We start from the raw sequence: 56,751 nt of genomic DNA, 5'->3' as shown, positions 1-56,751 counted from the left end.
CATGATTACCACACCAAAAATTTCACAAGCAGTAGCTAAAAACAAATAAAACCATTCCATAACTAAGCTTCCTTGCTTACCCGTTTAAGGGCTATAATGCTTAAAAGTAAAATCGCTATAAGCACAAGTTTAATTACAGAAACAGCCTCGTTAAAAATAAACATTTCATTTAAAACCACTCCTATAGTGCCAATGCCTACAAAAACACTATAAGTAATGCTTACTTCAAGTCTTTCACAAGCTTTTAAAAAACAAGTAAAAGAAATACAAACTCCAATGGCTGTTAAAATATAATGCCAAATTTCTGTAGAATATTTAAGTCCGCTTACCCAAAAGCATTCTATAATCCCACCTAAGATTATTAAAAACCAAGCTATATTGATATTGAATTTTTCATTCACATGAAGCCTTAAATTAACATAATATTTGTAAAACAAATTATATCTTAAAGAAATTAAAAGAAGCTATAAATTTACTTTTCCATAAGCCAAAATTAGATATAATCAAAGCTCATTTTTTAAGAAAGGACAAAAGATGTTAGAAGGTATCGTTAGAGAGAGTATCGGTAGAAAAGCTGCTAAAGCTTTAAAAAGAGATGGTTATCTAATCGCAAACATCTATGGAAAAGGATTAGAAAATATCAATGCCGCTTTTAAAGTAAATGAGTTTATTAAAGAAGTTCGTAAAAAAACTACTTTAATTTTTGATGTAAAAGTAGGTTCTCAAACTTTAAGCGTTGTAGTTGTGGATTATCAAAAAGATCCTGTAACTGCAGAACTTAAACATGTGGATTTAAAAGTTGCACAAAAAGGTGTGATTTCTAAATACATGGTTCCAGTTAAAATCACAGGAACAGCTATAGGTCTTAAAAATAAAGGTGTTTTAATCCAATCAAAAAGAAGATTAAAAGTAAAATGTGCAGCTGAAAATTTACCAAATTTCTTCGAACTTGATGTAAGTAAACTTGATGTGGGTGATGCTTTACTTGTTCGTGATATTGTAGTTCCTGCAGGAGTAACTATAATTGATGCTGATAGAGTAGCGGTTGTAGGCGTAGAAAAAGCTAGATGATTTTAGTCGTAGGGCTTGGCAATATAGGCGTAGAGTATGAAAATACCCGTCATAATGTCGGTTTTATGCTAATTGACTTGCTTTTAAAAGAAAGCAATTTTACAAATCTTACAAACTCTAAATTTAAAGGAGAACTTTTTAAAATAGGTTCTTCTTTACTTCTTCTTAAACCTAGCACTTATATGAATAATTCAGGACTTAGTGTAAAAGCAGTGAATGATTTTTATAAATGCGAAAGAATGATAGTTATCCATGATGATATAGATATAAATTTAGGATCCTTGCGCTTTAAAAAAGGCGGTTCAAGTGGTGGACATAATGGACTTAAAAGCATAGATACTTTATGTGGAAATGATTATGAAAGAGTGCGTATAGGAGTGGGAAAGGGTGAAAATGTGATTTCTCATGTTTTAGGTAAATTTAAACCCGAAGAAGAAATAACCTTAAGCAAAGTTTTAGAGCATACAAAAAAAGCTTTGCTTGAGCTTATTGAAAATGATGATTTGTCTGCTATATCATCCAAATACAGCCTAAAGGCTTAAGATGTGGATATTTTTTCGTTTTATTTCAGGGATTTATCTAAAAAATTTTTTTATTATATTTTTTTCTTTACTTGGTTTTTATTGCGGTATTGATTTGCTCTTAAATTTTAAAGATCTACCAAAAGCCGCAAATCTTGATTTGCTTTATATTATGTTTTTATCTTTCTCGGCAGTGCCTTATGTATTACCCATTTCTTTGATTTTTGCTTTGGTAGTTTCTTTGATTTCTATGATCAGAGCAAATGAATTTGTAAGTCTTTATGCGTTAGGACTGAGCAGAAATTATGTTATTTTATTTCCTTTTTTATGGGCTTTATTTTTTTGTTGTATTTATATAGGATTGAATTTTACTTCTTTTGCTTATGCAAATGATTATAAGAGAAATATTTTAAAAAATGGCACTATTATGAATCAAAGTGGAGAAGTGTTTTTGAAATTTAACAATAATTTTGTTTATATTTCAAAGATAAACAATGGACAAAATAGTGCTCAAAATATAAAAATTTTTAATATCAATGATTTAAATTTAAGCTCTTTTGTAAGTGCTAAAAATGCTTATTTTGAAGGTGAAAGTTGGATTTTGCGAGATGGTAATATTACATTATTACCTAAAAATTATGAACTTGCTAATGATGGTTTAAAGATACAAGATTTCTCCGAGCTTAAATCACTTGAGGGTTTTAAACCAAAGATTATAGAAGGGGTTGCTAGTAATAGTGATTATTCAATATCTGATGCACTTGAAAGTTTTGAGCTTTTTAAGGCGCAAAATGTCAATACAGATGCTCTTAAAATCAATCTTTATAAATTTGTTTTTACTCCTTTTTTTGCACCATTTTTAATGCTTATTATGTATTATTTTTTTCCTGTAATAGCAAGATTTTTTAATCTTGCTTTTGTAACTTTTATAGCTTTTGTAGCGACTTTGATGATTTGGGGAGTCTTGTTTTTGCTTACTAGATTAAGCGAAAATAATGTGATTGCAAGTGAAATTGGCATTGTAGTGCCTATTATAATTTTGGGTTGTTTGAGTGCTTATATGTATTATAAGCATCGATAAATTAAGCTTTGTGTAGTAAAATTATAAAAATTAAAGGTTAAATATGGATTATAAACAATTAAAGCAAGAATTTAATACTCCTTTTTATATTTACAATTTTGATTTCATAAAAGAGCGTTTTTTAAATCTCAAAGAGGCTTTTAAGGCTAGAAAATCTCAAATTTTTTACGCTGTAAAAGCCAATTCAAATTTAAGTTTGTTGCAAATGCTTGCAAATTTAGATAGTGGATTTGATTGTGTGAGTATAGGCGAGGTAAAGCGTGCCTTAAAAGCAGGGGCAAAAGCTTATAAGATTATTTTTAGTGGAGTAGGAAAAACCAAAGAAGAGTTAAGACAAGCTTTAGAATATGATATTTTATATATTAACCTTGAAAGCGAAGCTGAAATGATGCTTTTAGAAAGTGTAGCTAAAGAACTTAATCTAAAAGCAAGAATTAGCATTCGTGTTAATCCAAATGTTGATGCAAAAACCCATCCTTATATTTCTACAGGATTAAATGAAAATAAATTTGGTGTTGAAATTGTCATAGCAAGAAAAATGTATCTTTATGCAAAAAATTCATCTTTTTTAGAGCCCGTTGGAGTACATTTTCATATAGGTTCGCAACTTTTAGATATTTCTCCTATTCATGAAGCAGCAGGCATCGTTGCAAAACTTGTAAGAGAGTTAAAAGCCTTGCAAATCGATCTTAAATTTTTTGATATAGGCGGTGGTTTGGGTGTGGCTTATGAAAAAGATGAGTGTGAAGTTGATCTTTATAGTTATGCACAAGGTGTATTAGCACAACTTCATGGGCTTGATTTAACTATAGGAATGGAGCCTGGAAGGTATTTAGTTGCTAAAAGTGGAGAATTTGTTTGCTCGGTGCTTTATGAAAAACAAAATAAAATCAAGCGTTTTGTTGTAGTAGATGGAGCGATGAATGATCTTATACGCCCAAGTTTATACGAGGCTTATCATGAAATAATCTTACCTTATAATCAAGCTCAAGAGAGTTTATGTGATGTTGTGGGCGGAATTTGTGAGAGTGGAGACTTTTTTGCTAAAGCAAGGTCTTTACCCAGCACTCAAAGTGGTGATATAATGGTTATTAAAAATACTGGAGCTTATGGTTTTAGCATGAGTAGTAATTACAATACTCGTAATAAAGTTTGCGAATTAGCCCTCGAAGAAGGACAGGTAAGATTGATCCGTCAAAGAGAAAATTTTGAAGATCAAATCGCTTTAGAAGAGAAATTTTTAAAGGCTTAAAATGTTTTTTTTAGATGTTCAAGGGACTTTAATTTCTGATCATGATAAGAGTTTAATCCATGGTGCTAAAGAATTGATCGATTTTTTAAATGCAAAAAATCTTCCTTATGTTATTATTACTAACAATACAAAAAAACTTGATTTTTTAGAAAAATTACAGCAAAAAGGATTGGCTATAAAAGAAAATGCTTATATTGATCCTTTTAGCGTTTTAAAACACCTTTTAAAACCTTGTAAAGTTGCGGCTTTTGGTGCAGATGAGTTTGTAAAAAGTCTTGAAAATCTTGGTTTTGAACTTGATTTTGTAAATCCTAGTGCTGTGCTTGTAGCTAGTTATGATGATTTTAAATTTAAAGATTTTGCCACTATGATAGAATTTGCTAGAAGAGAAGTTAGGTTTATAGCTATGCACGAAACTAGCATTTATAAAAAAGATGGCAGGCCTTATCCTGGTGTAGGTAGCATTATGGCTATGCTTAAAAATGCTATTGATTTTAAATACGAGGTTGTGGGTAAGCCTAGCATTGCTTTTTATAAAGAAGCTTTAAATTTGATAAGAAGACAAAATTCAAAAATCGATTTTGAAGATATTAAAATCATTAGTGATGATTTTAGAGGAGATTTGCTTAAGGCAAAAGAACTCGGCATGAAAACCTTGCTAGTTTTAAGCGGCAAAATAAGCGACACAAAAGGGCTTGATACGGATTTGCTTGATGGAGTTTATCCTAGTGTTTTTGAGTTTTTAAAGGAGCTAAAATGCTAAATTTAGAAGAATTTAGAAATAAAATCGATGCGGTTGATGATAAAATTTTAGAACTTTTAAACGAAAGAATGACTTATGTTAAAAGCATAGGCGAGCTTAAACAAAGTAGCGGGGGAAGTATTTATCGTCCTGAGCGCGAAAGAGCCATTATCAATCGTTTAAAAAATGCAAATTTAGGACTTTTAGATCAAAATGCCATAGAGGCAATTTATCAAGAAATTTTTGCAGTTTCAAGAAATTTAGAAATGCCTCAAACTATAGCTTATTTAGGGCCTGAAGGAACTTATACTCATCAAGCAGCAAGAAGTCGTTTTGGAGCGATGAGTCGTTATATAGCCTTGGCTAATATCGAAGATGTTTTTAAAGAGTTAAGCAACAAAGAAGCAAAATACGGTGTTGTGCCTATAGAAAATAATACCGAAGGTGCAGTAGGTATTACTTTAGATTGTCTAGGTAGGTATAATGAGCTTAAAATTTTTGGTGAAATTTATATGGATATTCATCATTCTTTTGTGGGAATTAATGAAAATTTAAAAGAAATCAAACGTATTTATTCGCATCCACAAGGTTATAATCAATGTCGTAAATTTTTAGAAAGTCATGAACTTAGTGCTATAGAATTTGTTCCTTCAAAATCTACAGCTAATGCGGCTTATCTAGCTTCGCAAGATAAATATGCAGCAGCAATTTGCTCTAAAATAGCGGCTAAGCTTTATAATGTGCCTGTGCTTTTTGATAAAATAGAAGATAATGCAGCCAATAAAACAAGATTTTTAATTTTAAGCGATATTAAAAATCCTAAAATACCAAATTGTAAAACTTCTATTTTAGCACACACAGCACATAAACCTGGGGGGCTTAGCTTTTTATTAGAGCAGTTTAAAAAAGAAAATATCAATCTTACCAAGCTTGAATCTCGTCCTGTAAAATCAAAAGAATTTTTACACAGTTTTTATATAGATTTTGAAGGGCATATTGATGATGAAAATGTAAAAAAAGCTTTAAAAGATATACAAGAGATTGTTTGGCTTGGATCTTATTTATCAGGAGAGAAAGATGAAATTTAATGAATTTTTAAATCATTTAAGCAATTATGAACCCGGCAAAGATATAGAAGTTATTGCTAAAGAATATGGCGTTAAAGAAGTGATAAAATTAGCAAGTAATGAAAATCCTTTTGGCACGCCACCAAAAGCTATAGAATGTTTAAGACAAAATGCAAACAAAGCCCATCTTTACCCTGATGATAGTATGATAGAACTTAAAAGCACATTGGCTCAAAAATACAAAGTTCAAAATGAAAATATTATTATCGGTGCAGGCAGTGATCAAGTGATTGAATTTGCTATACATGCTAAGTTAAATTCTAAAAATGCTTTTTTGCAAGCTGGAGTTACCTTTGCTATGTATGAAATTTACGCCAAACAATGCGGTGCAAAGTGCTATAAAACTCAAAGCATTACTCATAATTTAGATGAGTTTAAAAAGCTTTATGAAACGCACAAAGATGAAATTAAACTCATTTTCTTATGCTTGCCAAACAATCCTTTAGGCGAGTGTTTGGATGCAAGTGAAGTGACCAAATTTATTAAAGGTGTGGAGGAGGATTGTTTAGTTGTGATTGATGCAGCTTATAATGAATTTGCAAGTTTTAAAGATAGCAAAAAACATTTAGAACCTTGTGAATTGATTAAAGAATTTGACAATGTACTTTATTTGGGAACTTTTTCTAAGCTTTATGGATTAGGAGGCTTACGCATTGGTTATGGCATAGCTGATGCTAGTATTATTAGTGCATTTTACAAGCTTCGTGCGCCTTTTAATGTGAGCAATCTTGCTTTAAAAGCAGCAGTTGCAGCAATGGATGATGATGAATTTACTGAAAAAACTTTAGAGAATAATTTTTCTCAAATGGAGCTTTATAAAGAATTTGCTAAAAAACATAATATCAAAATCATTGATAGTTATACAAATTTCATCACTTATTTTTTTGATGAAAAAAATAGTACAGATTTGTCTGAAAAATTGCTTAAAAAGGGTATAATAATAAGAAATTTAAAAAGCTATGGTTTAAATGCTATACGCATTACTATAGGAACATCTTATGAAAATGAAAGATTTTTTACAGAATTTGATAAGATTTTAAGATAGATATAAATCAAATAAAAATATGTAAAATTCGCCAAACTAAGGGATGAGAATTAATGGATTTTAAAAATATGTTTCATCAAATTGGGCAACTTTATCAAAATTTAACTCGCAAGCAGCGTATAGTGATTGCTGCATCTATTGTAGTGGTGGTTGGGTTTTTGGTTTTTTTAGCTTTATTTCGCGGAAGTGGTAGTAATGCAAATAATGGATATGCAGTTTTAGTTGAAAATGTAAGCCCAAGTTCTTCTGCTGCAATTGTAGCTAAACTTGAACAAAATAATATTCCCTATAAATTAGAAAGTGAAAATAAAATTTTAGTTCCACAAGATCAGGTTTATCGTCAAAGAATGTTTATTGCAAGCGAAGGTCTTATAAAAGATAGTCGCGTGGGTTTTGAAGCTTTTGATACTCAAGCTTTTGGAGCTACAAATGAAGAACAAAAGGTAAAATACCAAAGAGCCATAGAAGGCGAACTTGCAAGAACTATTGAGACTTTAGAACCTATTCGTAGCGCTGTTGTACACATAGCATTTCCTAAAGATAGTGTTTTTACCGAAAGGCAAATTCCGCCTACAGCTTCAGTTGTTGTTAATGTTCGCGAAGGCTTAAAGCTTACTAGAAAACAAATTGATGGTATAAAAAATATTGTTTCAGCGGCAGTTCCAAAACTTACTAAAGAAAATGTTAAGATTAGTGATCAAAGTGGTGTGCCTTTAGATGAGCAAGAAGCATATGAAGATGATTTGGTTCGTGCGCAAATTAAATTTAAAAGTGATCAAGAAAAAGCTTTAGAAGATAAGATTATAGAAAATTTAGCTCCTTTTGCAGGTGGTATGGATAAAGTAAAAGTGAGTGTAAATATAGATTTTGATTTTTCCAAGCAAGAATCTCAAAGTGAAATTTATGATCCAAATCCTATAGTGCGTAGCGAGCAAACTTTAAACGAGGAAAGAACAGGTAGAAAAGATCCAGAAATTCAGGGTGTTCCAGGTGCTGTTTCTAATATAGGTCCTGTTGAAGGACTTGACAATAAGGGTCAAATTGACACTTATAAAAAAAATCAAGTTACTACAAATAATGAACTTTCTAAAACTATTACAAATACCAAAAAACAATTTGCAACAGTTTTACGCACTTCAGCAGCTGTTACTATAGATGGAAAATATCAAGATGTGGTTGATGAAAATGGGGATGTGAAAAGCGAATATGTTCCATTAACCAAAGAAGAGCTTGCAAGTGTTGAGAGTATAGTTAAAAATACTATTAATTTTAGTGCTACTAGAGGTGATAGTGTTGTAGTTCAAAATTTACCATTTCATCGTGAGTCGATTAGAGTTGAGAGTAAAGTTAAAACTTTTTATAATCGTTTTATTGAGCCGTTTATTCCACCGGTTAAGTATTTTATTGCAGCGATTTTACTTTTTATTTTTTACAAAAAAGTTATTACTCCATTTACTCAAAAAATGCTTGAAGATGTCGCAGCGCAAGAAGAAATGCAGCAAGGTCCAAATGCTGTTTTAGATGATGTTGAAGATACTTTGGAAAAAATGAATGCAGCAAGGAAAAAAGTTGAAGAACAACTTGGTTTCGGAGATAATTTCAATGAAGATTCTATCCAATATGAGGTTTTGCTTGAAAAATTGCGTGGTTTGGTAAGTGATAAAAGCGAGGAAATTGCTGCACTTTTGCAAAATTTAATTCAAAACGATAGTGAATTTGGTGAAAAGGATATGTGATGATAAAGCTAAGTGAAGAACAAAAAATGGTCTATGATGATTTATCGATGCCTGAAAAGGTGGCGATATTTCTTATACAACTTGGCGAAGATGCAACAACTTCTGTGTTTTCACATATGGAAATTGATGTAATTACAGAAATTTCACGTTATATTGCTATGGCTAAAAATGTTGATAGATCCGTAGCTACTGCAGTTTTAGAAGAATTTTACACTCTGCTTCAATCAAATCAATATATTAAAAGCGGTGGTTTGGAATATGCTAAAGAAATACTTTTTCGTACTTTTGGGCCAGAGATTGCAAATAAAATTCTTGAAAAACTCACTAAAAGTATGGAGAATAATCAAAATTTTGCTTATTTGGCGCAAATTAAACCACAGCAACTTGCAGACTTTATTACTAAAGAGCACCCACAAACCATCGCTCTTATTTTGGCACACATGGATTCTATTCATGCGGCAGAAACTTTAGAGTATTTTAGTGATGAATTAAGGGCTGAGGTGGTTATAAGAATGGCAAATCTTGGCGATATTTCTCCAAGTATTATTAAAAGAGTTTCTGCAGTGCTAGAAAGCAAGCTTGAAAGTCTTACCTCTTATAAGGTTGAAGTGGGTGGCCCAAGAGCAGTAGCAGAAGTGCTTAATCGTTTGGGTCAAAAAGCAAGCAAATCAACCATTACTTATATTGAACAAAGTGATGAACGCTTAGCAGAGACTATTAAAGAGCTTATGTTCACTTTCGATGATATACAAAAACTTAGTACTCAAGCTATAAGAGAAATTTTAAAAGTAGCTGATAAGCGTGATTTAATGATAGGTTTAAAAGGTGCAAGTGAAGAGTTAAAGCAAAAATTCTTAGCCAATATGTCTACGCGTGCAAGCGAAGCTTTTCTTGAAGAAATGGGTTTTTTGGGTGCTGTGCGTGTTAAAGATGTTGAAGATGCACAAAGAAAGGTTGTTGAAGTGGTGCAAAAACTTGCAGAACAAGGTCTTGTTCAAACAGGCGATGCGGATGAAATGATAGAGTAGGTGAGAGATGGTTAATCGTAGTAATGTAATTTCCGGTGGGGATTCTGATCAGCATGTTGTTGAAGGATATCGTTTTAAAGTTATTTCAGAATTTGATAATCATACAGGTGAAAAAAAACATACTCAAACTCCAGATGAAGAAAATGCTAATATATCTTTAAATGACGAAAAACCAGTCGAAGAAAATCATGCTATTGCCCCTACGCAAGCTGTTATGGAAACTCAAATTCCAACATTTCAACCAAGTTTTGTTGAAGATTTGCTTAAAAAAACAGATGAAATGTCAAGCAATATTATTAAACTTCAAATGCAAATAGAAAGTCAAGAGAATGAATTTAATAACCGCTTAAATTCAGAACTTGAAAATGCTAAAGAAAAATTTGCCAAAGAAGGTTATGAGAAAGCAAAAGAAGAATTTCAAAAGGAATTGAGTGATTTTAAAGATAAGTATTTAAAAAGTATAGCCAAGCTCGATAATGCTTGTGAAAATCTTGAAAATTTTATAGAAAAAAACGAGAAAGAATTAGCAGATACCGCTATAGATATCGCTAAAGAAGTAATCTTAAAAGAGCTTGAACTAAATTCAAGTAAGATAGCTTATGCTTTGGCTAAAGATTTAATCGGCGAGCTTAAGGGTGCTAGTGCAATTGAGCTTAAGGTTAATGCAGAGGATTATGAGTATTTAAAAGAGCAATTTGATCAGAATACTCATATTAAAATAAGTCTTGATGATGCAATTAGCAAAGGAAGCGTTGTTATTATAAGTGACGCAGGCAATATAGAGTCCAATCTTAACTCTCGTCTAACTAAAATTAAAAAAATGGTGAATAATGAGTAAAAAATTTGCCCATACTCAAGAAGAGTTAGAAAAGCTAAGTTTAAAAGAATTAGAAAATTTAGCAGCATCTATGCGTGAAAAAATCATACAAGTTGTGAGTAAAAATGGTGGGCATTTAAGTTCAAATTTGGGTGCTGTAGAACTTAGTATAGCAATGCATTTGGTTTTTGATGCAAAAAAAGATCCTTTTATTTTTGATGTGTCACATCAATCTTATACACACAAGCTTTTAAGCGGAAAAGAAGAAATATTTGATACTTTAAGACAAATCAATGGTTTGAGTGGTTATACAAAACCTAGCGAGGGGGATTATTTTGTAGCAGGGCATTCTAGCACCTCTATTTCTTTGGCAGTAGGTGCTTGTAAGGCCATTGCTTTAAAGGGTGAAAAACGTATTCCTGTTGCTTTGATTGGAGATGGTGCTTTAAGTGCGGGTATGGCCTATGAGGCTTTAAATGAATTGGGTGATTCTAAATTTCCTTGCGTAATACTTTTAAATGATAATGAAATGAGTATTTCAAAACCAATTGGAGCAATTTCAAAGTATCTTTCTCAGGCTATGGCAACGCAGTTTTATCAAAGTTTTAAAAAGCGTATTGCTAAAATGTTGGATATATTGCCTGATAGTGCTACTTATATGGCCAAGCGTTTTGAAGAGAGTTTTAAACTTATTACTCCTGGGCTTTTGTTTGAAGAATTAGGGCTTGAATATATAGGGCCTATTGATGGACATAATCTAGGTGAAATTATTTCTGCATTAAAACAAGCAAAAGCTATGCAAAAGCCTTGTGTGATACATGCTCAAACCATAAAGGGTAAAGGCTATGCTTTAGCCGAAGGAAAACATGCTAAATGGCACGGGGTGGGAGCTTTTGATATAGATAGTGGAGAGAGTGTTAAAAAAAGTGATACTAAAAAATCTGCTACTGAAATTTTTTCTAAAAATTTGCTTGATTTAGCCTCAAAATATGAAAATATTGTTGGGGTTACGGCGGCTATGCCAAGTGGAACAGGTCTTGATAAGCTTATAGAAAAATATCCAAATCGTTTTTGGGATGTGGCTATTGCAGAACAGCATGCAGTAACTTCTATGGCTGCTATGGCAAAAGAAGGATTTAAACCTTTTATTGCAATATATAGCACCTTTTTGCAGCGTGCTTATGATCAAGTGATCCATGATTGTGCAATTATGAATTTAAATGTGGTTTTTGCTATGGATAGAGCAGGGATAGTAGGCGAAGATGGGGAGACACATCAAGGTGTTTTTGATCTTAGTTTTTTAGCTCCTTTGCCAAATTTCACTCTTTTAGCCCCAAGAGATGAGCAAATGATGCAAAATATAATGGAGTACGCTTATTTACATCAAGGACCTATTGCTTTTCGTTATCCTAGAGGGAGTTTTATTTTGGATAAAGAATTTAATCCTTGTGAGATAAAACTTGGTAAGGCACAATGGCTTGTAAAAAATAATAGTGAAATTGCTTTTTTGGGTTATGGACAAGGTGTGGCAAAAGCGTGGCAAGTTTTAAGAGCCTTGCAAGAAATGAATAATAATGCTAATTTGATCGATTTAATTTTTGCTAAACCTTTAGATGAAGAGCTTTTGCGTGAGCTTGCTAAAAAAAGTAAAATTTGGTTTATTTTTAGTGAAAATGTTAAAATTGGCGGTATAGAAAGTTTAATTAATAATTTTTTACAAAAATATGATTTGCATGTAAAAGTTATTAGCTTTGAATATGAAGACAAATTTATTGAACATGGAAAAACAAGTGAGGTGGAAAAAAATCTAGAAAAAGATGTCAATAGTTTGTTGACGAAAGTTTTAAAATTTTATCATTAAATAATAAAAAATATTATTTAATATAAACTTCTTTTAATAAAAATTTTATTATTATTTCCACTTAAAAAAGCAAGGAATAAATACAATGGAATTACTACAAATGCTTAAAAAACATGAGTTAAAAGCTACTCCGCAAAGACTATGTGTTTTAAAAATTTTAAAAAGACATGAGCATCCTAATATTGATGAATTATATGCAGAAATTAAAAAAGAATACCCTTCAATCTCTTTAGCGACGGTTTATAAAAATCTTAATACTTTACAAGAACAAGGTTTAGTTGTTGAAATCAATGTTTTAAATCAAAAAACTTGTTACGATATTTATGAAGAAGAACATATTCATGTAGTTTGCGCCAAATGTGGTGGTATAGAGGATTTAAGTTTTAAAGATGCTAAGCTTTATGAATATCAAGAGCATTTAGAAAAAAAGATAGGCAATCTCGTCAATCATCTGTCCGTTTGTGCTTATGTTGATAGTTGTAAAAAGTGTCATTAAGCAAAATAAGGTTAAAATAGCCCATATATTTTAAGGGTTATTTTAATGGTTTATGAAATTCAAAAAAACTTTTTACTATCTGATTGCACTCTTTTAGAGAATTTAAAAAAAGATAATATACCTTTTCGAAATTCTAAATTTGAAACTTTTTATACTCAAATAACTTCAAATCATAGTGTTAAATTTCAAAGTTTTTGCAATGAATTTTATAAAATTACAAAATTTAATAATTCAATTTTAGAACAGAATCAAGAAGAGAAAATTTCTAAAAAAAAATTTGAAAAAGCTCGAAAAAAGATTATAGGAAAGAGCATTAAAAAAGAACGCTTCGAATTTAAATTGTGTTCTTTAAAAAGTTATATTGATATTTATGAAGAGCCTAAAATTTGTATTTTAAAAATATTTTTTCCAACGTTGGATAGTTCCAATGAATTTAAAATCCCTAAAGATTTTAAAATTCAAAAAGAATTACATCATGATTTAAATTCTAAACATATCGTTTTATATGGTTTTGAATATCAAAAGTTTGATATAGAGAAATGTTTTAAAATTATAGAAAAAAATCAGAATTTTAGCTTGGATTTTCCAAATTATATTAATGCTTATGATGGATTTAGGATTTTTTTATTTTATTTATTTAAAAAATTAAAATTTTATTGGACTTTATCTTTAGAGAGAAAAGATAAGCAAAGTTTATGTGAATTTTTATTTTATTCAAGAAGTTTGTATATAGTTTTATCAAGCATGAATACTATTTTAGATAAAAATTTGAGTAATATTTTGGCTTTAAAGTTTAAAGATATAACGAAAAAAACTCAAGATATTTTAGCAAGTGAAAATTCAAATCAAGATTTATTACTATTTTTAAGCGATGAAAAAATCCAAGATTTGTTTAATGATTTTGATTTTTTCATAAAGGAAAATTCTTTTTATGAAGGCGATTGCAAAGATAGGTTTTTTAAACAACTTGTTGCGTTAGAACTTAGAAAAAAAATTATTTTATTTAGAAAAAATATACTAAAAAATTTTGATTTAGAGCTTTTTGAAAATAGTTTTTTTGAATTGGCAATATTTTTAGAATATTTTTATCGTTTTTTAGAGATAAAAAATTTAAACAAACTTTATGAAAAATATTGCAAAGATAGAGATAAAAATATTTTTTCGAAAATAATCAATAATAAAAATAAATTTTGCAAATTGCTTAAAAAATCAAGTAAAAATTTGAAAATTTACAAAGGATAAAAATGCAAAAACAAGAAAAAATTATAGAAATGTTTAATCAAATTGCACCTACTTATGATAAGGCGAATAGAATTTTAAGCTTTGGAGCTGATGTAGCGTGGCGCAAAAAAGCTTGTCAAAGAGTGATGAGTTTGTATTTAAAAAAAGATTTAAAAATCGCTGATATTGCCTGTGGCACAGGGGATATGATAGAGATTTGGCAAGAGAGCGCTTTAAAAATGAAAAAAAATATTTTAAATATTAAAGGCATTGATCCAAGTAGTGGTATGCTAAATGTTGCAAAAGAAAAATTTCCAAATGTCGAATTTATAGAAGCAGGGGCGCAAAATTTACCTTTAGAAAGTCAAAGTTTAGATATTTTAAGCATTAGTTATGGCATTCGCAATGTTGTAGAAAGACAAAAAGCCTTAAGCGAATTTGCTAGAGTACTTCAAAAAGATGGTATTTTGGTAGTTTTGGAATTTACAAAAAGAGAAAAGGGTGGATTTATAGCAGCTTGTAGGGATTTTTATCTTAAAAATATTTTACCAAGTATAGGTGGGATAATCAGTAAAAATAAAAGTGCTTATGAGTATTTGCCAAACTCTATTGAAGGATTTTTAAGTAAGGAAGAATTCATCTTAGAACTTAAAAATGCTGGTTTTGAAATGCTTGATTATAAAAGTTTTAGCTTTGGCGTGAGTTCAATGTTTATAGCAAAAAAACTATGACACCAACAGAATTAAATCTTAAAGCAAAGGCTTTATTAGAAACACATTTTGATGATATAGTTTTAAGTGGAGAAATTTCAAAAATTACTTTGCATGGTTCAGGGCATTGGTATTTTGATTTAAAAGATGAAAGATCAAGCATTGCTTGTGCTATGTTTAAAGGAGCTAATTTAAAAGTCGGGTTTAAACCAGCGGTGGGGGATTTTTTAGAGCTTTGTGGAAGTGTGAGTTTATATCCTGAAAGCGGTCGTTATCAATTTATCGCTACTAGTATGAAAAAAGCAGGTTTTGGGGATTTAGAAGCACAGTTTTTGGCTTTAAAAGAGCGTTTGCAAAAAGAAGGACTTTTTGATCCACGCTTTAAAAAATCTTTGCCAAAATTTCCTAAAAAAGTAGGCATTATCACTTCAAAAACTTCTGCTGCTTTGCAAGATATGTTAAAACTTATTCATCAAAAAGAATATTTTTTGGCAAAAATTTATATTTTTGATGCTTTAACTCAAGGAAATAATGCTCCTTTTTCTCTTATACAAGCTTTAAAAAAAGCCGATGATATGGATTTAGATGTTCTTATTATAGCACGTGGTGGAGGAAGCAGGGAAGATCTTTTTTGTTTTAATGATGAAAATTTAGCAAGAGAGATTTTTAAAGCAAAAACTCCTATCATTTCAGCCATAGGACATGAGATTGATTATGTTATTAGTGATTTTGTTGCAGATTTTAGAGCTCCAACGCCCTCAGCTGCTATAGATACTTTGTTTTATTCTAAGCTGGATATAGAGCAAAGTTTGGATTTAATGGAAGAAAAATTAATGCAACTTTGGAATCATAAAATACAAAATTATGAAAATTTGCTTTTAAATTTAAGCAAATTTTTCAAATTTAATTCTTTGCCAAAAATAATAGATGAAAAAATAAAACAAAGCCATAATATAGAAAAGCAATTAAATCATCTACTGGCAAATCAAATGCGTTATAATGAATTAAAATTAGATAAATTGCAAAATGCTTATTTGCAACATGAGAATTTTTTTAATAAAAGCAAAAAGTTTATTTGTATCAGAAAAAATGGTAAAATAGCAAATTTAGAAGATCTTAAGAGTGATGATATCGTTATTTTAAGTTCTCAAACTTCTCAAAAAGAAGCAAAAATTTTATAAGGATAAATTATGAGAAAAATCAATTTCAGTGCAGGGCCATCGACTTTACCTTTAGAAATTTTAGAGCAAGCTCAAAAAGAATTCTGTGATTATCAGGGTAGGGGTTATTCTATAATGGAAATTTCTCACCGCACAAAAGTATTTGAAGAAGTGCATTTTGGAGCACAAGAGAAAGCTAAAAAACTTTACGGGTTAAATGATGATTATGAAGTATTATTTTTACAAGGTGGAGCAAGTTTGCAATTTGCTATGATTCCTATGAATTTAGCTTTAAATGGGGTTTGTGAATATGCAAATACAGGAGTTTGGACAAAAAAAGCGATTAAAGAAGCACAAATTTTAGGTGTCAATGTTAAAACTGTAGCAAGTAGCGAGGAAAGTAATTTTAATCATATTCCTAGAGTGGAATTTAGCGATAATGCTGATTATGCTTATATTTGTTCTAACAATACTATTTACGGCACTCAATATCAAAATTATCCCAAAAGTAAAACTCCTTTGATTGTGGATGCATCGAGTGATTTTTTTTCTAGAAAAGTAGATTTTTCAAATATTGCTCTTTTTTATGGCGGAGTGCAAAAAAATGCTGGAATTTCGGGTTTAAGTTGTATTTTTATCCGTAAAGATATGTTAGAAAGATCTAAAAATAAACAAATTCCTAGCATGTTAAATTATTTGACTCATGCTGAGAATCAGTCCTTGTTTAACACGCCTCCAACCTTTGCTATTTATATGTTTAATCTTGAAATGGATTGGCTTTTAAATCAAGGCGGACTTGATAAAGTACATGAGAAAAATTCTCAAAAAGCTGCTATGCTTTATGAGTGTATTGATTTAAGTAATGGATTTTATAAAGGACATGCAGATAAAAAGGATAGATCTTTAATGAATGTGAGTTTTAATATTGCTAAAAATAAAGATTTAGAGCCTCTTTTTGTAAAGGAAGCCGAAGAAGCTGGAATGATAGGACTTAAAGGACATAGAATTTTAGGGGGAATTCGTGCAAGTATTTATAATGCGCTTAATTTGGATCAGGTAAAAACCTTGTGTGAATTTATGAAAGAATTTCAAGGAAAATATGCATGATAAAGCGTTTTGATGAGTGCGATAGAATGTCGCAAATTATTGTTTTTGATAAATATTTTAAGACTGCAGGACAAGTGGCTTTTGAACCTAGCGGAGATATTAAAAAACAAACTAAAGAAGCGCTTGCAGAACTTGATGCTTTGTTTGAAAAAATAGGCGCAAACAAAGGAGATTTGATTCAAATTCAAATCTGGTTAGCTAATATGCAAGATTTTGATGCAATGAATGAAATTTATGATGCTTGGATTAAAAATTATCCTAAACCTGTTAGAGCTTGTGTAGGAAGTGCTTTAGCAGAGGGTTATTTGGTAGAAATTCAAGCTTTTGGAAAGCTAAGAGAGAATTAAAAATTCTCCCCTCCAAATTTTAAAAGCGCAGATCCCCAAGTAAAACCACCACCAAAAGCATCCAGTAAGATTAGATCTCCTTTTTTAAGTCGACCTTCTTCATAGGCATCATTCATTGCCATAGGTATAGAAGCAGCTGAAGTATTGCCATATTTTTGTACGGTAATCACACATTTTTCATCACTTAGATTGAGTTTTTCTTGGACGGCTTTAATGATGCGTAGATTAGCTTGATGAGGAATAAAAAGATCAATTTCTTGTGCTAAAATGTTATTTTTAGCTAAAATTTCTACAACATCATTGCTAAGCGTGTTTACTGCTATTTTAAAAACTTCATTGCCCCTCATTTGCATAGAAAGTGTTTGACATAGGCTTGATTTTTGCGATCTTTGAGTCATTAAAAGATCTCCATAATTACCATTGCTTGCAGTATGTACATCAAGGATATGATTTTCATTGTCCAAACTTACAACTCCAGCACCCGCACCATCTCCAAAGAGTATGCAAATGCTTCTGTCATTGTAATCCATAATTGAACTTGTTTTTTCAGCTCCTACGATTAAAACATTTTTTTTCAAACCACTTTCTATTAAGGCTTTAGCTTGTTCAAGCAAATAGATAAAACCAGAACAAGCTGCTGAAATATCAAAAGCACTAATATTTACAAGTCCTAAATTTGAAGCAATTTTACAAGCCGTTGAAGGCATAGTAAAATAATCAGGACTTAAAGTGGCTACAAGAATTGCATCAATATCTTCAGGTTTTAAATTTGCTCTTTCTATGGCTTTTAATGCAGCTTTTGTACCCAAATCGCTAGTATTCTCATTTTCACCAGCAATACGTCTTTCTTTAATGCCTGTGCGTCTAGTGATCCATTCATCGGTGGTATCTACCATCTTTTCAAGATTAGCATTGCTTAAAATTTTTTCTGGAATATAAGAAGCTATACTTTTAAGACTGGCTTTAAGCATTGTATTTCCCAAGTTCATTTTCTATAAGTTCATTGATATGAGACTGGCTAAAATTTATAGCTTGAAAAATTGCATTTTTAATAGCCCTAGAATCACTTTTTCCATGACTTATAATCACACAACCATTAACTCCAAGAAGGGGTGCTCCGCCATATTCTTGCCAATCTATGTGTTTTTTTAATTTTTTAAAAGATGGCTTCATAAGTAAAGCACCTATTTTAGAAATAAAAGATTGCTTTACTTCATTTTTTAAAAGTTGAAAAATTGCTGTTGCCACACCTTCACAAGCCTTTAAGATAACATTTCCATCAAAACCATCGCAGATTAAAACATCTATTTCACCATTGAAAATATCTCTACCTTCAGCATTACCTATAAAATTTGGAATTTTTTTCATAAGCTGATGACTTTCTTTGGTAAGTTCATTACCTTTGCATTCTTCTTCGCCATTAGAAAGTAAAGCAAGGCGTGGTTTTTGAATTTGCATAATTTCTTTAGCATAAACTTCACCCATTATGGCAAATTGAAATAAATTTTCAGCTTTACAATCTGTATTAGCTCCAACATCCAAAAGTAAAGTTTTGTTAACGATATTTGGCATTAAAGTGGCAATAGCAGGTCTTGAAATACCTTTAAGTCTTCCAAGCCTTAAGGTAGCCAAAGACATACTTGCTCCACTATGACCCGCTGAAACTACAGCATCTACTTTTTTTTCTTTTAATAAATTAATAGCTTTATAAATGGTTGTTTCTTTATTTTTTAAAGCATCTGTGGCATTTTCATTCATCGAAAAAATTTCACTAGATTCTTCGTATTGTATATATTGCTCTAATTTTTTTGGTATTAAAGGTTTTAGAATTTTAGAATTTCCCACTAAGATAGCGTTAAAAGGTTTTGCTTCTAGCGCCTTTAAAACGCCTTCTATAATGGGTTTTTCTCCAAAATCACCACCCATTGCATCAATGGCAATGTTAATCATTGATTTTAATATTCCTTAGTTGTTGGATTCGCACGGTGAGGCATTTTGTAGCTTCCATCTTTGTCTTTTATAGGCATAGGAAGACTAACTTTATAGTGAGTTCTGCGTTTAGCTGCACGAGTTTTGCTCACTCTTCTCTTTGGTACTGCCATTTTTTCTCCTTTATAAAATTTAATTAATTATTGCAATTTATGCAATAAAAATAATCACTTAAATAAGCTTCAAGCTCGCTGATAGCAACTTCTATTAAATCAATATGTCCATCGAAAAATTCTATAGTATTGCTCAATTCGTTTGCTTCATCTTTAAAAATACCATCACTTGCAAAAAGTTCTAAATTTTCTTTAATTTCAAGTTCTAACTCAGTTCCACAACTATCACAAGGTCTATAGATAAAACCTTGCATAATAGCATTTATTTTAACAAGCTTAGGATTTATTTTTACTAAATTTCCCTCAAAAATCATATTTTCAAGATTAAGTTTAAAAGGATATTCCTTTGTATTAATCTTAGAAAAAGGGATTTTCATTTAGCAAATTTCATTTGGTTTAAAGAAAAAATCAATTTCTATTTTTGCATTTTCCAAGCTGTCACTTCCATGAACAGCATTAGCATCAATACTCTCAGCAAAATCGGCTCTAATTGTTCCTGCTTTAGCTTCTTTAGGATTTGTCGCTCCCATTAAATCTCTATTTTTTAATACAGCACCTTCTCCTTCTAGTACAGAAACAACAACAGGACCGCTAATCATAAATTCAACCAAGTCTTTAAAAAAAGGTCTTTCTTTATGAACAGCATAAAAATTTTCAGCTTGTTCTTTACTAAGTTGAACTTTTTTCATTGCAGCGATTCTTAATCCATTGCTTTCAAAACGATCTAAAATTTTTCCTATAACACCTTTTTTAACAGCATCAGGTTTAATTATAGATAAAGTTTTTTCCATCTTTGTAATAACTCCTTATTTTAATAAAGCTTAAAATTATACTTGAATTTGTTTAAAGAAAGTTAAATTAAAAGAAAAAGCTAGGAATCTCTAGCTTTTTAATTTTTTAAAATTATGCAAAAACTGGAGTGTCCCCACTTCTCATATCAGCGCCAATATTATCACGACTTGGTTGTCCTGATTCTACAGCACTCCAAACTATACATCCATCTGTTGGGCAAGCACTAGCACAAGCGGGTTGATCATTATGTCCTACGCATTCAACGCATTTGTTTGCATAAACATAATATCTATCTTCGCCTTCTGGATTGTTAGCATCATCAACGATAGCACTCACTGGACACTCATCAATACAAGAACCACAAGCAATACATATATCTGTAATTTTTACAGCCATTTTTTCTCCTTTTTAATATTAAGATTTAAAAGATTTTAGCATAAAATTCTTAAATAATGTAAATTTTGATAATCAAAAATTTACATTATTTGATAATAATTATAACTTTCTTAAATTTTTAATATTATTTTAGATATTTAAAAAAAAATAAAGATTTAAACGATATAATTTCGTTATCAATAAAATTTATTATTTAGGAGAAAATATGATAGTTACTAAAAAAGCTTTAGATTTTACTGCTCCAGCAGTATTGGGAAACAATGAAATTGTTCAAGATTTTAATCTTTATAAAAACATAGGTCCAAAAGGAGCGGTAGTATTCTTTTATCCAAAAGATTTTACTTTTGTTTGTCCTTCAGAAATTATAGCTTTTGACAAAAGATATCAAGAATTTAAAAACCGTGGCATTGAAGTAATTGGAATTTCAGGAGATAATGAATTTTCACATTTTGCTTGGAAAAATACTCCAGTAAATCAAGGTGGTATTGGTCAGGTTAAATTTCCGCTTGTTGCTGACTTAACTAAGCAGATTGCTAGAAATTTTGATGTACTTTATGCAGAAGCAGTTGCCCTTCGTGGTTCGTTCTTGCTTGATGCTGATGGAACAGTTCGCCATGCTGTGGTTAATGATTTACCACTAGGTAGAAATATAGATGAAATGTTAAGAATGGTTGATACTATGCTTTTTACAAATGAGCATGGTGAAGTTTGTCCTGCAGGATGGAATAAGGGTGATGAAGGTATGAAAGCTAACCCTAAAGGCGTGGCTGAATATCTTGGCAAAAACGAAGCTAAACTTTAATTTCTTAGTATAAAGCCTCTTTACGAGGCTTTTTCTTCATTTTTATTCTTTAATTGAAATTCATAAATTTTCTACTATAATTTTACACACATATTAAAATTTTTATTTAGGCTAAAATATGGCAGGCGAAGATCAAGAAAAAACAGAAGAACCCACGTCCAAAAAGATAGAAGATGCGCGTAAAGAAGGTAATGTTCCAAAGTCTCAAGATGCGGCAGCTATTGTAACTTTGATAATTGGAGTAACTATAACTTTATTTATGATGAGTTTTATGGGCGAGAGAATTGTAAATTTATATAGATACTATCAAAGTTTTATTGGTGTTGAATTTGATTTGCGTATTATTCAAGCCATTATGATTAAAAGCATTTTTGAGGTTTTAATTATTCTTGCACCTATTGTTTTAAGTATTATGATTGCTGGGGTTTTGGGAAATATTATGCAATTTGGTTTTATTTTTACAACTAAACCTATTATGCCAAATTTAGGAAAAATCAATCCTCTAAAAGGTTTAAAAAACCTTTTTTCATTGAAAAAAATTGTTGAAAGTATAAAAATTATTTTAAAAGTGGGTATTGTTTTTACTATAGCTTTTATAGTTTTACTTAAATTTATGCAAGAGCTTCCAAGAGTTGAGCTTTATACTATGGTTGCACAGCTTACTTGGCTAAGAGACAGAGCTATTGTTTTAGCAGCTATTGTTATAGTTGCTTTTTTAATTATTGCTGTTTTAGATGTTTTTTTGGTGCGTTTTCAGTATTTTAAAGGTTTGCGTATGAGCAAACAAGAAATAAAAGATGAGTATAAACAAATGGAAGGAGATCCTCAGGTTAAAGGTAGAATTCGTAGACTTCAAATGGAAGCTGCGCGTCGTCGTATGGTTCAAGATGTTGCAGGTGCGGATGTGGTGATCACAAACCCAACGCATTATGCCGTAGCTATTCGTTATGATACAAGTAAAGAACAAGCCCCTAGGGTTGTTGCCAAAGGAGTGGATTTTCTCGCTCTTCGCATAAAACAAGTAGCCTATGAAAATAATGTTGTAGTTTATGAAAATCCTCCTTTAGCAAGAGAGCTTTATAAAGCTTGTGATGTTAATGATCTTATTCCTAGGGAAATGTTTAAAGCTGTAGCTGAGGTGCTAGGATTTGTTTATAATACAAATAATAAGAGTCGTTTAGCTGGTCAAGTAAAAAAAGGAAACTAAAACTTTTAAGGTGCTTTAGTTCCTATTTTGTTAATAAGCTCAAGAACCGATTTTTGAGTACTTGTATCTGCTGTATCAACTTTAAAATATATTTCTACTCTATTATTTTCTAGAGCTTGTGGATTTCCATTGATAGGATTATTAAGCCCGTAGCTTTTAATGCTAATGTTTTTTAAATTTGCTCCACCTTCTATAAAATATTTTAATACATTTTCTGCTCTTTGATAGGCGAGTTCATAACTTCTTATAATAGAGTCGCTATTGTCTGTATAGCCTCTAATTTCTATTTTTGCTTGAGGTGGCAAATATGTTGTTAGTTCAGCCATACGTTTTAAATAATCTTGTATATCAGCTGAAACGATTTGAGCACTACCTCTTTCAAATTCAACTTTAGATGGAAGGTTAAGAGCAACCTGATTGTCGCTTTGATCTAGAGCCGCTTGAAGACGTTTGATGGTTTCTTGCTGTGTCATAGTCATTTGTTTTAACGATTTGAGTTCATCACTTTCTTCTTTTGCTGCACCCTTATATTTTTCTTGGGTTTTACTCTCTTCTTTGACTGTTTGAGTAGAGGTATAATCAAAGATTTTAACAAATTCGGTTTTTAAAGCCTCTACTTTAGCAGGATTTGTTTTAGAAATTGCCCAAAGAGCAATAAAAAGTGCCAAAAGCAAACTTAGAAAGTCTGCATAAGGTACAGCCCATTTTTCACCTGCAGGACATTCTGGACATTTATGTTTCTTGGCCATTTTTAACCTTTGTCAAATTGTGAAATTTTTGGATCATCGTGACTTAAGAAATTAAAAAGCTTAGCTTCCAAATCTCTAGGATTCGCACCTTCTGCAATTCCTTTTATGGCTTCAGTGATGACAATTTGCTCTTTTACAAGATCCATTCCATTAGCTTTCATTTTTCTTCCCCAAGGTGCAAAAAGCGCATAAGCACCAAAAATCCCAGTAACCGTAGCTGTAAAAGCACCTGAAATACCCGCTGCCATTGCTTGAGGATTATCTAGCAATTTAAGAGCTAGAATAAGACCAAAAACCGCTCCAACAAGTCCCATGGTAGGGCAAGTTTCTCCAAATACTATCCAATATTCTGCGCATTCTTTATAATGCTCTTCAAGTTGTTCGGTTTGTATTTCCATGCTTTCGTGAATTTCTTCAAAGCTTTTACCATCTACAAGCATCATCATAGCATTTTTTAAAAATTCATTTTCAATCTCATTGGTTCTTGATTCTAATGCTAAAAGTCCATCTCTTCTTGCAATAATGGCAAATTCTATTAACTGGGCTATCCTTTCAGGTAGATTTACTCCAGAACCTTTAAAGACAACTTTGAGTTCTTTATAAGCTGCTTTTACGATTTTTTTATGTGTAGAAGTCATTGCACAAAATGCAGCCGTTGGCATAACTATAAGAAAGGAAGAAAGGTGAATAACATGTAAAGGATTTCCTCCTTCTAATATATCTCCTACTGAAATACTAGTAACTGCGAGCACCATTCCCAGTATGGTTGAAAGATCCATTAAATATCTCCTTGATTATTTTAAATCGCCCCAATTTTTGGCGATACTTGAGCTTGTTTTTAATTTTACTTTTAATTTTACTATATTTTCCATAATATCTCTAGTTTTTTTCACAAAATTTTCACATAAATCATCTTTTACTTCAAAAATTAATTCATCGTGAATTTGCAAAATAAGCTTTTTATCTTCATTTAATTCCTTGTTGATTTCTAACATTGCAAGTTTGATTACATCAGCTGCTGAGCCTTGCAAGATTGAATTGATGCTTTCTCTTTCATACATAGCAATTTGCATAGGTTTTGCGTTTTCAAAATCAAAATAACGCTTGCGACCGCTTAAAGTAGTGATAAAGCCATTTTGTTTAGCTTCATTTTTAACTGTTTCAAAATATTTCTTAATACTAGTAAAATTTTCAAAATATTTTTCTATGTAAGATTTGGCTAAATGAGCTTCTATTTTTAAATTTTGACTTAAAGTTTTATAGCCCATGCCATAAATAAGTCCAAAATTTATACTTTTTGCAACACTTCTGGTTTCATAATTGCTTTCTCCAAAAATCATTATAGCTGTTCTTGCATGTATATCTTCATCGTTAGCAAAAGCATTTAAAAGTTTTTCATCTTCGCTAAAATGCGCAAGCATTCTCAGTTCGATTTGAGAATAATCAAGAGAGATAAAACTAAATCCATCTTTAGCTACAAAGCAAGATTTATAATCTTTTGCGTATTGTCCGTGTGCAGGAATATTTTGCAAATTTGGATCTTTAGATGAAAGGCGTCCTGTAGCGGTTCCAGTCTGTAAAAAACTTGAATAAATGCGTGAATTTTTATCTTTTAACGCTAGTTTTAACAAAGGTTCACAATAAGTGGAATAAAGTTTGGCAAGTTCTCTATAATCTAAAATTTTGGCAATTACAGGATGTTTATCTAAAAGTGCATTTAAAACTTTTTCATCGGTAGAATATCCTGTTTTTCCTTTTTTTCCACTTGGAAGTTTAAGTTTTTCAAAAAGTATATCACCTACTTGTTTAGGTGAGTTTAGGTTAAATCTATCCTCACAAAGAGTATAAATTTCTTCACTTAAATTTTTGATTTCATTTTCAAATTTTTTCATAAGGGCTTCAAGTGCATTTGTATCAAGCTTTATGCCATTTTCTTCCATCATCATAATGATTTTAATGAAATCAAATTCACAGTTTTTAGCAAGTTCTAATAAAGGAGTTTCAAGATTTTTTAAAAAATAAAGATAAAATCTTAACGTGATATAAGCATCTTCTGCGGCGTATTTGCAAGCTTTTTCAAGTTCTACACTTGCAAAATTTTCTCCTTTTTTAACAAGGCTTTCAAAATGTAAGGTTTCATAATTAAAAAGTCTTAAGGCTAAATCATCCATATTTACTCTTAAAGAAGGATTTTTAAGCCATGCTAAAATCATTGTATCTGCGTATTTTTGAGGTAAATTTAATCCAAAATTGTTTTGAATGATTTTAAAATCATATTTGAGATTGTGTCCTATAACAAAATGATTAAAGATTAGCTCTATAGCTTTTTTGGCACTTTGCAATGAGATTTGCTCACCTACTCCAAGATAATTATGAGTTAAAGGCACGTAAAAAGCTTCATTTTCACTCATGCAAAAACTAAAACCAACAATTTTTGCTTCTTTTGTATCAAGTCCTGTAGTTTCGGTATCAAAAGCAATAATACTTTCTTTATCAAGGGTATTTAAAATTTCAAAAAGTTTGTTTTCATCTTGTATTAAAGTGGCTTTAAAACCTAAATTTTTATCTTTATTATCAGGATTTTGACGCAGTTTTTTAAGCAAAGCATTAAGTTCGTAATGTTCTAAAATTTCAAGTATTTTTAAAAGAGGTTCTTCATCAGGATAAGTTGCTTTTTCTATAAGATCTTGCACTTCTAAATTTTCATACAAAGAGGCTAATTTTTTGCTTAAAAATGCATTTTCCTTACCCTCTAAAAGCAAGTTACGACTTCTTTCGTTGCGTACTAGGGTTAAATTTTCATAAATTCCTTCTATACTACCAAATTCATCAAGTAAGGTTTTAGCCCCTTTTGCACCTATACCTTTAACGCCTGGAATATTATCAGAACTATCTCCGCAAAGAGCTAAAAAATCTCTGATTTGATGAGGTTTTACTCCGTATTTTTCTAAACACGCTGCTTCATCATAGTCGTTTTTAGAAATAGGACTGTAAATGCTTGTTTTACCATCTTTTATGAGTTGATAAAGATCTTTATCTTGAGTGATAATGCGTACAAAAATATCCCTATCTTCACAAGTTCTTACAAAAGAAGCGATGATATCATCGGCTTCATAACCTTCCCTAGAAACGCTTATAAAACCCATTTTTTCTATCATCTCTATGCAAATTGGAATTTGTTCTAGAAGTTCAGGTGGTGGTGGAGTGCGATTTTGTTTATAGTTTGGATCAATTTCGCTACGAAAAGTTTTTCCTTTGGAGTCTAATGCAAAAACAATATAATCACTTTTGTGTTCATTTTTTAAGCTATAAATAAAATTTGCAAAACCGCTAATCATTCCACTAGCTTGTCCTTGTGAATTTTTAAAACCTTTTAATGCGTAGTAAAGTCTGAAAAAAAATCCAAAAGTATCGATAATAGTTAAAGTTTTCATAATAATTTCTTCTTTTGATAAAATATATTTTTAAGTTGTATTATTTCAAAATTTTGCTTAAAATGTCTACAATTTAAGATCTTTAAGCAAAAACACTGCAATTTTTAGCCATAATTACAAATTATTTATAAAAAAATATATTAAAATATAAGGATAATGTAATGACAAATCAGCAAATTGATGGAATTGCGGATAAGAATTTTAACACGCCTGAAGGTAGGAAAGTTTTTAAAAAGGCAGTTTTTTCTTGCTGGTTGGGAACTGCTATGGAATATGCAGATTTTGCACTTTATGGTTTAGCAGCTGCAACAATTTTTTCAGAAGTGTTTTTTCCTGAGCAAACTCCAGTAATTGCACTTTTGCTTAGTTTTGTAACTTATGGCATAGGTTTTATTGCAAGACCTATTGGGGCTTTGTTTTTTGGTTATTTAGGTGATAAACACGGAAGAAAAAATGTTATGATGGCTACAATAGCTTTAATGGGAATTTCAACTACTCTTATAGGTTTTATTCCAAGTTATGCAGTGATTGGTGTTTGGGCGCCTATTTGTTTGGTTATATTACGTTTTATACAGGGTTTTGGTGCAGGAGCTGAACTTTCAGGTGGAACAGTTATGCTTGGAGAATATGCTCCTAGCAAGAGAAGAGGGCTTGTTTCTTCTGTGATTGCTTTAGGATCAAATAGCGGAACTTTGCTTGCGTCTTTTGTATGGCTTTTGATGGTACAAATGGATGAAACAAGTTTTAAAGAATGGGGCTGGAGAGTTCCTTTTATGGGAAGTATTTTAATCGCTCTTTTTGCTGTATATATTCGTTTTCATGTCAAAGAAACCCCTGTTTTTGAAAAGCAAAAAAATGAAATGATGAAATTGCGTCTTAATAACGAAAAGCATATGAAAAAAGATGAAAGAAGTTTTTGGCAAAGAAGTAGTGCTTTTTGGACTATGGTAGGCTTAAGAATAGGCGAAAACGGACCTTCTTATCTTGCGCAAGGTTTTATTGTAGGTTATGTGACTAAAATTTTACTTTTAGACAAATCAGTTGCCACTACAGCGGTAATGATAGCTTCATTGGTGGGTTTTTTGGTTATTCCTTTGGCAGGTTACTTAAGTGATAGATTTGGAAGACGTATTACTTATAGAATGTTTTGTTTGCTTTTAATGATTTATGCTTTTCCTGCTTTTATGCTTTTAGATAGCAAAAATGAAATTATTGTGATTTTAACTATTATTGTAGGTATGTCTTTAGCATCTTTAGGGATTTTTGGTGTGCAAGCGGCTTGGGGTGTGGAGCTTTTTGGGGTAAAAAACCGTTATACAAAAATGGCTTTTGCTAAGGAGCTAGGTTCTATTCTTTCAGGAGGAACAGCGCCTATGGTGGCTTCTGCTTTACTTGCGTATTATGGCACTTGGTGGCCTATCGCAACGTATTTTGTATTAACTGCAGGTATAGGTTTTGTGACTACATTTTTTGCGCCAGAAACTAGAGGCAGAGATTTAAATAAAATAGAAGATGCGATATGAGACTTATCTTAGACACGGATATAGGCAATGCTATTGCAGGAGCAAATACCGATGATGGTTTAGCGCTTGCTTTGATTTTGGCATCTAAAGAAATCAAACTTGAAATGCTAAGCACAATTTGCGGTAATGTTCCAAGTCTTGTTGCCTATAGCGTGGCTAAGGATTTATTTAAACGTTTAAATTTAAATATCCCCGTTTATTTAGGAGCGAATGAAGCCTTAAAAGAACCAAGTAAAGCTTGGCGTCAAAGACTTGATGAAAGTGTAAAAAATTTTAAACTCGAATATCTTTGGGAAAATATAAAAAGTCCTGAAATTTTAGAAAATATAAATCCTGATGCGATTTTTAAAATGGGTGAGTTGGTGGGTAAAAATCCTAAAGAAATTTCTATTTGTGCGATAGGACCTTTGACAAATATCGCTATGGCTATGAAAATTTTTAAAGATTTTGATATAAATCTTAAAGAGCTTTTTATTATGGGCGGTAGTTTTGATATGCCTTATTACACTAAAGATACAAATTTTGGTTTCGATCCTGAGGCGGCTAGTATGGTGTTAAATTCAAGAGCTAAAATTACACTCGTACCTTATAATGTAACCATGCAGACTTTATTGACTCATGAGGATTTAAAAGAGTTGCAAGGTAAGAATATTTTATGTGATTTTATCGTTGAAACTTTAGGCGTTTGGATTGATTATGCTTCTAAAACACGTGGTACAAAGGGAACTTGGATACATGACGCTTTAACGATAGCTTACGCATTAGATTCTAGTATTGCAGATTTTGATGAGTGTTATGCTGATGTTATTTGCGATAGTTCTTTGGCAAGAGGTATGAGTTGGCGTTGCTTTAAAGAACCAAAAATGAGTATGGGGATGGATTTAAGCACTAAAAATTGTGTTAAAATTTTAAAAAATGTAGACAATGCAAAGCTTTTAAAACTTATAAAAGAGAGGCTTTTAAAAGGAGTTTGCTATGAAAATTATGAAAGCATAACGACTTAATTTTCCAAGTAAGATAAAAAATATAGTTTTTAAAAAAGAATATTTCGCAAAACCAAGTCCTAAGGCAAAAAGATCTCCCACTAAAGGTAAAAAGCTTAAAAAAGCAAATATACTTCCAAATTTGGCAAAATTAGCATTGAAATTTTCTAATTTTTTCAAGGATTTGCTAAAGTATTTTTCTAAAATTTTTTGCTTACCAAGATAAGCCAAGCCATAAGTACTTAAACTTCCTAAGGTATTACCCAAAGTAGCTACGATAAGCACTAAATTTGGATTAAAATCAAGTTTTATAAAGCCTAAAACAAAGGCTTCGCTTGCCAAAGGTAATAGTGTGCTTGAAAGAAAACACACTATAAAAAGTCCTAAATAACTTATATCATTATATAAAAAATCAAACATAAAATTATGATTTTTGTGTATTTTTAAGCTCTAAGTCTAGATAATATCCTGTGTAAGAACGGGTTTTTTTGTGTTCTTTAGCGACTTTTTCCACGCTTCCTGTGCTAATAACCTTGCCGCCTTTAACTCCGCCTTCAGGCCCCATATCGATGATATAATCAGCATTTTTAATCACATCTAAATTATGCTCTATCACAAAAACCGAATTTTTAAGATCAACTAAATGTTGTAAAACTAAGATGAGTTTATTAACATCTTCAAAATGCAGTCCTGTTGTAGGCTCATCAAGTATATAAAGGGTTTTTCCTGTATCGCTACGACTTAGTTCTTTGGCAAGTTTGATTCTTTGTGCTTCACCTCCACTTAAGGTGGTGGCATTTTGTCCTAGGGTTAGATAATCTAAGCCCACTTTTACTAGAGTGTCTAATTTTTGTTTGATTTTAGGAACGGCTGTAAAAAATTCACTCGCTTCTAAAACACTCATATTTAAAATTTCACTGATATTTTTGCCTTTATATTTGATTTCTAGCGTGGCATCATTGTAGCGTTTGCCCCCGCAAGTATCACAAACCACCATAACATCAGGTAAAAAATGCATTTCTATTTTGATTTCTCCATCTCCGCTACACTTCTCACATCTTCCCCCTTTTACATTAAAAGAAAAGCGTCCTGCTTTATAACCACGCATTTTAGCTTCTTTAGTGGCGGCAAAAAGATTTCTGATTTCATCCATAGCGCCTGTATAGGTGGCAGGATTTGAACGTGGTGTGCGTCCAATTGGGCTTTGATCAAGATAAATGACTTTATCAAGTTTTTCAAGTCCTTCTATTTGCACCCCACCAAGTTTTTTAACTTTTTTAGCGCGGTTTAATTCCTCTTGTGCAAAAGGAAGTAGGGTTTGAAGTATCAAAGAACTTTTTCCAGAACCTGAAACTCCTGTTATAGCGACTAAATTTTGTAAAGGAAATTTTACGCTTAAATCTTGGATATTGTTAATATTTACATTTTTAAGTTCAAGCCATTCTTTTTGTGCTCTGTTTTGAAGTTGTGAAATTTGTTTTTTCCCATTCATATAAAGTGCAGTTTCGCTTTTGCTTTTTAAAAGTTCTTTATAAGTTCCACTAAATACAACCTCACCTCCAAATTTTCCTGCTTTTGGGCCAATATCCACAATAAAATCTGCTTCTTCTATAGTCATTTTATCATGCTCTACGACAATTAGGGTATTGCCCTTTTGTTGTAAATTTCTTAAAGTTTTAATCAGTTTTGCAGTATCTCTTTCATGAAGTCCTATGCTAGGCTCATCTAAGACATACATCACTCCGCTTAAACCACTGCCAATTTGTGAAGCTATGCGGATTCTTTGTGCTTCACCCCCACTAATCGTTCTTGCATCGCGCCCTAAGGAAAGATAACCTAGCCCCACATCATACAAGAAAAACAATCTTTCGTTGATTTCTTTTAGGATAGGTTTAGAAATAAATTTTTGTTGCTCGCTTAAATAAGAAAAATTTTTCTCATCTGCAAAAAAGGCCGTACTATCTTCTATGCTCATATCTAAAATTTCACCCAAGCCTTTTTTGGCTACTTTCACGGCTAAACTTTCGGGTTTTAAACGATGCCCACCGCAGTCTTTACAAATTTTTTCACTCATATATTCGGCTAAATCTTTTTCATCTTTTAGCATTTCATAAGCCATTTTAACCACGCCTTCAAAAGTGCGTTTTAGACGATTTCTTTTCCAAAGAAATTCTATAGTTTTGGCATTACCATACAATACAAGGCGTTTTTGTTCTTCGCTTAATTGCATAAAAGGTATTTTGATAGGAATTTCATTTTGTTCGCAAAAGGCGATTAGGAATTTATAATAATAACTTTTGTTAAAACCATACATGATTTTAACAGCACCATTTTCGAGGCTTAAATTTTCATCGATGATTTTTTTCATATCTAAAGTATAACGAATTCCAAGTCCATCACAAGCTTCACATGCTCCTTTTGGAGAATTAAAAGAAAAGCTTAAAGGTTCAAGTGGAACAAAGGAAATTTTACAATCAAAACAAGCTGAATGCTCGCTAAAATGATAGTGTTTATTAAGGTTTATTTCTTCATGATTTAAAACTTCTATTTCTATTTCTCCAAAGCTTTCTTGTAAACCTTTTTCTATATCGCTTGCAAGGCGAGAAAGTAAATCTTCTTGAATTTCAAGTCTATCTATGACAAGTTTAATGGTGTGTTTTTTGGTTTTGGCTAGTTCAATTTCTTCATCAAGTCTTACCAAAACTCCATCAATTTGAGCTCTTACATAGCCTTTGTTGCGTAAATTTTCAAGCAAATCTGCATAAGTTCCTTTTTTTTCTCGTATGAGTGGGGCGTAGATGATGATTTTTGCACCTTTTGGAAATTTTAAAATTTCACTGACTATATCACTTGCACTCATAGATGAGATTTTTTGTCCGCATTGATGACAATGTTGAATACCCACTCTTGCATATAAAAGTCTTAGATAATCATAAATTTCAGTGATGGTTCCCACAGTCGAGCGTGGATTTTTAGAAGTGGTTTTTTGATCTATAGCAATGGCTGGAGTTAAACCTTCGATTTTATCGACATCAGGTTTGCCCACCTTATCTAAAAATTGTCTGGCATAAGCACTTAAACTTTCTATGTAACGGCGTTGTCCCTCGGCATAAAGAGTGCCAAAAGCAAGGGTTGATTTTCCACTCCCACTCAGTCCTGTAAAAACAATGAGTTTGTTTTTGGGAATTTCAAGGTGGATATTTTTTAGGTTATTTTCTCTTGCACCAATGATTTTTATGGTATCGTTCATAGTCTTTCCTAAACATTAAATAAATTTAAGATTTTAGCATAATAATATTAAAAGAACTTGGATAAATCCAAGTTAAAAATTTATAAGATTTAGCTTATTAAGTAAAGAGTGGGTGGTTCCAAGTATCGATAAGGCATATACGCAAAGTAAAATTTTTCTATGAGCTGAAATATGCATTTTTTCTATGATTTTAATTCCTATAAAAACTCCAACCATAGAAGCTATACCTACTAGTATTCCTTTATGAATAACTTCAGAGTCTATAACTCCAGAATTTGAAAAAGATATAATACCAGAGACTGAAGCAAAAATAACAAAAAACAAGGATAAAGAAACAACTTTTTTACTATCATAGCCTAAAAAATAAGCTAAAATCGGAGCAATTAAAAGTCCACCACCAATTCCCAAAGAAATAGCAAAAATACCAGTAAAAGCTCCAGCAATAAATAAAATGACATTCTTTACCCAAACGCTTCTTTGATTTTGCACAATGTTTTCTTTAATTCCAAAAGCATATTTGATAAAAAATATACAACTTACCGCCAAAAATACGCTAGTAAGAGTTACATCACTTAAAGCTTTTAAAAGCATTCCGCTAAAGCTTGCCCCTATGAGCCCTCCAAAACCTATCATAATACCATCTTTAAGATTTAGATTTTTTTTCTTATAATTAATATAAGAGCCAAAAACTGCTGCAAAAATCATTTGCAATACTGAAATTCCGATAGCATGGTGAGCACTTGCTCCAAGTGCGAACATAGAAGGAACGATAATCATACCTCCACCAATGCCAAAAAGTCCAGAAGCAATACCTGAAATGATTCCTATGATTAGATAAGGTAAATCTGTGATTTCCATAGCTTTTCCTAAAAAATATTAAATATTTCAAATACGGAATAATTTTATCTTATTAAGCTAAGTATTATCTTAGTTTTTTATAACAATAGAATATTTTTTGGTAACTTTAAGCATCGTAAAAATGTTTCAAAATATTATAAAATATAAAGATTTTATAATATTTATTTTAAATTTAAAGCAAAATTTATATTTATTGATTAAAATTAATTTAGACTTTAAAAATTTTCATAAAAGTCTTAATTTTTGAAATATTTTATAAGAAAGGTAAAAGATGAGTGAAAATGGTTTTTTTAGTAATTCTTTGATTTTAAAACTTACACATACTCTTCGCTCTTGGCGTTTCTAAACTTCTTTTTATCTAAATTTTTTCTTTAATATTATTTTAATTTATTTTTTAAAAAAAGGTTTATTATGTTTGTTAAAAATGTAAATTTTTATTACAGACAAATCCTTGAAAAATTTGAAAATTCTTATTTTGCAGAGGATTTGACTAAGGTAATTATAGGGATTGATTGTGATTATTTAGATGCTAATGAATTATCCTTTAGCGAGTTTAAAGCAAAATATTATGAAGCTTTAAGCAAGAATAAAATTTGCGACTTTGCTGGATTTTTTGGAGTTTTTAGTGCAAATTTTGTATCTTTGTTTGAAAAAATTCCACTTTCTTCTAAGAAAAATTATGATTTTCCTTTATTTTTATTTGCCAATGCTAAAGCTTATTTGATTTATGAGAAAAATAGCAAGATGTTTTTTAAATTTGGTGCTTCAAAATATTTTGAATATTTAAAAGATGATATTGAACCAATGAAAAAGAAGCAAAAAAATGATTTTGAAATTTTAAACTCTTTAGAAGATGAAAAAAATGATTTTTTAAAAATGTGTGAAAAAGCTAAAGAATATCTTTTAAGTGGAGATATTTTTCAAGTGGTCTTAAGTAAGCAACTTTGCATCAAGCATCAAGTAAATGCTTTTGATTATTATGAGAGTTTAAGTACTTTAAATCCAAGTGCTTATATGTTTTATTTTCCAAGCAAATATGGCGTTGTTTTAGGTTCTTCTCCAGAGTTTTTATTAAAAATTAAAAAAAGAGAGATTTATTTAGCCCCTATTGCAGGAACTAGAAATTTGGAAAATAACTGTGATCTTTTAGCTTTAGAAAAAGATCTTTTAAGTGATGAAAAAGAACTTAGTGAACATAAGATGCTTGTAGATTTAGCAAGAAATGATGCTTCTAAATTTGGCACTCAAACAAGAGTGGAAAATCTTTTTTCTATTATTAAAAATAAATTTGTAATGCACATAGTGAGTGAAGTGTATGCCAATATGAAAGAAGATGCGAGTATTTTCGATGTGATTAAGGCAGTTTTTCCAGCGGGAACTTTAAGCGGAGCTCCTAAAATAAGAGCTTTAGAGATCATTAGTGAGCTTGAGGATTGCGATCGTGGAGTTTATGGTGGTGCGGTAGGATTTTTAAATTTTAACGAAGACATAACTTTAGCGATTTTAATTCGTTGCGCTTTTTTTACTCAAGATAAGGCTTATTTGGCAAGTGGGGCGGGTATTGTTTTGCAAAGTGAGAGTCAAAAAGAATATGCAGAAATTTGTGCTAAACGTAGGGCGCTTTTGGTAGCTTTTGAAAATTTAAAAAAGGAAAATCAATGATACTTTTAATTGATAATTATGATTCTTTTGTTTTTAATGTTAAAAGCATGTTAGAGCAACTCAGCAATGATGAAATTTTAGTAAGAAGAAATGATGAAATTTCTCTGAGTGAAATTAAAAATTTAAATCCTACTCATATTATTTTAAGTCCTGGTCCAAAGCATCCAAGTCAAAGTGGGATTTGTCTTGAAATTTTTAAAGCAAGGCTTAATATCCCTGTTTTGGGCATTTGTTTAGGACATCAAGCTTTAGCTTTAGCTTTTGATTCTTTAGTGGTTAAGATGCAAGAGCCTATGCATGCAAAAAATTCTTTGATAAAACAATGCAAGGAAAATGAATTATTTTCTAATTTGCCTTCAAATTTTAGCGTGATGCGTTATCATTCTTTAGAGGTTAAACAGCTTAGTGATGAGCTTGAAATTTTAGCCCTTGATGAAAAGGGTGTGATTATGGCTTTGGGACATAAAAATTTACCTTATTATGGTGTGCAATTTCATCCTGAAAGCTATTTTAGTGAATATGGCTTACAGCTTTTTTCTAATTTTTTAAAACAAGATATAAAAAAATCACAAAAACAAGAAAATCCTTTAAGTTTTTATTTGCAAAAAATGAGTGAAAATCATTTTTTACAAAGCGATGATTTTGAGCAAATTTGTAAGATTATTATGTCTAAAGATTATGAAATTTTGCAAGTGGCGGCTTTGTTGATTTTAATCACTGAAAAGTCTTTAAATGAAAAATCTTTAAGTGCTTTTGTAAGACAAATTTTAAGATATTCTCAAACTTTTAGTGATGAGAGTGAGATGATTGATATTTGTGGAACAGGTGGAGATGGTTTTAAAAGTATCAATGTTTCTACGACTAGTGCTTTTATTTTAGCAGCTTTAGGAGTAAAAGTAGCCAAACACGGAAATCGTGCCATTTCAAGTTCTAGCGGAAGTACAGATGTGTTAGAAGCTTTAAATATAACTACTCCAAACACTTTAGAATCAGCTTTAAAACAACTAAACAATCAAGGGCTTAGTTTTTTACATGCTCCATTTTTCCATCCTTTAGTAGGAGAACTTAAAGAGATCAGATCAAGGCTTGGAGTAAGAACGGTTTTTAATGTTTTAGGTCCTTTATTGCACCCTAATTTAAAGTTAAAATATCAACTTATGGGAAATTATCACGCACCTGTGCATAGGCTTTTGATAGAGGTTTTAAAAAATTTAGGACGCAAAAAAGCTTTAGTGGTAAGAGGAAATGATGGTATGGATGAGCTTAGTATTTGCGATGAAAGTAAAATTTATGAGCTTTGTGAAGGAGAAATTTTAGAGTATTCTATCTGTCCTGAACAATTTGGTTTTAAAAGAGCTTTTCATAGTGAAATCATAGGATCTAGTGTATATGAAAACGCTAAGGATTTAAAAGATATTTTAAGTGGTAAAATGCAAGGGGCAAAATTTGATTTAGTAGTTTTAAATGCTATGTTTGCACTTTATACAGCCAATAAAGCAAGTTCGCCTTTAGTGGCTAAAGATATAATTTTAGAAGCCATTTATTCAGGTAAAGTTATAGAGTATTTTAAGGAGTATCAAGCTTATGCTAAAGCTTAAAATTTGTGGCATTAAAGATGAAAAAAATGCTAAAGATTTAGCTTTTTTAAATATTGATTTTTTTGGACTTATTTTTGCTAAAAGTCCAAGAAGAGTGAGTTTAGAACAAGCAAGAAATTTAAGTGCAATTTTTCATGAAAAAGATAAAAAAGTTGTCGGTGTTTTTGTAGATGAAAATTTGGAACAAATTTTAAGATGTATTCAAGAAGTTAAGCTTGATGGAGTACAAATTTATCGCACTATTACCAAAGAAGAATTTGAAATTTTAAAGGTGCAAAATGTTTTTGTATGGCAGGTGATAAGTGTGGAAGATAGTTTAGATTTAAAAAGTGAAATTTTTGCTGATTTAGTGCTTTTTGATGCTAAGGGAATTTTAAAGGGCGGTAATGGAATAAGTTTTGATTGGACTTTATTAAGTTCTTATGCTAAAGATTTTGCATTAGCTGGAGGCATAGGTTTAGATAATATTCATAAGGCTGTAAAAACAGGAGCTAAAATTTTAGATCTTAATTCAAAACTTGAAGATGAAAAAGGCTTAAAAGATATCAATAAAATAAAACAAATTTTAAAGGAGTTGAAAAAATGAAAAAAGCGTATTATGGGGATTTTGGTGGGCAGTTTTTGCCTGAAAGTGCAATGTTTGCTTTAAATGAGCTAGAAGGTGCTTTTTTGAAATTTTCTAAAGATAAACTCTTTAAAAAAGAATTAAACGAGCTTTTAAAAACTTATGTAGGCCGTCCTACTCCACTTTATTTTGCTAGAAATTTAAGCAAAAAATATCAGCATGAAATTTATTTAAAACGCGAGGATTTAAATCATACTGGAGCACATAAAATCAATAATGCTATCGCTCAAGCCCTTTTAGCAAAAAAAATGGGAAAGAAAAAAATCATAGCAGAAACAGGAGCAGGTCAACACGGACTTGCAACAGCCACTGCAGCAGCACTTTTAGGACTTGAATGTGAAATTTATATGGGGGCAATCGATGTGCAAAGACAGGCTTTAAATGTTTATAAAATGGAGCTTTTGGGTGCTAAAATTCATGCAGTACAAAGTGGGCTTAAAACTCTAAAAGAAGCTACTACTGCAGCTATTCAAGCTTGGGTTGGGGATATTAAAAATATTTTTTATGTGGTTGGAAGCGCGGTAGGTCCTTATCCTTATCCTAAAATAGTAACGCATTTTCAAAGCATTATAGGAAAAGAATGCAAAATGCAACTTCAAAAACTCAATAAAAAAGTAGATTATATTATCGCAGCTGTTGGGGGTGGAAGCAATGCAGCAGGAATATTTTATGATTTTATCAAAGATGAAAATGTTAAACTTATAGGTATTGAAGCAGGGGGGCTTGGCATTGATACGCCTTATCATGCAGCGACTTTAAATAAGGGAAAAACAGGCATTATTCACGGTATGAAAACCAAGGTTTTACAAGATGATTTAGGCAATATCTTGCCTGTACATAGTGTTTCTGCAGGGCTTGATTATCCAGGAATTGGTCCTTTGCATGCTTTTTTATTTGAAAGCAAAAGAGCGCAATATCATGCTATAAGTGATGAAGAATGTATGCAGGCTTTAAAATTACTTTGTAAAGAAGAAGGTATTATTGCAGCGATTGAAAGTTCGCATGCTTTGGCATTTTTAGAAAAACTTTGTCCAACTTTAAAAAAGAAAAGCGTGATAGTAGTAAATCTTTCAGGTAGGGGAGATAAAGATATGCAAATGATTAGAGATTATAAAAAAGGGGTGATTTATGGTTGATTTTAGAAAATTTTATAAAGAAAATGCAAATGTGGCTTATACGGTTTTAGGTTATCCAAATCTTCAAACAAGTGAAGCTTTTTTGCAAAGATTGGATCAAAGCCCTATTGATATTTTAGAACTTGGTGTTGCTTATAGTGATCCTATTGCCGATGGTGAGATTATTGCAGATGCGGCAAAAATAGCTCTTGATCAAGGTGCGGATATTCATAGTGTTTTTGAGCTTTTAACTAGGATCAAAACTAAAAAAGCTTTGGTTTTTATGGTTTATTATAATTTAATTTTTTCTTATGGCTTGGAAAAATTTGTGAAAAAAGCAAAATCTTTAGGGATTTGTGCTTTGATTGTACCTGAATTGAGTTTTGAAGAAAGTGATGATTTAATTAAAGAGTGTGAAAAATATAATATAGCCTTAATTACACTTGTAAGTGTTACAACATCTAAAGAAAGGGTTAAAAAGTTAGTAAAACATGCTAAAGGTTTTATTTATTTATTAGCAAGTATAGGTATTACAGGTACAAAAAGCGTCGAAGAAGCAATCTTGCAAGATAAAGTAAAAGAAATCAGATCTTTTACAAATTTGCCTATTTTTGTAGGTTTTGGCATTCAAAATAATCAAGATGTAAAAAGAATGAGAAAAGTTGCTGATGGAGTGATTGTAGGAACTAGTATAGTAAAGTGTTTTAAACAAGGAAATTTGGATATAATAATGAAAGATATTGAAGAAATTTTCAAAAAATAAAATTTTAAAACATATTTTTATTTTATATTTACTATAATTTTAAATTAAGTTTTTTATAAAGGTGATAGCTATGTTAAAGATTCTTGAGTATTCCATCACTCATTTTTGCGAGCATATCTTAAGACTTCGCATTGAAGCAGCTCAAGATATAAGCGGTGAACTTTATGGAGCGAGTATTCCTATCATGGGCAAAAGCGAAGGAGAATGTAATTTTTATTTATTTTTTCCAAAAGAATTTTTAAAAAAAATTGCAGAAATTTTAATTAATGATGAAAAATTTAAAGAAGATGACTGGTGCGATTTAACTAAAGAATGCGCCAATCAGATTATAGGTTATGCTAAAAATTTGTTAAATGATGCCAAGGGTGATGACGAGTATAAACTCGGAATTCCGGAATATTTAGGAAAAGTTGATTTTTCTGAAATAGTTCTAGATGAAGCTTTAACTTATAAATTTGAAAATTGTTATTTTAGAATAGGATATTGCAAATAATGAGCGATGATATAGAGTTTAACATTCATCATGGGCTTTTACAATCTTATGAAGATATCTTAGATATTACAGTAGATTTTGTAAGCGAGCTTGGAACTACAAATATGAGTGTAGCGGAGCTTTTAAAACTTGAAGTAGGTTCGGTTATTGATCTTGAAAAGCCTGCTGGAGAAAGCGTTGAGCTTTATATCAATAAAAGAATTTTTGGCAAAGGCGAGGTTATGGTTTATGAAAAAAATCTCGCTATAAGAATTAATGAAATTTTGGATTCTAAGACTGTGCTTCAATACTTTAAAAAAGAAATTTAAATGAGATTACTAGTATTATTTTTTTTAATTTTACCTTTATATAGTGTTGAGTTGATTAGTTATAATATCTACGATAGAAATGACCGAGTAGATTTAATGCTTTCTTTTGATAATGCTTATAATGGCAAGATTTCTCAAAAAAAAGAAAAAAATTTAACTCTTTTAACTTTTAGTGATTTAACATATTCTAAAGATGAATTAAAAGAACTTAACTCTCAGCTTGTAGATAAAATTAGTATTAGTTCTAAAAATAATAATACCTATATTATGCTACAAAATAAACAAAATATTAATTTAGAACTTAGCTCTATCAATGATAAATTTGGAGTAAGAATACGAGCTATAGAGCAAGGGAAAGCAAATATCGAATCTGTAGCATCACCTATAACTACTGCGAATAATTCTCAAGAATTAATGCCTAAACCAAAAAGTACAAGTTTAGAAGGGTATGATTATACAAATTATATCTTAGTAATGTTGATTTTAGTTATTTTGTTAATAGTGCTTTGGTGGTTTAAAAAGACTATGGTTTATAAAAATAACAATGTTTCTAGAGATTTTACTATGATTTTCCAAAGATTTTTAGATAAAAATAATCAACTTGTTGTTTTTGATCACGCCAACAAACGTTATACAATGATAATAGGTAATTCCAATGTACTTTTAGAAAGTGTTGAAATTCCAGAGGAACAAATAATAAAACATACAGAAAAAACAGAGAAAAATTTTGATTCTTTTTTTGAAGAGAATAAAAAAAGAATTCAAAATCTTATAGAGCAGCGTCAAAAAGGTAAAAAATCTTAAATTTTTTGATTGATTGCTAATGCTATGGTAGCTGGTTTTGCAATTTTTTTGAGCTCATCTTTGGGTAAATTAAGAATTTTGTTTTCTTGATATATATAAAGAGTATTGTTTGCAAAAGCAAAATCAATCTTATCTTCATTTGTGCTTAAAGTTTTAGCTAAGCACAAAATAAAATTAAGCCATGAAATGGTATGAATATTGGGTAAAAGTTGTTTATAGGGTTCAAGATTATAAGGATTAACTTTTTTTCCATTAAGCTTAATAATGCTAGCAATTAAAGCTTTTTCTTTATGCGAAAATCCATAATTTAATCCACCTAGTACAAAATGAGCAGAGTGTTCATTAGCAAAATAGAAATTTAAATATTCTCCAATATGGCATAATTTAGCAGCATTTAGTAAAGTATGCTTATAGTTATCATTAAGTTTATGAAGATTTTTAAGGGTTGTAAAAATTTGCAGAGCAAAATGTGGAGTTTTATTTTTTTGTTTTGATTGTAAAAATTTATCTTGTAAACATTTTAAACTAGGATTGAAATTTGGTGGAAAAGTGATTTTAGGACGAAGCAAATCTTGTAAATAAACTCCTTCTCTGATTCCAACTCCACTCGTGATAACTTGCTTGGCTTTTATTTTTTCCGCAATCTTTAAAAAAATAAATATACCTTCTTTAATGGTATCAAAACGATCCTTTTTTATGCCAAAATTGATTAAAGAGTCTAAGTTTGAATTAAAAATTTTTAAAATATGTCCTTTTTCTTCATCTAGCATATAGCGAAAATCATGTAAATTTTTCAGTGGATAGGAATTTTTTTGCATGATGGAATTAGATATTGCTCTTAAGCTTCCACCTATTGCAATAAGGTTTTGATTGCAAAATTCTTTAGGAATTTGTTCTAAAATTGGTTTTATAAATTCTTCTAAAGAATCCATTTTTCCAGTATCATAGAATAATTCTTTTAGCCTAACAGTGCCAATATCAAGAGATATGCAAGAAATAATTCTATTATTTTTTATTAAACACAATTCACTAGAACCACCACCTATGTCTAAAGTGGTTCCATCCTTAAAAGGACTTAATAAATTTAAAGCCGCAAGACCACCTAAGTAGCTTTCGCTTTTTCCATCTATACAGCGTATATTTAAAGACAGATTATCTTTGATTCTCTTAATGAAATTTTTTGAATTTGGGGCATCTCTTAAGGCTGATGTGCCTACTATAAATATTTTTTTGCATTTATGCTTTAAAGCGCATTGTTTGAAAAAAGCTAAAGCATCTTCAGCTCTTTGCATGGCTTCTTCTTGGAGAATTTTGCCATTATTATAAGCATTTTCTCCAAGTCTTACTTTGCGTTTGTATTCGCAAGTTGTATAAAAACCATATCTAGAAGTTTTTTCAAAAATCACCATTCTAATGGAGTTTGAGCCAAGATCAACAACGGCTGTTTTTTTTGCCATTAAAATTCTCTATCTCTATGTTTGAGTTTTAATTCTTCTATAGTTTCTACATTATCAGGATCAGGAATGATACATTCATATGGGCAAGCAACAATACAGGCAGGCTCTGAAAAATCATTAACGCACTCTGAACAAAGATCAGGGTCTATTACATAAATTGGACTATTTTCATAAATAGCTTCATCAGGACATTCTTCTCTGCAAGCATCACAACATACGCAGTCTTTTGTAATTAAAAGAGACATCATAACCTTTCAAAAATTTAAAAAATAATTTTAGTTTATACAATAACCAAACTTAAATAAAATATAAAAATAGAAATAAAGATAAATTTTTTGCACCGAAGGTGCAAAATTGTTAAGATTTTTTAGGGAAGCAGAAACGGTATCCTCTACGACGAACTGTTTCTATGGTAGATATATTTAATGGTTTATCCATTTTTTGACGAATTTGATTGATAGCTACTTCGATAACATTTGGAGTTACTAGCTCAGGTTCTTCCCAGATGGCATCTAAAAGTTGTTCTTTGGATACAATTTGATCCGAATGTCTTGCTAAGTGCGTTAAAACTTCAAAAGGTTTTCCTTTAAGTTCTATATCTTGACCTTTATAAGTAATTTTTTCCTCATCTGGATCAATAACTAAGTCTTCAATTTTAATAACATTGGTTCCGCCAAGTCTTAGTCTTGCTTCAATTCTTGCGAGTAGAATATCAAAATCTAAAGGTTTTTTAACAAAATCATCAGCTCCAGCTTTCAAAGCTTTGATTTCTGTTTCTTTGTCTGTTTTTGAAGACATAATCATAACTGAAGTTCTTGGAGATTTATGTTTAATAGTGTTAACAAGTTCCGCTCCATCTCCATCAGGTAAAGTCCAGTTTGCTAAAACTAAATCATAATGTCTAATGCCGATAAAGTATTCTCCATCTTTAAAATTTTCAGAAGAATCGGTTTGATAACCAAATTCATTAAGATTGTCTATAATTGTTTTATTTAGGCTAATCTCATCTTCTATAACTAAAATTCTCATTTGTTCTATCCTTATTAAGAAAAATTTAAAGAATTATATCATAGCTTAAGTAAATGTTTAGATATCTTTAAAAAAAAATTAATATTTTTTTTTCAATTTAACCCCAACTGTAGCATTTTTTATTATATGGGGTTTGAAAATTTTTATGTTAAGATTGGTTAAATTAGGAAAATCTTTTTTTAAATTTAAGCTTACAAAGTCTAAAGACTCTTCAAGGGTGTAAAATTCTTCTTTTTTATACCATTTTTTAATTTTGGTAATTACCTCTGCATAATTTAAAAATTCATTTGCTTTAGCTTTAAGCTTGATAATAATTTTTTGTTTTTTCCTTCTTTCGAAATCTAATATACCGATGATACACTTAAAGTGAAATTTTATTTTTATATGACTTTGCATTCTTCTTTAAAAATCAATCTTTTAATATTAGGTAGATGTTTATATACTATAATAAAAGCGATAATGAAAACGGGTGCATGTGTATGAATTTCTAAGTCATAATTAAATATAAAAGAACTTACAACAAAAGCAAGTAACGCTGCTAAAGAAGCTAGCGAAGATATTTTAAAAATTTTTCCAATAACTACCCACACAATAAATGCTGTAAGCACTTCCAATGGAAGCAAAACTATCATAGCACCTGCTCCTGTTGCTATGCCTTTCCCTCCTTCAAATAACAAGTAAATTGAAAAACAGTGTCCAAAAATAGCCAAAACTGCCACGCTCCAAAGCAAAGCTTGATCATAATGAAGAAATTTCAAGATTAGTAAAGGAATAGCTGCTTTTGCAAAATCTAAAATTATTGTAGCAATGGCAAGTTTTTTTGCTAGTTTGGGATTTTTTTCTTTTACTACTCTTAAAACATTGGTTGCCCCTATACTTTTTGAACCTTCTTTTTTGATATCAGTTTTAGCAAAAAATTTAGCTAGGATTAGCCCAAAAGGGATTGAACCTAAAAGATATATAAAAGCGTAAATTATTAAATTTTCCATAATATCCTTTTCAAATCATCTTAAAATTTTAAGATTTATAACTAAAAATTATATCTTATGAAAATAAATAAACAAAAAATAATTTTTAAGATAAAAATAGTATTAATTAATTATAAATATTTTTCAATAATATTTATTTTTATTTAAGCTCTAAATGATTATTATTTTATTTTAATTTATCTTTAATAGGAGTTTGTAAATGAAAGTAAAATCATTGCTAATCGCATCCTTAGTTGCTTTTTCAAGCTTAAATGCTGCAAGTCTTATAGATGAAGCTAAAAATTCAGGTCTTGTTGCCTTACCAAAAGATCAAAAAGGCGTTGATGAAATTTTAAAACAAAATGGAGTAAAGGCTAGTGAATTTACTCTTGAAAAAGCAGAGCTTGGTAAAAAGCTTTATTTTGAACCACGCCTTTCAAAAAGTGGTATCATTTCTTGTAATACCTGTCATAATGTAGGACTTGGTGGAATAGATGGAATCAGTACTGCAATAGGTCATAAATGGACAGCAAATCCTCATCATTTAAATTCACCAACAGTTTATAATGCAGTTTTAAATAGTACTCAATTTTGGGATGGTCGTGCAGGAACATTAGCCGATCAAGCTAAAGGTCCAATCCAAGCTGATCCTGAAATGGCAACTCCTGCTAAACTTGCAGTAGAAAAAATTTCATCTTTGCCTGAATATGTGAGTGAGTTTAAAAAAATCTATGGTAAAAGCGGTGTAAATTTTGACAATATTGCTGATGCAATTGCAAATTTTGAAAGAACTTTGATCACTCCATCTCGTTTTGATAAATTTTTAGAAGGCGATGAAAAAGCTTTAACAAAAGAAGAACAAAAAGGCTTAAAGCTTTTTATAGACAAGGGTTGTGTAGCTTGTCATAATGGTGTGAATTTAGGTGGCAATATGCAAGCGTTTGAAGTTGCTGGTAAATATAAATTTGCAAATTTAGGTGATTTTAAAGGTGATGCAAATGGCATGGTAAAAACTCCAACTTTAAGAAATGTTGCTGAAACTGCTCCATATTTTCATAATGGTGCGATTTGGAATTTAAAAGATGCTATTAAGGAAATGGGTAGTGTGCAACTTGGCATTAAAATTTCTGATAAAGAAGCAAAAAGTATTGAAACTTTCTTAAAATCTTTAACAGGAACAAAACCAGCAATTGTTTATCCACAACTTCCTATTTCTACCGAAAGAACTCCTAAACCTGAACTATAAGGTTCCAAGCAAGCTCTATTTTTAGAGCTTGTTTAAATTTCTTTATCTTAGCTTTGTTATAATTGTCTTTAAATTTTGCTAGAAAGGTTTGCAATGAAACTTTTTGGAACTGATGGAGTTCGTGGAAAAGCGGGTGAATTTTTAGATAGTTTTTTGGCTATGCGTTTGGCAATGGCTGCGGGTATTTATTTTAAAGATAAAAGTATTACTAATAATATCTTAGTAGGAAAAGATACAAGAAGAAGCGGCTATATGATAGAAAATGCTATTGTTTCAGGGCTTACTTCTATAGGATATAATGTTATACAAATTGGTCCTATGCCAACTCCTGCGATTGCATTCTTAACTGAAGATATGCGTTGTGATGCAGGGATTATGATTTCAGCTTCTCACAATCCTTATTATGATAATGGTATTAAATTTTTTGATGCTCATGGAAATAAACTCAGTGAAGATATAGAGAAAAGAATAGAAGAAATTTATTTTGATGATAAGCTTATACAAGCCTCTAAGGTGGATATGGAAAAAATTGGTCAAGCAAAAAGAATTGATGATGTTATAGGAAGGTATATTGTTTCTATTAAAAATTCTTTTCCAAAAGATCTTACTTTAAAGTCTTTGCGTGTGGTTTTAGATGTGGCTCATGGGGCAGCTTATAAGGTAGCACCTACTGTTTTTAAGGAATTAGGTGCTGAAGTTATAGTAATGAGCGATAAACCTAATGGACTTAATATCAATGAAAATTGTGGAGCTTTACATCCTGCAAATTTAGCTGCTGAGGTAAAGCGTTTGCGTGCAGATGTGGGCTTTGCTTTTGATGGTGATGCAGATCGTTTGGTGGTTGTAGATGAAAAAGGAGAAGTGGCTAATGGAGATAGTTTATTAGGGGTTTTAGCGCTTTATCTTAAAGAACAAGGTAAATTACAATCAAGTATTGTGGCTACTATAATGAGTAATGGTGCTTTAAAAGAGTTTTTAAATAAACATGGCATAGAACTTGATACTTGTAATGTGGGCGATAAATATGTGCTTGAAAAATTAAAAGCTAATGGTGGAAATTTTGGCGGAGAGCAAAGCGGACATATTATTTTTAGCGATTATGCAAAAACTGGAGATGGTTTGATAGCTGCTTTGCAATTTAGCGCTTTAATGCTTTCTAAGAAAAAATCTGCAAGCTCTATTTTGGGTCAAGTCAAACCTTATCCTCAGCTTTTAATCAATCTTAAAATTGCAGAAAAAAAAGATTTAGATAAAATTAAAGGTTTAAAAGAATTAAAAAAAGATTTAGAAAATAAAAATATTAATACCTTATTTCGCTATTCTGGAACAGAAAATTTGATAAGACTTTTGCTAGAAGCTAAAGATATTAAGCTCTTAGAAAAAGAAATGAAAAATGTTGTGGAGTTTTTTAAGAAAGCTTTAAATGGCTAAAACTTTTAAATTTATTTTTTATTTTTGGGGTGCCTTTGTTTTGGTTTTTACTCTTGATCAATGGGTAAAATCCTTAACTTTAGCAGGACTTAGATGGCAGAGTGAATACTTAGATTTAACTTATGCTCTAAATACAGGCGTAGCTTTTTCAATGTTGAGTTTTTTAGAGCATAATTTAAAATATTTACATCTTGCTTTAATTGGCGTGCTTTTTATTTATCTTTTTTGGCAAAAAACACTTTTAAAAACTCATAATATAGCTTTTGGAATGATGCTTGGTGCTGGTGTTTCAAATTTATTGGATCGTTTTATACATGGAGGTGTAGTGGATATGTTTTTTTGGCATAAATGGTTTAATTTTGCTATTTTTAATGTTGCAGATGTCATGATAAATATAAGTGTAGCTTTGATTTTAGTACAAGAAATATTTAAAAAAAGGAAAAAAGATGACAGAATGGATTAATGATTATTATTTTTGGATTAAATGGGTGCATTATTTGGCATTTGTTTCTTGGATGGCGGGTCTTTTTTATTTACCTCGTCTTTTTGTGTATCATGCTGAACATAAAGACAATAAAGGTTTTGTCGAGATTGTAAAAATTCAAGAAAGAAAACTTTATTTTTATATACAAACTCCTGCAATGATTGTGACTTTAATCACAGGAAGTTTAATGTTGCATGCTCATAAGGAAGTTTTAATGGTAGGTTCGGGTTTTATGCATGTTAAACTTACCTGTGTTACACTTTTGATTATTTTCCATATACATAATTATTATTGTTTAAAAGCTTTAGCAAATGATACTTCTGCTAAAAGTGGGAAATATTTTAGAATTTATAATGAATTCCCAACTATAATGTTTATTATTATCGCTTTAATGATGGTTGTTCGCCCCTTTTAGTTTGTCTCCGCTTTAAATTCCATACTAGCGGAGTTAAGCGGATCAATATTTTCTTTCATGATATCGATATAATCTTTATTTTTAAGACGCTTATCATCTCTAAATACTGCACGCACAAGATCCATTCCTGTGTAAAAATCTTTCATTAAAACCACAAAAAGATATTGACCAAATTCAGTTGCGATTAAAGCATTTTGATCTTTTATGATGGCACCACTTGTTTTAAGCCCTAAAAGTTCTATGAAAAGTTCTTTTTCGAGGTTGCAATTTAGGGTTTTATTAAATTGATCAATTTCTATTTTTCCTGAAAAAATTTCAGTTAAAAAGACATATTTGATAATTTCTTTTTTATCAAAACAAGCTTTGGCTATATTAGCATTTTGTTTTTCTTGTATAAATTTAGCATAATCATTTAGATTAAATGCATTGATTAAAAGCTCCCCATCTAAAAAGCTAAAAGCCCCGCTGCCCACTCCTAGATATTCATGATGAGAACTAACATATTCGTCATTAAGCTTGTTTTTTTCTAAAGAAAAACTCCAACCATTGTTTTGGGTATAGTCTTTAAAAAATTCACATATGATTTGATAATAAGTAAATTCATTATCTTTAATGCTTACTCCTAAACTTTTAGCGATATTATCTTTGGTAAGATTTGATTTCATTAAAGGATAGGTTGTGATTTGTTGCGGGGCTAAATTTTTAGCAATTTCTAAGTCATTTAAAAGTTGTTTTTCGCTTTGTCCTGGAAGATTGAAAATAAGATCTATACTAAAAATAGGTAAAATTCCTAAAGCTTTTGAAATTTTTTCTTGAAGTTCTTTAGATGAACCAAATTTATTATATCTTGCCACTTTTTTTAAAGTTTCATCATCAAAACTTTGAATCCCACAACTTAAACGATCAATTATACCTTTAAACATAGAAAGCTTATTTGGATCAATATGATTTGGATCGCTTTCGCATGAAATTTCTTTTATATTAAATAACTTTTTACAAAGTTCTAAGGTTTTTAATAATTCCTCTTCGTTAATCAGTGTTGTACCACCACCCACATACATGGAGCTAAAATCAAAACCTTTATCTTTCATGATTTTAATTTCTTCTCTAAGATTTTGAAAATACACTTTGGCTAAATTTTCATCATAATAATATTTATGAAAGCTACAATAAGGACAAAAAGTATGGCAAAAAGGTACATGGGCATAAAGCATATAGCTTTTGTCTTGTTTTGGAATTTTTTCTTTGGGTTGTTTTAAAAGTTCGACATTGAAACCTTTTTGGAGGGATTTTTCCATCATAGTATGAGAGTATTTTAAAGCTAAATTTTGAAATAAATTCATAAGTGGCCTATATATTAAAATATTTAAGGTATAACTTTATCAATTTTTAGCTAAAATAGGAGTAAATTTTTTATTTCTTAAATAAAAAATGGGATTAAGTTTTTAAATTATTTAAAAAGGATATAAAATGGATAAAGCCAAAATTGTTCAAAATTTAAATGTTTTGTTTAAACAAAGAGCAAAGTTTTACTCTTATTTTGATGAAAATATTGCTAAAATCAATAATACTGAAGTATTTGATTTTAAGAATGCTAAAAATTTAAATCCAGAAGAGGTATATAGGCAATTTTATCATTTTGATTATGCTATAAGAAAATTATTGCCTGCTATTTACAAGGCTTATGAAATTATAGATGCAGATTTAGACAAAGATTTTTAATTTATTTAGAGAATAGAACAAACTATTCTCTAAAAGACATATCTAAATTTTTTGATTCTTCTTTTATATTTTTGCCTGTATCTTCGCTTTGCTCAAATCCTCCACCAAATGCTTTGATTACATCTACTATGGAATTAGCATAAGAATATTTAGTATTATTAAAAGCAACCGCAGCATTAAGCCAATTTTGACGTGACTCTAAATAATCTTGCAAAGACATTTCTCCTATATCATAGCGTTCTTTAGCAATTTCATAGATTCTTTTGTAAGATTGTTCGCTTGCTTGTGCATTATCGTATTGTAAGCGTATAGTTTTTCTAGCTACTAAAGCATAGCGAATTTCTCCAAAAGCAGTAATCAAGGTATTTTGATAATTTACAAAAGCTTCATCTTTACTAAGCTTGGCTAAATTTATATTTTGGTAAATTTCACCCCAATGAAAAATAGGCAGAGTAAAGTTTCCACCTATATTCCAAGTTTTAGAACCTCCTTTAACCAAGGTATCTAAATCCCCGCTTTCAAATCCCAATAATCCTGTTAAAGAAAGGCTAGGCAAGAAAGCCGTGCGAGATACTCCAATAAGATAATTTTGCTGAGTTAATTTTTCTAAAGAAGAGGCAATATCTGGACGTTGAAGCAAGATGGTACTTGAAATTCCAGTTGGAATGTCAAATTCTTTAAGATTAAAAACTTGATAGTTTTGATTTTTGTAAAGTATGTCATTTAAATCATTTGAAGTTAAAATTTTTAAAGCTTTAAGGTAATTTTCTTTATTTAATTTTGCTTCATTATATTGCAAAGCTATACTTTCTAAGTTTGCTCTTGCTTGAGCAAGTTCATATTCACCTACAGCGCCAACTTGAAATTTTTCATCATTAATCCTATAAATTTCTTTTGCAGATTCATAGGCTTCTTTAAGAGCATTTTCATTTTCATAAGCATTTACAAGATTGAAATAAGTTTGAACCGTATTTGAAATAACAGAAAGTCTTGCAGCTTCATAATCATACTCACTTGCTTTAAAGCCTGATTTTGAGGCGCGATATGTATCGCGATATTTTCCCCAAAGATCGATTTCATAGCTTAAATTAAGCCCCATTTTAAAATCATTACCGTAACTTACTTCCCCGGTTCGATTGCTTGGAGCATTTATAGCTGTTTTTGAACGATTACCGCTTGCGCTACCATCAAATTTTGGCAACAAACTGCTAAAATCTATACCTAATTGAGCAGCAGCTTGTTCCATGTGTATGAAGGCAAGTTTTAAATCATTATTATTTTTAAGTGCTAAATCAACCACTTTATTTAAATTTTCATCATCAAAATCTTTCCACCAATTTTTTGTGATAGAGCTATTGTTTTCTTTTTCCCAGGATAAGGCTCCAAACTTATTATCAATGCTATAGTTTGCTTCGGGAATATTTAAATTTGGACTTAAAGAGCAAGCTGAAATCAAAAGAGTAAAACTTGCTATAGCGCTAATTGAAATTATTTTATTCATGAACCTTACCTCTTTTTTTATCTAGCCATTCATTAAAATTTTCTAAAAGATAGAAAAATAAAGGCACAAAGAATATCGCTAAAGTTGATGCTGCGATCATTCCACCAATAAGCCCTGTTCCTAAAGAGTGTCTTGAAGCACTTCCTGCTCCTGTTGCGAAAATCATTGGCAAGACCCCAAAAGTAAATGCCAAAGAAGTCATTATGATAGGACGAAAACGAAGTTTTGCTGCTGCAACAGCTGCTTCAAAAACTCCTTTGCCTTTTTTAAAGCGCTCTTCCATTGCAAATTCTACGATCAAGATAGCATTTTTAGCTGAAAGTCCAATCAAGAGCAAAAGTCCTGTTTGAAAATATATATCATTGCTAAATCCTCTTAAATATACCAATAAAAATGATCCAAATACCGCAAAAGGCACAGCTGTTACAACTGCTAAAGGTATAAGCCATCTTTCATATTGGGCAGCTAGAATTAAGAAGACAAATATCATCCCTAAAGCAAAAGCATAGCTTGCTGTTCCTTTGCTAGAAACTTCTTGATAGGCTGATCCACTCCAAGCTATGGAATAATCATCCCCTAAAGTTTCTTTTGCTACTTGAGCGATCGCTTCTATAGCTTGACCTGAAGTATAACCTGGTGCGGGTTGACCTTGAACTTGTGCCGCTGGGAAAAGGTTGAATCGTTTTACATCATCAGGCCCTGAACTTCTTTGTAAAGTTAAGAAAGAATCAAGTGGTATCATTTTTCCATCGTTTGATCTTACAAAAATATTTTTTAATGCATCTTGTGTATTTCTAAAATCACCTTTTGCACGGATATTTACTTGGAAGTTTTTGCCTAACATAGAAAAATCATTAACATAATAAGTGCCTATAGTTGCATTCATTGTGTTAAAAACATCTTGCATGTTAAGATTGTAGTGTTTTAATTTATCTCTATCAATTATAAGCTTGTATTGAGGGAAAGTTGTATCAAGGGTTGTTCTTACTCTTGATAGTTCTTTTCTTTGGTTGGCTACAGCAACAAGTTTATTTACATCTTTTTGTATTTCATCATAACTTTTTCCACTTTTGTTTTGAACATACATTTCAAAACCACCTGTGATGCTTAATCCAGGTATAGGAGGTAGGCCTATAAATATACTTGAAGCGTTGCGATCAAAAGCAAATTTTTTATTAAGTTCCATGGCGATTTCATCAGCACTCACATTTCTATCTTTCCAATCTTGCAAGCCTATAAACATTGCAGCAGCGTTTTCTTTTAATGAGCTTGTAAAAAGATCAAATCCTATCATAGCCATTGCATCTTTAATTCCATTGGTTTTTAAAACTTCTTGACTTATATGATCAACTTCTGAGATTGTTCTATGAAGTGCTGAAGCCGAAGGAAGATTAATAATGCCAATCATCAAACCTTGATCTTCTTCAGGAACTAAAGAGCTTGGTACAGCTTTATAAAGATAAAAAATTGCTCCAAGCATAATACAAAAAATTAAAACAAAGCGAATGGTTCTTTTTAAAATATATGCTACTCCTGTGCTAAATACAGAAGTACTCCAATCAAAAAAATCATTAAATTTCTTTACAAATTTAAATGGCTCTCCTTCATTACGTCGTAAAAAGAGTGCACATAAAGAAGGTGTTAAAGTAAGAGCAACAAAACCTGATATGGCTACAGATATTGCTAAGGTAAGGGCAAATTGTCTTTGAATTTCTCCAACAAAACCTGATATAAAAGAAACGGGTATAAAAACAGCACAAAGTACAAGAACAATTGAAATAACCGGAGAGCTAACTTCTTGCATCGCTTGGATAGCAGCATCTTTTACGCTTATTTGTTCATTTTCGTGTAAAATCCTATCGATATTTTCCACAACTATAATCGCATCATCTACAACAATCCCTATAGCTAAAATCAAGGCAAAAAGCGTAAGCAAGTTAATACTAAAGCCTAAAACATAAAGTCCAGCAAAAGTTCCTAATAATGAAACAGGTACTGCTATCATAGGAATAAGCGTTGCACGGAAATTCTTTAAGAACATATACATAACAATGATAACTAAAATTAGAGCTTCAACAAAAGTTTTAATTACTTCTTTGATTGATTCTATCACAAATTTTGTTGTGTCGTAAGGAATTTTATATGTTAAACCTTTTGGGAAATTTTTTGAAAGTTCTTGCATTTTAGCCTGGACAAGTTCTGCTGTATGCAATGCGTTTGCCCCTGATTGAAGATTGATTATAATCGGAACTGCATCATTGCCATTTAATCGTCCTTGTGAGCTGTATTGCTGTGATCCTATTTCTACATCAGCTATATCTTTAAGTCTTAAAAATGATCCATCATCATTTGTTCTTAAAATAATATTTTCAAATTCGCTAGGATTTTGTAGTCTTCCTTGCATAGTGATTGAATAAACATAAGGGGATTTTTGAGTTACGGGCTCTTCGCCAATTTTACCAGTTGCGTATTGAGCATTTTGGTCATTAACCGCAGAAATTACATCAGTAGCTGTGATTCCAAATTTATTTAATAAATCAGGTTTTAGCCAAATTCTTAAAGAATAATTACGATTTCCTATAGCGTTTGCATCCCCAACTCCCGGAACCCTTTTTAACTCATCTAAAACATTTAAAGCGATGTAGTTGTATACATCCACTGCACTCATTGAACCATCATTTGAATACATAGAAATTGCAGCAAGTGTTGCTGAAGAAGTTTTTCTAACAGTTACTCCAAGTTTTTTAACTGCATCTGGCATTTTTGCAGTTGCAGCTGAAATTCTATTATTAACATCTATAGTGGCTTGATCGGGATCTGTGCCGATATCAAAATAAACAGTCAAACTCATAGTTCCTGAAGAACTTGAAGTTGAATCCATATAAATCATATTATCTGCACCATTGATTGCATCTTCGATAGGACTTGCAACCGTTGAAGCAATGGTTTGTGCATCAGCTCCTGTGTAAGTTGCGCTTACCTTAACCGTAGGAGGAGTTAAAGAAGGATATTGTTCTATGGGTAAATTTGTAAGACCGATGACTCCAGCTAAAGAAATGATAATTGCAACAACTGAAGCAAAAACAGGTCTTTCGATAAAAAATTTAGAAAACATTATTGTGCTCCAATTTCTTTAACTTCGCTACCAACTTGAATTTTTTTAAAGTTATCTAAAATGATTTTATCGCCATTTTGTAATCCTTTGTCAATGATAGCGTATTCATTGTTTTGGTAGCTTATATGTACAGAAGATTTTTCTACTTTTCCATTTTTAACAAGAAGAACATAAACATCATTTTGATCTTGTTTAATAGCTATTTGAGGCACTTTAAAGCCATTTTTTTGTATAAAACCTTCTGAAGTAATTGTTGCAAAAGCACCCGGTAAAAGTGTTGAGTTGTTGTTATCAAATACAGCTTTGGCTTTTACTGTTCCACTATTAGCATCTATAACGGAATCAATAAAATAAAGTTTGCCTTGAACGGTTTCTCCATTAAGATTTAAATTTGCATGAATGCTGTCTAAATCCCATTTTCCGCTTTGAGTATTGCGGACTAAATTTAGTTTATCTGTATCTGAAATAAAGAAATCTGCGTAAATAGGATTTAAATTTGTAACTCTAACTAGTTCAGTTGTTGAAGCACTTACATAATCCCCTATATTAACTAAAGCATCTCCTATAGTACCATCAAAAGGAGCTTTTATTTCGGTATGATCTAGATCAATTCTTGCATTTGCAAGTTGTGCTCTAGCAGTTGTTAGACTAGCTTTTGCATTATTAAATGTAGCAAGAGAAGAGTCGTATTCTTTTTGAGAGATTGCATTTTTGCTAAAAAGAGCCTTGGAACGATTAAAATCCTTGCTCGCGTTTTCAAAAGTTGCCTTAGCCATTAAAGCTTGTCCGTAAGCTGAATCAACGCTAGCTTTAAATTTATCTTGCTCTACAATAAATAATGTCTGTCCTTTTTTTACCTTATCTCCAGCCTTAAAAAGTTTATTTACTATTACGCCACTAACTTGAGGTTTTATAATAACATCATAATCACTGACAAGTTTAGCAGGATAAGTAAAACTAAGTGGCAAATCTTCAGATTTAGCACTCATTGTCGTTACAGGTTGAGGCGGCATTTGTATTTTTGGTGCTTCTTCTTTGCTACAAGCAGTGAGTAAAAGCACAACACTTAAAGCTAAAATAGTATTGTTTTGAAATAATTTCATGGTTTTACCTTGAAAAATTAAATTAAAAATTGTAATATTTATTACAAAAATTTTTGGCTAATTATATCTTAATTTTGGTTAATAAAATTATTTTTTAAGCTTTGGAGCCATTGATCCCATTTAGAAAAACGTTTACAACAAATTCAACATGTTCTTTTTGTTCTTTTTTATTTTTCAAAGGAGCATTAATTAAAACATTAAGATGATGATAAGGTTCTTTTAACATAGTGCAAAAAAGAACAGCAAGTTTTTCTGCGTTTTTTTTCATATAAGAATTATTTTGTTGCTTAAAAAAATCCATAAGTATGTTATAGGAAAAATTTTGTTGATTGTTTTCTATCCAATTAGCAAGGTGTCTATCTTTATCATAAACTTGAGAATAAACAATTTTACCAAAAGCTACAGCTTCTGGTTGATTAAAAATTTCTATAAAAGTTAAACCAAAAGAAGTTAAAATTTCTTTTAAAGTACCATTTTCAATTTCTTGTGTTTTGGAATAAATAAGATGAAAATGTTTTTTACATATGTCATCTAAAATTTCAAAGAATAATCCTTCTTTGCTTTTAAAACTATTATAAATATTAGAATAAGATCCTCCGGATAATTTAATAATATCACTCAAACTTGTTTCTTGGTAACCTTTTGTTAAAAAAAGCTCTAAGGCCACTGCTTTGATTTTCTCTTGTCTAGCTAAAACTTTTTGTGATGGTGTTCTATTTGAGTTCATTTTTTATCCTTTGTAAGAGTGTTTTTGGGGTATACAAATATACTTTTTCTAAAAACCGAAATTTTTTCATTATCTTTTGCATAAGCTTTTATATGTAAAGGAAAGATTACATCTTTTTTATCGTTGTTTGCTAAATTTTTTGTAGCTTTGATAACAACTATTTTTTTAACTTGTTCTCCTGCTTTTAATTTAAAAGGTTTGTTTGGTCTTATGATTTCAATTCCATCATTTATTCCTTCTAAATTTGCTGTAAAATAATATTCATGAGGTTTAGAATCTGTATTTTGAAACAAAAAGGTATAAGCATTTGAAATGACTAATTTACCTTTAACATTTGAAATATTATATAATTCACTACTACGATTGATATTTAAAAGCATGCTTTCTTTTTTGCTTCCCATGATAATTAAAGCCAATAAAGCAATTAAAAGAACTATAAAATATGCTATCGTTCTAAATCTTAAATAATGAACCTTAGAACGCGTTTCAATAGCTTTTGCACTTGTCCAATTGATCAAACTTGGACGATTAAATTTGCTTTGTACCTTAGAACAAGCATCGGCACATTCAAGACAATTAATACATTCAAGTTGCATTCCTTTGCGTATGTCAATATGAGTTGGACAGATGCTAACACAGGCTTCACAACCTATGCATTCTCCTTCAGGCGGTTTTTTATGAAGTTTGATGTGTCCATCATAAATCAAACCCCCGCGTTTTTCATCGTAGATCACTTGCATTGTATCATGATCAAACATTACAGATTG

The 56,751-nt window shown here is 30.7% G+C and carries 59 protein-coding genes and 1 pseudogene (2 of these 60 running past the window's edge); 35 read left to right on the top strand and 25 right to left on the bottom strand.

Annotation, left to right across the window (positions count from 1 at the left end):
* Together AJN69_RS04545 and AJN69_RS04540 are read right to left on the bottom strand one after the other, a co-directional pair.
* Window positions 1–60, bottom strand: partial view of a multidrug efflux SMR transporter gene (locus tag AJN69_RS04545; RefSeq protein WP_002857436.1) — the 5' end (the start) only. Its footprint begins 255 nt before the window's first position; the window shows 60 of its 315 coding nt (coding positions 1–60); the start codon lies at window positions 58–60; its stop codon lies off the left edge, out of view.
* Between the two features lie 2 nt (window positions 61–62).
* Window positions 63–401: a multidrug efflux SMR transporter gene (locus tag AJN69_RS04540; protein ID WP_002880510.1), complete on the bottom strand. Its 339-nt coding sequence runs from the start codon at window positions 399–401 to the stop codon at window positions 63–65.
* A 133-nt stretch (window positions 402–534) separates the two neighbouring features.
* Here AJN69_RS04540 and AJN69_RS04535 point away from each other — a divergent pair, with 133 nt between their 5' ends.
* The 17 genes from AJN69_RS04535 to AJN69_RS04455 all read left to right on the top strand — a co-directional run bounded on the left by AJN69_RS04535 (window position 535) and on the right by AJN69_RS04455 (window position 17,322).
* Window positions 535–1,071: a 50S ribosomal protein L25/general stress protein Ctc gene (locus AJN69_RS04535; protein ID WP_002880509.1), complete on the top strand. Its 537-nt coding sequence runs from the start codon at window positions 535–537 to the stop codon at window positions 1,069–1,071.
* Window positions 1,068–1,613 carry an aminoacyl-tRNA hydrolase gene (gene pth, locus AJN69_RS04530; protein ID WP_002861093.1) on the top strand — a complete coding sequence of 182 codons (546 nt, stop codon included), beginning with the start codon at window positions 1,068–1,070 and terminating at the stop codon, window positions 1,611–1,613. The genes AJN69_RS04535 and pth overlap by 4 nt, the downstream gene beginning before the upstream one ends.
* Before the next feature lies 1 nt (window position 1,614).
* Window positions 1,615–2,673, top strand: coding sequence for an LptF/LptG family permease (locus AJN69_RS04525; RefSeq protein WP_070287911.1), 1,059 nt, complete (start codon window positions 1,615–1,617; stop codon window positions 2,671–2,673).
* A 43-nt stretch (window positions 2,674–2,716) separates the two neighbouring features.
* Entirely contained in the window at window positions 2,717–3,925 is a 1,209-nt protein-coding gene (lysA, locus tag AJN69_RS04520) for a diaminopimelate decarboxylase (RefSeq protein WP_044779541.1), read from the top strand.
* A 1-nt stretch (window position 3,926) separates the two neighbouring features.
* Window positions 3,927–4,688 carry an HAD-IIA family hydrolase gene (locus tag AJN69_RS04515; protein WP_044779540.1) on the top strand — a complete coding sequence of 254 codons (762 nt, stop codon included), beginning with the start codon at window positions 3,927–3,929 and terminating at the stop codon, window positions 4,686–4,688.
* Window positions 4,682–5,755 carry a prephenate dehydratase gene (gene pheA, locus AJN69_RS04510; RefSeq protein ID WP_044779539.1) on the top strand — a complete coding sequence of 358 codons (1,074 nt, stop codon included), beginning with the start codon at window positions 4,682–4,684 and terminating at the stop codon, window positions 5,753–5,755. Before AJN69_RS04515 ends, pheA begins: the two co-directional genes overlap by 7 nt.
* Window positions 5,745–6,839: a histidinol-phosphate transaminase gene (gene hisC / locus AJN69_RS04505; protein ID WP_002922251.1), complete on the top strand. Its 1,095-nt coding sequence runs from the start codon at window positions 5,745–5,747 to the stop codon at window positions 6,837–6,839. Before pheA ends, hisC begins: the two co-directional genes overlap by 11 nt.
* A gap of 53 nt (window positions 6,840–6,892) precedes the next feature.
* Entirely contained in the window at window positions 6,893–8,575 is a 1,683-nt protein-coding gene (gene fliF / locus AJN69_RS04500) for a flagellar basal-body MS-ring/collar protein FliF (RefSeq protein WP_002861099.1), read from the top strand.
* The gene (gene fliG, locus AJN69_RS04495) at window positions 8,575–9,603 is read left to right on the top strand and encodes a flagellar motor switch protein FliG (RefSeq protein WP_002854670.1); all 1,029 of its coding nucleotides are present in this window, start codon (window positions 8,575–8,577) and stop codon (window positions 9,601–9,603) included. Before fliF ends, fliG begins: the two co-directional genes overlap by 1 nt.
* Window positions 9,604–9,610: 7 nt before the next feature.
* Complete coding sequence (gene fliH / locus AJN69_RS04490; protein WP_052858505.1) at window positions 9,611–10,441, top strand: flagellar assembly protein FliH; 831 nt, start codon at window positions 9,611–9,613, stop codon at window positions 10,439–10,441.
* A complete protein-coding gene (dxs, locus tag AJN69_RS04485; RefSeq protein WP_044780390.1) occupies window positions 10,434–12,281 on the top strand; it encodes a 1-deoxy-D-xylulose-5-phosphate synthase in 1,848 nt (615 codons plus the stop codon). Before fliH ends, dxs begins: the two co-directional genes overlap by 8 nt.
* Window positions 12,282–12,366: 85 nt before the next feature.
* Entirely contained in the window at window positions 12,367–12,777 is a 411-nt protein-coding gene (gene perR, locus AJN69_RS04480; protein WP_002861102.1) for a peroxide-responsive transcriptional repressor PerR, read from the top strand.
* A gap of 45 nt (window positions 12,778–12,822) precedes the next feature.
* Window positions 12,823–14,019, top strand: coding sequence for a hypothetical protein (locus AJN69_RS04475; protein WP_002880500.1), 1,197 nt, complete (start codon window positions 12,823–12,825; stop codon window positions 14,017–14,019).
* Between the two features lie 2 nt (window positions 14,020–14,021).
* On the top strand, window positions 14,022–14,729 hold the full coding sequence (gene ubiE, locus AJN69_RS04470; protein ID WP_070287909.1) for a bifunctional demethylmenaquinone methyltransferase/2-methoxy-6-polyprenyl-1,4-benzoquinol methylase UbiE: 708 nt from the start codon (window positions 14,022–14,024) through the stop codon (window positions 14,727–14,729).
* A complete protein-coding gene (gene xseA, locus AJN69_RS04465; RefSeq protein WP_044778464.1) occupies window positions 14,726–15,889 on the top strand; it encodes an exodeoxyribonuclease VII large subunit in 1,164 nt (387 codons plus the stop codon). Before ubiE ends, xseA begins: the two co-directional genes overlap by 4 nt.
* Window positions 15,890–15,898: 9 nt before the next feature.
* Window positions 15,899–16,975 (top strand): phosphoserine transaminase, encoded by a 1,077-nt coding sequence (gene serC, locus AJN69_RS04460; RefSeq protein WP_044778466.1) that lies wholly within the window; start codon window positions 15,899–15,901, stop codon window positions 16,973–16,975.
* Entirely contained in the window at window positions 16,972–17,322 is a 351-nt protein-coding gene (locus tag AJN69_RS04455) for a RidA family protein (RefSeq protein ID WP_002854323.1), read from the top strand. Before serC ends, AJN69_RS04455 begins: the two co-directional genes overlap by 4 nt.
* Here the strand turns inward: AJN69_RS04455 and AJN69_RS04450 are convergent.
* The 6 genes from AJN69_RS04450 to AJN69_RS04425 all read right to left on the bottom strand — a co-directional run bounded on the left by AJN69_RS04450 (window position 17,319) and on the right by AJN69_RS04425 (window position 20,612).
* Window positions 17,319–18,293, bottom strand: coding sequence for a beta-ketoacyl-ACP synthase III (locus AJN69_RS04450; RefSeq protein WP_044778553.1), 975 nt, complete (start codon window positions 18,291–18,293; stop codon window positions 17,319–17,321). The two genes, AJN69_RS04455 and AJN69_RS04450, sit on opposite strands and share 4 nt — an antisense overlap.
* The gene (gene plsX, locus AJN69_RS04445) at window positions 18,286–19,272 is read right to left on the bottom strand and encodes a phosphate acyltransferase PlsX (RefSeq protein ID WP_044778468.1); all 987 of its coding nucleotides are present in this window, start codon (window positions 19,270–19,272) and stop codon (window positions 18,286–18,288) included. The genes AJN69_RS04450 and plsX overlap by 8 nt, the downstream gene beginning before the upstream one ends.
* A 5-nt stretch (window positions 19,273–19,277) precedes the next feature.
* Window positions 19,278–19,424, bottom strand: coding sequence for a 50S ribosomal protein L32 (gene rpmF, locus AJN69_RS04440; RefSeq protein WP_002858674.1), 147 nt, complete (start codon window positions 19,422–19,424; stop codon window positions 19,278–19,280).
* A gap of 23 nt (window positions 19,425–19,447) precedes the next feature.
* Window positions 19,448–19,801, bottom strand: coding sequence for a hypothetical protein (locus tag AJN69_RS04435; RefSeq protein ID WP_002857618.1), 354 nt, complete (start codon window positions 19,799–19,801; stop codon window positions 19,448–19,450).
* The gene (gene ndk, locus AJN69_RS04430) at window positions 19,802–20,215 is read right to left on the bottom strand and encodes a nucleoside-diphosphate kinase (protein WP_002854376.1); all 414 of its coding nucleotides are present in this window, start codon (window positions 20,213–20,215) and stop codon (window positions 19,802–19,804) included. It abuts the gene before it with no gap.
* 112 nt (window positions 20,216–20,327) lie between these two features.
* Entirely contained in the window at window positions 20,328–20,612 is a 285-nt protein-coding gene (locus AJN69_RS04425; RefSeq protein ID WP_002854354.1) for a DUF362 domain-containing protein, read from the bottom strand.
* A gap of 205 nt (window positions 20,613–20,817) precedes the next feature.
* Here AJN69_RS04425 and AJN69_RS04420 point away from each other — a divergent pair, with 205 nt between their 5' ends.
* Window positions 20,818–21,414: a peroxiredoxin gene (locus tag AJN69_RS04420; protein ID WP_002854219.1), complete on the top strand. Its 597-nt coding sequence runs from the start codon at window positions 20,818–20,820 to the stop codon at window positions 21,412–21,414.
* Between the two features lie 118 nt (window positions 21,415–21,532).
* Window positions 21,533–22,621 (top strand): flagellar biosynthesis protein FlhB, encoded by a 1,089-nt coding sequence (gene flhB, locus AJN69_RS04415; RefSeq protein ID WP_002857279.1) that lies wholly within the window; start codon window positions 21,533–21,535, stop codon window positions 22,619–22,621.
* Window positions 22,622–22,626: 5 nt separating this feature from the next.
* Here the strand turns inward: flhB and motB are convergent, their stop codons facing one another.
* From motB to polA, 3 genes are read right to left on the bottom strand one after another with little or no spacing between them, the layout of a single operon-like run.
* Window positions 22,627–23,370, bottom strand: coding sequence for a flagellar motor protein MotB (gene motB, locus AJN69_RS04410; protein ID WP_002854333.1), 744 nt, complete (start codon window positions 23,368–23,370; stop codon window positions 22,627–22,629).
* Window positions 23,371–23,372: 2 nt separating this feature from the next.
* Window positions 23,373–24,149, bottom strand: coding sequence for a flagellar motor stator protein MotA (motA, locus tag AJN69_RS04405; RefSeq protein WP_002880492.1), 777 nt, complete (start codon window positions 24,147–24,149; stop codon window positions 23,373–23,375).
* 15 nt (window positions 24,150–24,164) lie between these two features.
* A complete protein-coding gene (gene polA, locus AJN69_RS04400; protein WP_070287907.1) occupies window positions 24,165–26,804 on the bottom strand; it encodes a DNA polymerase I in 2,640 nt (879 codons plus the stop codon).
* 161 nt (window positions 26,805–26,965) lie between these two features.
* Here polA and AJN69_RS04395 point away from each other — a divergent pair, with 161 nt between their 5' ends.
* Together AJN69_RS04395 and AJN69_RS04390 are read left to right on the top strand one after the other, a co-directional pair.
* Window positions 26,966–28,327 carry an MFS transporter gene (locus tag AJN69_RS04395; RefSeq protein ID WP_070287906.1) on the top strand — a complete coding sequence of 454 codons (1,362 nt, stop codon included), beginning with the start codon at window positions 26,966–26,968 and terminating at the stop codon, window positions 28,325–28,327.
* Window positions 28,324–29,331: a nucleoside hydrolase gene (locus tag AJN69_RS04390; protein WP_070287905.1), complete on the top strand. Its 1,008-nt coding sequence runs from the start codon at window positions 28,324–28,326 to the stop codon at window positions 29,329–29,331. The genes AJN69_RS04395 and AJN69_RS04390 overlap by 4 nt, the downstream gene beginning before the upstream one ends.
* On the opposite strand, the gene AJN69_RS04385 is transcribed toward AJN69_RS04390, so the two are convergent.
* The 3 genes from AJN69_RS04385 to AJN69_RS04375 form a co-directional block, all read right to left on the bottom strand.
* Entirely contained in the window at window positions 29,287–29,730 is a 444-nt protein-coding gene (locus AJN69_RS04385; RefSeq protein WP_002854339.1) for a YqaA family protein, read from the bottom strand. The two genes, AJN69_RS04390 and AJN69_RS04385, sit on opposite strands and share 45 nt — an antisense overlap.
* Window positions 29,731–29,734: 4 nt before the next feature.
* Window positions 29,735–32,560 (bottom strand): excinuclease ABC subunit UvrA, encoded by a 2,826-nt coding sequence (uvrA, locus tag AJN69_RS04380; RefSeq protein WP_070287904.1) that lies wholly within the window; start codon window positions 32,558–32,560, stop codon window positions 29,735–29,737.
* A gap of 72 nt (window positions 32,561–32,632) precedes the next feature.
* A complete protein-coding gene (locus AJN69_RS04375; protein ID WP_002857375.1) occupies window positions 32,633–33,418 on the bottom strand; it encodes a sulfite exporter TauE/SafE family protein in 786 nt (261 codons plus the stop codon).
* A 121-nt stretch (window positions 33,419–33,539) separates the two neighbouring features.
* On the opposite strand from AJN69_RS04375, the gene AJN69_RS04370 reads away from it, so the two are divergent.
* The 9 genes from AJN69_RS04370 (at window position 33,540) to AJN69_RS04330 (ending at window position 40,786) form a co-directional block, all read left to right on the top strand.
* Entirely contained in the window at window positions 33,540–33,665 is a 126-nt protein-coding gene (locus tag AJN69_RS04370; RefSeq protein ID WP_002854718.1) for a hypothetical protein, read from the top strand.
* A 164-nt stretch (window positions 33,666–33,829) separates the two neighbouring features.
* A complete protein-coding gene (locus AJN69_RS04365; RefSeq protein WP_070248593.1) occupies window positions 33,830–35,080 on the top strand; it encodes an anthranilate synthase component I family protein in 1,251 nt (416 codons plus the stop codon).
* Entirely contained in the window at window positions 35,077–36,678 is a 1,602-nt protein-coding gene (gene trpD, locus AJN69_RS04360; protein ID WP_002857539.1) for an anthranilate phosphoribosyltransferase, read from the top strand. Before AJN69_RS04365 ends, trpD begins: the two co-directional genes overlap by 4 nt.
* Window positions 36,665–37,264, top strand: a complete 600-nt coding sequence (locus tag AJN69_RS04355) for a phosphoribosylanthranilate isomerase (RefSeq protein ID WP_070248589.1) — start codon at window positions 36,665–36,667, stop codon at window positions 37,262–37,264. The genes trpD and AJN69_RS04355 overlap by 14 nt, the downstream gene beginning before the upstream one ends.
* Window positions 37,261–38,439, top strand: coding sequence for a tryptophan synthase subunit beta (gene trpB, locus AJN69_RS04350; protein WP_044778488.1), 1,179 nt, complete (start codon window positions 37,261–37,263; stop codon window positions 38,437–38,439). The genes AJN69_RS04355 and trpB overlap by 4 nt, the downstream gene beginning before the upstream one ends.
* On the top strand, window positions 38,432–39,181 hold the full coding sequence (trpA, locus tag AJN69_RS04345) for a tryptophan synthase subunit alpha (protein WP_070287903.1): 750 nt from the start codon (window positions 38,432–38,434) through the stop codon (window positions 39,179–39,181). Before trpB ends, trpA begins: the two co-directional genes overlap by 8 nt.
* Before the next feature lie 70 nt (window positions 39,182–39,251).
* The gene (locus AJN69_RS04340; RefSeq protein WP_002854524.1) at window positions 39,252–39,674 is read left to right on the top strand and encodes a chemotaxis protein CheX; all 423 of its coding nucleotides are present in this window, start codon (window positions 39,252–39,254) and stop codon (window positions 39,672–39,674) included.
* Window positions 39,674–39,982, top strand: a complete 309-nt coding sequence (gene fliN / locus AJN69_RS04335) for a flagellar motor switch protein FliN (RefSeq protein WP_002824739.1) — start codon at window positions 39,674–39,676, stop codon at window positions 39,980–39,982. The genes AJN69_RS04340 and fliN overlap by 1 nt, the downstream gene beginning before the upstream one ends.
* Window positions 39,983–40,786 carry a hypothetical protein gene (locus AJN69_RS04330; RefSeq protein WP_070287902.1) on the top strand — a complete coding sequence of 268 codons (804 nt, stop codon included), beginning with the start codon at window positions 39,983–39,985 and terminating at the stop codon, window positions 40,784–40,786.
* Here AJN69_RS04330 and AJN69_RS04325 read toward each other — a convergent pair.
* The 5 genes from AJN69_RS04325 to plsY all read right to left on the bottom strand — a co-directional run bounded on the left by AJN69_RS04325 (window position 40,783) and on the right by plsY (window position 44,261).
* Complete coding sequence (locus AJN69_RS04325) at window positions 40,783–42,243, bottom strand: Ppx/GppA phosphatase family protein (protein ID WP_002866641.1); 1,461 nt, start codon at window positions 42,241–42,243, stop codon at window positions 40,783–40,785. The two genes, AJN69_RS04330 and AJN69_RS04325, sit on opposite strands and share 4 nt — an antisense overlap.
* Window positions 42,243–42,488: a YfhL family 4Fe-4S dicluster ferredoxin gene (locus tag AJN69_RS04320; RefSeq protein ID WP_002854647.1), complete on the bottom strand. Its 246-nt coding sequence runs from the start codon at window positions 42,486–42,488 to the stop codon at window positions 42,243–42,245. Before AJN69_RS04320 ends, AJN69_RS04325 begins: the two co-directional genes overlap by 1 nt.
* Before the next feature lie 112 nt (window positions 42,489–42,600).
* On the bottom strand, window positions 42,601–43,272 hold the full coding sequence (gene hsrA, locus AJN69_RS04315; protein WP_002857553.1) for a homeostatic response regulator transcription factor HsrA: 672 nt from the start codon (window positions 43,270–43,272) through the stop codon (window positions 42,601–42,603).
* Window positions 43,273–43,350: 78 nt separating this feature from the next.
* Complete coding sequence (locus AJN69_RS04310; RefSeq protein WP_002857609.1) at window positions 43,351–43,668, bottom strand: dihydroneopterin aldolase; 318 nt, start codon at window positions 43,666–43,668, stop codon at window positions 43,351–43,353.
* Window positions 43,653–44,261 (bottom strand): glycerol-3-phosphate 1-O-acyltransferase PlsY, encoded by a 609-nt coding sequence (gene plsY / locus AJN69_RS04305; RefSeq protein ID WP_002921511.1) that lies wholly within the window; start codon window positions 44,259–44,261, stop codon window positions 43,653–43,655. Before plsY ends, AJN69_RS04310 begins: the two co-directional genes overlap by 16 nt.
* Before the next feature lie 199 nt (window positions 44,262–44,460).
* On the opposite strand from plsY, the gene AJN69_RS04300 reads away from it, so the two are divergent.
* From AJN69_RS04300 to hemJ, 4 genes are all read left to right on the top strand, one after another.
* Window positions 44,461–45,486 carry a cytochrome-c peroxidase gene (locus AJN69_RS04300; RefSeq protein WP_053872645.1) on the top strand — a complete coding sequence of 342 codons (1,026 nt, stop codon included), beginning with the start codon at window positions 44,461–44,463 and terminating at the stop codon, window positions 45,484–45,486.
* A gap of 93 nt (window positions 45,487–45,579) precedes the next feature.
* Complete coding sequence (glmM, locus tag AJN69_RS04295; RefSeq protein WP_070210138.1) at window positions 45,580–46,917, top strand: phosphoglucosamine mutase; 1,338 nt, start codon at window positions 45,580–45,582, stop codon at window positions 46,915–46,917.
* Window positions 46,910–47,380, top strand: a complete 471-nt coding sequence (gene lspA / locus AJN69_RS04290; protein WP_044793899.1) for a signal peptidase II — start codon at window positions 46,910–46,912, stop codon at window positions 47,378–47,380. Before glmM ends, lspA begins: the two co-directional genes overlap by 8 nt.
* A complete protein-coding gene (hemJ, locus tag AJN69_RS04285) occupies window positions 47,364–47,816 on the top strand; it encodes a protoporphyrinogen oxidase HemJ (RefSeq protein ID WP_002861126.1) in 453 nt (150 codons plus the stop codon). The genes lspA and hemJ overlap by 17 nt, the downstream gene beginning before the upstream one ends.
* On the opposite strand, the gene AJN69_RS04280 is transcribed toward hemJ, so the two are convergent.
* Window positions 47,813–49,159: a coproporphyrinogen III oxidase family protein gene (locus AJN69_RS04280; protein WP_053872675.1), complete on the bottom strand. Its 1,347-nt coding sequence runs from the start codon at window positions 49,157–49,159 to the stop codon at window positions 47,813–47,815. The two genes, hemJ and AJN69_RS04280, sit on opposite strands and share 4 nt — an antisense overlap.
* 127 nt (window positions 49,160–49,286) lie before the next feature.
* Here AJN69_RS04280 and cmeU point away from each other — a divergent pair, with 127 nt between their 5' ends.
* Window positions 49,287–49,538 carry a CmeU family protein gene (gene cmeU / locus AJN69_RS04275; RefSeq protein ID WP_070287899.1) on the top strand — a complete coding sequence of 84 codons (252 nt, stop codon included), beginning with the start codon at window positions 49,287–49,289 and terminating at the stop codon, window positions 49,536–49,538.
* 22 nt (window positions 49,539–49,560) lie between these two features.
* On the opposite strand, the gene cmeC is transcribed toward cmeU, so the two are convergent.
* The 5 genes and pseudogenes from cmeC to ccoG form a co-directional block, all read right to left on the bottom strand.
* Window positions 49,561–51,039, bottom strand: a complete 1,479-nt coding sequence (gene cmeC, locus AJN69_RS04270) for a multidrug efflux transporter outer membrane subunit CmeC (RefSeq protein WP_070287896.1) — start codon at window positions 51,037–51,039, stop codon at window positions 49,561–49,563.
* Window positions 51,032–54,154, bottom strand: a complete 3,123-nt coding sequence (gene cmeB, locus AJN69_RS04265; protein WP_002861130.1) for a multidrug efflux RND transporter permease subunit CmeB — start codon at window positions 54,152–54,154, stop codon at window positions 51,032–51,034. Before cmeB ends, cmeC begins: the two co-directional genes overlap by 8 nt.
* A complete protein-coding gene (cmeA, locus tag AJN69_RS04260) occupies window positions 54,154–55,257 on the bottom strand; it encodes a multidrug efflux RND transporter periplasmic adaptor subunit CmeA (protein ID WP_044778501.1) in 1,104 nt (367 codons plus the stop codon). The genes cmeB and cmeA overlap by 1 nt, the downstream gene beginning before the upstream one ends.
* Before the next feature lie 94 nt (window positions 55,258–55,351).
* The gene (gene cmeR / locus AJN69_RS04255) at window positions 55,352–55,984 is read right to left on the bottom strand and encodes a multidrug efflux system transcriptional regulator CmeR (RefSeq protein WP_002861132.1); all 633 of its coding nucleotides are present in this window, start codon (window positions 55,982–55,984) and stop codon (window positions 55,352–55,354) included.
* Window positions 55,971–56,751: pseudogene (gene ccoG, locus AJN69_RS04250) on the bottom strand (cytochrome c oxidase accessory protein CcoG) (it continues 597 nt past the right edge of the window). Before ccoG ends, cmeR begins: the two are co-directional and overlap by 14 nt.

The sequence above is a fragment of the Campylobacter sp. BCW_4338 genome (genome assembly GCF_001763255.1).
GTDB lineage: Bacteria > Campylobacterota > Campylobacteria > Campylobacterales > Campylobacteraceae > Campylobacter_D > Campylobacter_D jejuni.
Note: the sequence above shows the minus strand (reverse complement) of the source record. Positions and strands in the feature narration are given on the sequence as shown.

Excerpts from the sequence above, each read along its gene's own strand:
- AJN69_RS04475 (WP_002880500.1), top strand. The coding sequence starts at position 12,823 with ATGGTTTATGAAATTCAAAAAAACTTTTTACTATCTGATTGCACTCTT.
- hemJ (WP_002861126.1), top strand. The coding sequence starts at position 47,364 with ATGACAGAATGGATTAATGATTATTATTTTTGGATTAAATGGGTGCAT.
- AJN69_RS04310 (WP_002857609.1), bottom strand. The coding sequence starts at position 43,668 with ATGCAAAGTCATATAAAAATAAAATTTCACTTTAAGTGTATCATCGGT.
- flhB (WP_002857279.1), top strand. The coding sequence starts at position 21,533 with ATGGCAGGCGAAGATCAAGAAAAAACAGAAGAACCCACGTCCAAAAAG.
- AJN69_RS04340 (WP_002854524.1), top strand. The coding sequence starts at position 39,252 with ATGTTAAAGATTCTTGAGTATTCCATCACTCATTTTTGCGAGCATATC.
- dxs (WP_044780390.1), top strand. The coding sequence starts at position 10,434 with ATGAGTAAAAAATTTGCCCATACTCAAGAAGAGTTAGAAAAGCTAAGT.
- pheA (WP_044779539.1), top strand. The coding sequence starts at position 4,682 with ATGCTAAATTTAGAAGAATTTAGAAATAAAATCGATGCGGTTGATGAT.
- serC (WP_044778466.1), top strand. The coding sequence starts at position 15,899 with ATGAGAAAAATCAATTTCAGTGCAGGGCCATCGACTTTACCTTTAGAA.
- cmeR (WP_002861132.1), bottom strand. The coding sequence starts at position 55,984 with ATGAACTCAAATAGAACACCATCACAAAAAGTTTTAGCTAGACAAGAG.
- plsY (WP_002921511.1), bottom strand. The coding sequence starts at position 44,261 with ATGGAAAATTTAATAATTTACGCTTTTATATATCTTTTAGGTTCAATC.
- rpmF (WP_002858674.1), bottom strand. The coding sequence starts at position 19,424 with ATGGCAGTACCAAAGAGAAGAGTGAGCAAAACTCGTGCAGCTAAACGC.
- glmM (WP_070210138.1), top strand. The coding sequence starts at position 45,580 with ATGAAACTTTTTGGAACTGATGGAGTTCGTGGAAAAGCGGGTGAATTT.
- perR (WP_002861102.1), top strand. The coding sequence starts at position 12,367 with ATGGAATTACTACAAATGCTTAAAAAACATGAGTTAAAAGCTACTCCG.
- pth (WP_002861093.1), top strand. The coding sequence starts at position 1,068 with ATGATTTTAGTCGTAGGGCTTGGCAATATAGGCGTAGAGTATGAAAAT.
- lysA (WP_044779541.1), top strand. The coding sequence starts at position 2,717 with ATGGATTATAAACAATTAAAGCAAGAATTTAATACTCCTTTTTATATT.
- cmeB (WP_002861130.1), bottom strand. The coding sequence starts at position 54,154 with ATGTTTTCTAAATTTTTTATCGAAAGACCTGTTTTTGCTTCAGTTGTT.
- AJN69_RS04320 (WP_002854647.1), bottom strand. The coding sequence starts at position 42,488 with ATGTCTCTTTTAATTACAAAAGACTGCGTATGTTGTGATGCTTGCAGA.
- AJN69_RS04355 (WP_070248589.1), top strand. The coding sequence starts at position 36,665 with ATGCTAAAGCTTAAAATTTGTGGCATTAAAGATGAAAAAAATGCTAAA.
- fliN (WP_002824739.1), top strand. The coding sequence starts at position 39,674 with ATGAGCGATGATATAGAGTTTAACATTCATCATGGGCTTTTACAATCT.
- cmeA (WP_044778501.1), bottom strand. The coding sequence starts at position 55,257 with ATGAAATTATTTCAAAACAATACTATTTTAGCTTTAAGTGTTGTGCTT.
- plsX (WP_044778468.1), bottom strand. The coding sequence starts at position 19,272 with ATGATTAACATTGCCATTGATGCAATGGGTGGTGATTTTGGAGAAAAA.
- AJN69_RS04420 (WP_002854219.1), top strand. The coding sequence starts at position 20,818 with ATGATAGTTACTAAAAAAGCTTTAGATTTTACTGCTCCAGCAGTATTG.
- AJN69_RS04425 (WP_002854354.1), bottom strand. The coding sequence starts at position 20,612 with ATGGCTGTAAAAATTACAGATATATGTATTGCTTGTGGTTCTTGTATT.
- cmeU (WP_070287899.1), top strand. The coding sequence starts at position 49,287 with ATGGATAAAGCCAAAATTGTTCAAAATTTAAATGTTTTGTTTAAACAA.
- trpA (WP_070287903.1), top strand. The coding sequence starts at position 38,432 with ATGGTTGATTTTAGAAAATTTTATAAAGAAAATGCAAATGTGGCTTAT.
- AJN69_RS04450 (WP_044778553.1), bottom strand. The coding sequence starts at position 18,293 with ATGCTTAAAGCCAGTCTTAAAAGTATAGCTTCTTATATTCCAGAAAAA.
- lspA (WP_044793899.1), top strand. The coding sequence starts at position 46,910 with ATGGCTAAAACTTTTAAATTTATTTTTTATTTTTGGGGTGCCTTTGTT.
- AJN69_RS04280 (WP_053872675.1), bottom strand. The coding sequence starts at position 49,159 with ATGAATTTATTTCAAAATTTAGCTTTAAAATACTCTCATACTATGATG.
- AJN69_RS04365 (WP_070248593.1), top strand. The coding sequence starts at position 33,830 with ATGTTTGTTAAAAATGTAAATTTTTATTACAGACAAATCCTTGAAAAA.
- uvrA (WP_070287904.1), bottom strand. The coding sequence starts at position 32,560 with ATGAACGATACCATAAAAATCATTGGTGCAAGAGAAAATAACCTAAAA.
- polA (WP_070287907.1), bottom strand. The coding sequence starts at position 26,804 with ATGAAAACTTTAACTATTATCGATACTTTTGGATTTTTTTTCAGACTT.
- AJN69_RS04515 (WP_044779540.1), top strand. The coding sequence starts at position 3,927 with ATGTTTTTTTTAGATGTTCAAGGGACTTTAATTTCTGATCATGATAAG.
- AJN69_RS04330 (WP_070287902.1), top strand. The coding sequence starts at position 39,983 with ATGAGATTACTAGTATTATTTTTTTTAATTTTACCTTTATATAGTGTT.
- hisC (WP_002922251.1), top strand. The coding sequence starts at position 5,745 with ATGAAATTTAATGAATTTTTAAATCATTTAAGCAATTATGAACCCGGC.
- ubiE (WP_070287909.1), top strand. The coding sequence starts at position 14,022 with ATGCAAAAACAAGAAAAAATTATAGAAATGTTTAATCAAATTGCACCT.
- trpD (WP_002857539.1), top strand. The coding sequence starts at position 35,077 with ATGATACTTTTAATTGATAATTATGATTCTTTTGTTTTTAATGTTAAA.
- trpB (WP_044778488.1), top strand. The coding sequence starts at position 37,261 with ATGAAAAAAGCGTATTATGGGGATTTTGGTGGGCAGTTTTTGCCTGAA.
- fliH (WP_052858505.1), top strand. The coding sequence starts at position 9,611 with ATGGTTAATCGTAGTAATGTAATTTCCGGTGGGGATTCTGATCAGCAT.
- fliF (WP_002861099.1), top strand. The coding sequence starts at position 6,893 with ATGGATTTTAAAAATATGTTTCATCAAATTGGGCAACTTTATCAAAAT.
- AJN69_RS04325 (WP_002866641.1), bottom strand. The coding sequence starts at position 42,243 with ATGGCAAAAAAAACAGCCGTTGTTGATCTTGGCTCAAACTCCATTAGA.
- AJN69_RS04455 (WP_002854323.1), top strand. The coding sequence starts at position 16,972 with ATGATAAAGCGTTTTGATGAGTGCGATAGAATGTCGCAAATTATTGTT.
- AJN69_RS04435 (WP_002857618.1), bottom strand. The coding sequence starts at position 19,801 with ATGAAAATCCCTTTTTCTAAGATTAATACAAAGGAATATCCTTTTAAA.
- AJN69_RS04370 (WP_002854718.1), top strand. The coding sequence starts at position 33,540 with ATGTTTCAAAATATTATAAAATATAAAGATTTTATAATATTTATTTTA.
- xseA (WP_044778464.1), top strand. The coding sequence starts at position 14,726 with ATGACACCAACAGAATTAAATCTTAAAGCAAAGGCTTTATTAGAAACA.
- AJN69_RS04390 (WP_070287905.1), top strand. The coding sequence starts at position 28,324 with ATGAGACTTATCTTAGACACGGATATAGGCAATGCTATTGCAGGAGCA.
- ndk (WP_002854376.1), bottom strand. The coding sequence starts at position 20,215 with ATGGAAAAAACTTTATCTATAATTAAACCTGATGCTGTTAAAAAAGGT.
- AJN69_RS04525 (WP_070287911.1), top strand. The coding sequence starts at position 1,615 with ATGTGGATATTTTTTCGTTTTATTTCAGGGATTTATCTAAAAAATTTT.
- AJN69_RS04385 (WP_002854339.1), bottom strand. The coding sequence starts at position 29,730 with ATGTTTGATTTTTTATATAATGATATAAGTTATTTAGGACTTTTTATA.
- AJN69_RS04300 (WP_053872645.1), top strand. The coding sequence starts at position 44,461 with ATGAAAGTAAAATCATTGCTAATCGCATCCTTAGTTGCTTTTTCAAGC.
- AJN69_RS04535 (WP_002880509.1), top strand. The coding sequence starts at position 535 with ATGTTAGAAGGTATCGTTAGAGAGAGTATCGGTAGAAAAGCTGCTAAA.
- AJN69_RS04395 (WP_070287906.1), top strand. The coding sequence starts at position 26,966 with ATGACAAATCAGCAAATTGATGGAATTGCGGATAAGAATTTTAACACG.
- motB (WP_002854333.1), bottom strand. The coding sequence starts at position 23,370 with ATGGCCAAGAAACATAAATGTCCAGAATGTCCTGCAGGTGAAAAATGG.
- cmeC (WP_070287896.1), bottom strand. The coding sequence starts at position 51,039 with ATGAATAAAATAATTTCAATTAGCGCTATAGCAAGTTTTACTCTTTTG.
- AJN69_RS04375 (WP_002857375.1), bottom strand. The coding sequence starts at position 33,418 with ATGGAAATCACAGATTTACCTTATCTAATCATAGGAATCATTTCAGGT.
- hsrA (WP_002857553.1), bottom strand. The coding sequence starts at position 43,272 with ATGAGAATTTTAGTTATAGAAGATGAGATTAGCCTAAATAAAACAATT.
- motA (WP_002880492.1), bottom strand. The coding sequence starts at position 24,149 with ATGGATCTTTCAACCATACTGGGAATGGTGCTCGCAGTTACTAGTATT.
- fliG (WP_002854670.1), top strand. The coding sequence starts at position 8,575 with ATGATAAAGCTAAGTGAAGAACAAAAAATGGTCTATGATGATTTATCG.